This is a genomic window from Amycolatopsis heterodermiae, from assembly GCF_034929455.1.
Taxonomy (GTDB): domain Bacteria; phylum Actinomycetota; class Actinomycetes; order Mycobacteriales; family Pseudonocardiaceae; genus Amycolatopsis; species Amycolatopsis heterodermiae.
The window spans coordinates 168,583-214,442 of record NZ_JAYFSI010000016.1; the positions used below are offsets into that span (position 1 = coordinate 168,583).

45 protein-coding genes and 1 pseudogene (1 of these 46 running past the window's edge) are annotated in these 45,860 nt (G+C 71.3%); 19 read left to right on the top strand and 27 right to left on the bottom strand.

What is annotated here, in order from left to right:
* Nucleotides 1-28, bottom strand: the beginning of a protein-coding gene (gene folC, locus VA596_RS44500) for a bifunctional tetrahydrofolate synthase/dihydrofolate synthase (RefSeq protein WP_323336031.1). The gene continues 1,628 nt to the left of window position 1, outside the view; the window shows 28 of its 1,656 coding nt (coding positions 1-28); the start codon lies at nucleotides 26-28; its stop codon lies beyond the left edge, outside the window.
* 74 nt (nucleotides 29-102) lie between these two features.
* Between folC and VA596_RS44505 the strand changes: the two genes are divergently transcribed.
* Together VA596_RS44505 and VA596_RS44510 are read left to right on the top strand one after the other, a co-directional pair.
* On the top strand, nucleotides 103-732 hold the full coding sequence (locus VA596_RS44505) for a class I SAM-dependent methyltransferase (protein ID WP_323336032.1): 630 nt from the start codon (nucleotides 103-105) through the stop codon (nucleotides 730-732).
* Between the two features lie 84 nt (nucleotides 733-816).
* Nucleotides 817-1,692 carry an SGNH/GDSL hydrolase family protein gene (locus VA596_RS44510; RefSeq protein ID WP_323336034.1) on the top strand — a complete coding sequence of 292 codons (876 nt, stop codon included), beginning with the start codon at nucleotides 817-819 and terminating at the stop codon, nucleotides 1,690-1,692.
* A gap of 42 nt (nucleotides 1,693-1,734) precedes the next feature.
* Here the strand turns inward: VA596_RS44510 and VA596_RS44515 are convergent, their stop codons facing one another.
* On the bottom strand, nucleotides 1,735-2,523 hold the full coding sequence (locus VA596_RS44515; protein WP_323336035.1) for an alpha/beta fold hydrolase: 789 nt from the start codon (nucleotides 2,521-2,523) through the stop codon (nucleotides 1,735-1,737).
* Between the two features lie 12 nt (nucleotides 2,524-2,535).
* Nucleotides 2,536-3,303, bottom strand: a complete 768-nt coding sequence (locus VA596_RS44520; RefSeq protein WP_323336036.1) for an alpha/beta fold hydrolase — start codon at nucleotides 3,301-3,303, stop codon at nucleotides 2,536-2,538.
* Nucleotides 3,304-3,392: 89 nt separating this feature from the next.
* Here VA596_RS44520 and VA596_RS44525 point away from each other — a divergent pair, with 89 nt between their 5' ends.
* Nucleotides 3,393-4,295, top strand: a complete 903-nt coding sequence (locus VA596_RS44525; protein WP_323336038.1) for a LysR family transcriptional regulator — start codon at nucleotides 3,393-3,395, stop codon at nucleotides 4,293-4,295.
* Between the two features lie 252 nt (nucleotides 4,296-4,547).
* On the opposite strand, the gene VA596_RS44530 is transcribed toward VA596_RS44525, so the two are convergent.
* Nucleotides 4,548-7,169 carry a valine--tRNA ligase gene (locus VA596_RS44530; RefSeq protein WP_323336040.1) on the bottom strand — a complete coding sequence of 874 codons (2,622 nt, stop codon included), beginning with the start codon at nucleotides 7,167-7,169 and terminating at the stop codon, nucleotides 4,548-4,550.
* A gap of 56 nt (nucleotides 7,170-7,225) precedes the next feature.
* Between VA596_RS44530 and VA596_RS44535 the strand changes: the two genes are divergently transcribed.
* The 5 genes from VA596_RS44535 (at nucleotide 7,226) to VA596_RS44555 (ending at nucleotide 13,140) form a co-directional block, all read left to right on the top strand.
* Entirely contained in the window at nucleotides 7,226-7,534 is a 309-nt protein-coding gene (locus VA596_RS44535) for a hypothetical protein (protein ID WP_323336042.1), read from the top strand.
* Between the two features lie 50 nt (nucleotides 7,535-7,584).
* Nucleotides 7,585-8,589 (top strand): hypothetical protein, encoded by a 1,005-nt coding sequence (locus VA596_RS44540; RefSeq protein WP_323336044.1) that lies wholly within the window; start codon nucleotides 7,585-7,587, stop codon nucleotides 8,587-8,589.
* 291 nt (nucleotides 8,590-8,880) lie between these two features.
* A complete protein-coding gene (locus tag VA596_RS44545) occupies nucleotides 8,881-9,318 on the top strand; it encodes a MarR family winged helix-turn-helix transcriptional regulator (RefSeq protein ID WP_323336045.1) in 438 nt (145 codons plus the stop codon).
* Nucleotides 9,319-9,389: 71 nt separating this feature from the next.
* Nucleotides 9,390-10,700, top strand: a complete 1,311-nt coding sequence (locus VA596_RS44550) for an MFS transporter (RefSeq protein ID WP_323336047.1) — start codon at nucleotides 9,390-9,392, stop codon at nucleotides 10,698-10,700.
* Between the two features lie 133 nt (nucleotides 10,701-10,833).
* Entirely contained in the window at nucleotides 10,834-13,140 is a 2,307-nt protein-coding gene (locus VA596_RS44555) for an FdhF/YdeP family oxidoreductase (RefSeq protein WP_323336049.1), read from the top strand.
* Here the strand turns inward: VA596_RS44555 and VA596_RS44560 are convergent.
* The 8 genes from VA596_RS44560 to VA596_RS44595 form a co-directional block, all read right to left on the bottom strand.
* A complete protein-coding gene (locus VA596_RS44560) occupies nucleotides 13,131-13,655 on the bottom strand; it encodes a hypothetical protein (protein WP_323336051.1) in 525 nt (174 codons plus the stop codon). The two genes, VA596_RS44555 and VA596_RS44560, sit on opposite strands and share 10 nt — an antisense overlap.
* A gap of 444 nt (nucleotides 13,656-14,099) precedes the next feature.
* Nucleotides 14,100-15,488, bottom strand: coding sequence for an LCP family protein (locus VA596_RS44565; RefSeq protein ID WP_323336112.1), 1,389 nt, complete (start codon nucleotides 15,486-15,488; stop codon nucleotides 14,100-14,102).
* 48 nt (nucleotides 15,489-15,536) lie between these two features.
* A complete protein-coding gene (locus VA596_RS44570) occupies nucleotides 15,537-16,286 on the bottom strand; it encodes an SDR family NAD(P)-dependent oxidoreductase (protein WP_323336052.1) in 750 nt (249 codons plus the stop codon).
* On the bottom strand, nucleotides 16,283-16,702 hold the full coding sequence (locus tag VA596_RS44575) for a VOC family protein (RefSeq protein WP_323336054.1): 420 nt from the start codon (nucleotides 16,700-16,702) through the stop codon (nucleotides 16,283-16,285). Before VA596_RS44575 ends, VA596_RS44570 begins: the two co-directional genes overlap by 4 nt.
* A 76-nt stretch (nucleotides 16,703-16,778) precedes the next feature.
* Entirely contained in the window at nucleotides 16,779-17,357 is a 579-nt protein-coding gene (locus VA596_RS44580) for a dihydrofolate reductase family protein (RefSeq protein WP_323336055.1), read from the bottom strand.
* A 71-nt stretch (nucleotides 17,358-17,428) separates the two neighbouring features.
* The gene (locus tag VA596_RS44585) at nucleotides 17,429-18,259 is read right to left on the bottom strand and encodes a helix-turn-helix domain-containing protein (protein WP_323336057.1); all 831 of its coding nucleotides are present in this window, start codon (nucleotides 18,257-18,259) and stop codon (nucleotides 17,429-17,431) included.
* 58 nt (nucleotides 18,260-18,317) lie between these two features.
* Nucleotides 18,318-18,446, bottom strand: coding sequence for an MFS transporter small subunit (locus VA596_RS44590; RefSeq protein WP_323336059.1), 129 nt, complete (start codon nucleotides 18,444-18,446; stop codon nucleotides 18,318-18,320).
* Nucleotides 18,443-19,798 carry an L-lactate MFS transporter gene (locus tag VA596_RS44595; protein ID WP_323336061.1) on the bottom strand — a complete coding sequence of 452 codons (1,356 nt, stop codon included), beginning with the start codon at nucleotides 19,796-19,798 and terminating at the stop codon, nucleotides 18,443-18,445. The genes VA596_RS44590 and VA596_RS44595 overlap by 4 nt, the downstream gene beginning before the upstream one ends.
* 103 nt (nucleotides 19,799-19,901) lie before the next feature.
* Between VA596_RS44595 and fdhD the strand changes: the two genes are divergently transcribed.
* Complete coding sequence (gene fdhD / locus VA596_RS44600) at nucleotides 19,902-20,726, top strand: formate dehydrogenase accessory sulfurtransferase FdhD (RefSeq protein ID WP_323336063.1); 825 nt, start codon at nucleotides 19,902-19,904, stop codon at nucleotides 20,724-20,726.
* Here fdhD and VA596_RS44605 read toward each other — a convergent pair.
* Together VA596_RS44605 and VA596_RS44610 are read right to left on the bottom strand one after the other, a co-directional pair.
* Nucleotides 20,723-21,856, bottom strand: coding sequence for an alpha/beta hydrolase family protein (locus VA596_RS44605; protein WP_323336065.1), 1,134 nt, complete (start codon nucleotides 21,854-21,856; stop codon nucleotides 20,723-20,725). The genes fdhD and VA596_RS44605 overlap by 4 nt on opposite strands.
* A 99-nt stretch (nucleotides 21,857-21,955) precedes the next feature.
* Entirely contained in the window at nucleotides 21,956-23,398 is a 1,443-nt protein-coding gene (locus VA596_RS44610; protein WP_323336067.1) for a carotenoid oxygenase family protein, read from the bottom strand.
* A gap of 69 nt (nucleotides 23,399-23,467) precedes the next feature.
* Between VA596_RS44610 and VA596_RS44615 the strand changes: the two genes are divergently transcribed.
* Nucleotides 23,468-24,175 (top strand): TetR/AcrR family transcriptional regulator, encoded by a 708-nt coding sequence (locus VA596_RS44615; RefSeq protein ID WP_323336069.1) that lies wholly within the window; start codon nucleotides 23,468-23,470, stop codon nucleotides 24,173-24,175.
* A gap of 168 nt (nucleotides 24,176-24,343) precedes the next feature.
* Nucleotides 24,344-25,303, top strand: coding sequence for an alpha/beta hydrolase (locus VA596_RS44620; RefSeq protein WP_410171976.1), 960 nt, complete (start codon nucleotides 24,344-24,346; stop codon nucleotides 25,301-25,303).
* 262 nt (nucleotides 25,304-25,565) lie between these two features.
* Here the strand turns inward: VA596_RS44620 and VA596_RS44625 are convergent, their stop codons facing one another.
* From VA596_RS44625 to VA596_RS44655, 7 genes are all read right to left on the bottom strand, one after another.
* A complete protein-coding gene (locus VA596_RS44625; protein WP_323336071.1) occupies nucleotides 25,566-26,486 on the bottom strand; it encodes an anti-sigma factor RsbA family regulatory protein in 921 nt (306 codons plus the stop codon).
* Nucleotides 26,487-26,542: 56 nt separating this feature from the next.
* Nucleotides 26,543-26,962, bottom strand: coding sequence for a hypothetical protein (locus VA596_RS44630; protein WP_323336072.1), 420 nt, complete (start codon nucleotides 26,960-26,962; stop codon nucleotides 26,543-26,545).
* Nucleotides 26,963-27,011: 49 nt separating this feature from the next.
* A complete protein-coding gene (gene clpX / locus VA596_RS44635; RefSeq protein WP_323336074.1) occupies nucleotides 27,012-28,307 on the bottom strand; it encodes an ATP-dependent Clp protease ATP-binding subunit ClpX in 1,296 nt (431 codons plus the stop codon).
* 229 nt (nucleotides 28,308-28,536) lie between these two features.
* Nucleotides 28,537-29,190, bottom strand: coding sequence for an ATP-dependent Clp protease proteolytic subunit (locus VA596_RS44640; RefSeq protein WP_323336076.1), 654 nt, complete (start codon nucleotides 29,188-29,190; stop codon nucleotides 28,537-28,539).
* Between the two features lie 23 nt (nucleotides 29,191-29,213).
* A complete protein-coding gene (locus tag VA596_RS44645; protein WP_247055287.1) occupies nucleotides 29,214-29,819 on the bottom strand; it encodes a ClpP family protease in 606 nt (201 codons plus the stop codon).
* 138 nt (nucleotides 29,820-29,957) lie between these two features.
* The gene (gene tig / locus VA596_RS44650) at nucleotides 29,958-31,349 is read right to left on the bottom strand and encodes a trigger factor (RefSeq protein WP_323336078.1); all 1,392 of its coding nucleotides are present in this window, start codon (nucleotides 31,347-31,349) and stop codon (nucleotides 29,958-29,960) included.
* Between the two features lie 129 nt (nucleotides 31,350-31,478).
* Nucleotides 31,479-32,069 (bottom strand): TetR/AcrR family transcriptional regulator, encoded by a 591-nt coding sequence (locus VA596_RS44655; RefSeq protein WP_323336080.1) that lies wholly within the window; start codon nucleotides 32,067-32,069, stop codon nucleotides 31,479-31,481.
* Nucleotides 32,070-32,207: 138 nt separating this feature from the next.
* Here VA596_RS44655 and VA596_RS44660 point away from each other — a divergent pair, with 138 nt between their 5' ends.
* A complete protein-coding gene (locus VA596_RS44660) occupies nucleotides 32,208-34,310 on the top strand; it encodes a fatty acid desaturase (RefSeq protein WP_323336082.1) in 2,103 nt (700 codons plus the stop codon).
* A 3-nt stretch (nucleotides 34,311-34,313) separates the two neighbouring features.
* On the opposite strand, the gene VA596_RS44665 is transcribed toward VA596_RS44660, so the two are convergent.
* Nucleotides 34,314-34,910: a hypothetical protein gene (locus VA596_RS44665; protein WP_323336084.1), complete on the bottom strand. Its 597-nt coding sequence runs from the start codon at nucleotides 34,908-34,910 to the stop codon at nucleotides 34,314-34,316.
* A 189-nt stretch (nucleotides 34,911-35,099) separates the two neighbouring features.
* Here VA596_RS44665 and VA596_RS44670 point away from each other — a divergent pair, with 189 nt between their 5' ends.
* The 3 genes from VA596_RS44670 (at nucleotide 35,100) to VA596_RS44680 (ending at nucleotide 39,201) form a co-directional block, all read left to right on the top strand.
* Entirely contained in the window at nucleotides 35,100-36,653 is a 1,554-nt protein-coding gene (locus tag VA596_RS44670; RefSeq protein ID WP_323336086.1) for a sensor histidine kinase, read from the top strand.
* A gap of 4 nt (nucleotides 36,654-36,657) precedes the next feature.
* A complete protein-coding gene (locus tag VA596_RS44675; protein ID WP_323336088.1) occupies nucleotides 36,658-38,547 on the top strand; it encodes an ArnT family glycosyltransferase in 1,890 nt (629 codons plus the stop codon).
* A 99-nt stretch (nucleotides 38,548-38,646) separates the two neighbouring features.
* The gene (locus tag VA596_RS44680) at nucleotides 38,647-39,201 is read left to right on the top strand and encodes a GNAT family N-acetyltransferase (RefSeq protein WP_323336090.1); all 555 of its coding nucleotides are present in this window, start codon (nucleotides 38,647-38,649) and stop codon (nucleotides 39,199-39,201) included.
* On the opposite strand, the gene VA596_RS44685 is transcribed toward VA596_RS44680, so the two are convergent.
* Both VA596_RS44685 and VA596_RS44690 read right to left on the bottom strand, forming a co-directional pair.
* The gene (locus VA596_RS44685) at nucleotides 39,149-40,300 is read right to left on the bottom strand and encodes a hypothetical protein (protein WP_323336092.1); all 1,152 of its coding nucleotides are present in this window, start codon (nucleotides 40,298-40,300) and stop codon (nucleotides 39,149-39,151) included. The two genes, VA596_RS44680 and VA596_RS44685, sit on opposite strands and share 53 nt — an antisense overlap.
* Complete coding sequence (locus VA596_RS44690; protein WP_323336094.1) at nucleotides 40,297-41,367, bottom strand: helix-turn-helix transcriptional regulator; 1,071 nt, start codon at nucleotides 41,365-41,367, stop codon at nucleotides 40,297-40,299. Before VA596_RS44690 ends, VA596_RS44685 begins: the two co-directional genes overlap by 4 nt.
* A gap of 237 nt (nucleotides 41,368-41,604) precedes the next feature.
* Between VA596_RS44690 and VA596_RS44695 the strand changes: the two genes are divergently transcribed.
* The 4 genes from VA596_RS44695 to VA596_RS44710 all read left to right on the top strand — a co-directional run bounded on the left by VA596_RS44695 (nucleotide 41,605) and on the right by VA596_RS44710 (nucleotide 43,870).
* On the top strand, nucleotides 41,605-42,222 hold the full coding sequence (locus VA596_RS44695) for a nucleotidyl cyclase domain-containing protein (protein WP_323336096.1): 618 nt from the start codon (nucleotides 41,605-41,607) through the stop codon (nucleotides 42,220-42,222).
* Nucleotides 42,223-42,250: 28 nt separating this feature from the next.
* On the top strand, nucleotides 42,251-42,913 hold the full coding sequence (locus VA596_RS44700; RefSeq protein ID WP_323336097.1) for a Crp/Fnr family transcriptional regulator: 663 nt from the start codon (nucleotides 42,251-42,253) through the stop codon (nucleotides 42,911-42,913).
* 79 nt (nucleotides 42,914-42,992) lie between these two features.
* Nucleotides 42,993-43,259: a hypothetical protein gene (locus VA596_RS44705; protein ID WP_323336099.1), complete on the top strand. Its 267-nt coding sequence runs from the start codon at nucleotides 42,993-42,995 to the stop codon at nucleotides 43,257-43,259.
* Between the two features lie 98 nt (nucleotides 43,260-43,357).
* On the top strand, nucleotides 43,358-43,870 hold the full coding sequence (locus VA596_RS44710) for a hypothetical protein (RefSeq protein ID WP_323336100.1): 513 nt from the start codon (nucleotides 43,358-43,360) through the stop codon (nucleotides 43,868-43,870).
* Nucleotides 43,871-43,873: 3 nt separating this feature from the next.
* Here VA596_RS44710 and VA596_RS44715 read toward each other — a convergent pair whose 3' ends face one another.
* The 3 genes and pseudogenes from VA596_RS44715 to VA596_RS44725 form a co-directional block, all read right to left on the bottom strand.
* Nucleotides 43,874-44,926, bottom strand: a complete 1,053-nt coding sequence (locus VA596_RS44715) for a thiamine-phosphate kinase (protein ID WP_323336102.1) — start codon at nucleotides 44,924-44,926, stop codon at nucleotides 43,874-43,876.
* Nucleotides 44,910-45,542: a dCTP deaminase gene (dcd, locus tag VA596_RS44720; protein WP_323336104.1), complete on the bottom strand. Its 633-nt coding sequence runs from the start codon at nucleotides 45,540-45,542 to the stop codon at nucleotides 44,910-44,912. The genes VA596_RS44715 and dcd overlap by 17 nt, the downstream gene beginning before the upstream one ends.
* Nucleotides 45,539-45,860: pseudogene (locus tag VA596_RS44725) on the bottom strand (hypothetical protein); the annotation flags it as partial. The pseudogene VA596_RS44725 and the gene dcd, both read right to left, overlap by 4 nt.

The window sequence follows — 45,860 nt, forward strand, 5'->3', positions numbered from 1 at the left end:
GCCCGCGACCTGTCTCATCCTGCGGCACTGAATCTCCTCCGGCCTGGGGTTTTCGCACTTGCCTTGCGAGTCTACGTGCGTGATTGGTGGCACTCTCGACGCATGCCGTTCAACCACAACGACCACTACCACCCGCTGCTGCTGGACCAGCTGCCGCCGGGGCCGGGGATCGCGCTGGACGTCGGCTGCGGCACCGGCCGGTTCGCGCGGCGGCTGGCCGCGACCGGGATGGCGGTGGAGGCGCTCGACGTGTCGGCGGCCATGGTGGAGGCGGCGTCGGGCCTCGGGTCGCCGGGCCCGGGCAAGATCGTCTACCGGCAGGCGGACGTCACCACCGACGACCTGCCGGAGCAGCACTACGACTACATCTCGTGCCTGGCGTCGCTGCACCACGTGCCGTTCGGGACGGTCGCCAAGCTGCGCCGCGCCCTGGTGCCGGGCGGGGTGCTCGTCGTGCTGACGCCGGCCCGGCCGAGCGGCCCGCGCGACTGGCTGCGGGAGCTGGCGGCCGTGCCGGCCAACGCGCTGGCCCGGCTGGTCGTCTACGCGGGCGAGCGGCTCAACGGCGGCGGGGACGACGGCCCGCAGGCGCCCACGCTGTCCCGGTTCCCGGCGATCGGCGAGGTGCGGCGCGACGCCGCCCGGCTGCTGCCCGGCAGCACCGTCCGGCCGCTGCTGTTCTGGCGCACGCTGATCACTTACCGTGAGCCAGAGGACGATCACCCGTTGTGACACCACGGGCGGGTGAAGTCCGCCCCCGCACCACCCCGTGCTCGCTAGATGTGGAGGGAGTTTTCCGAACGGAACGGGGTCTTCATGCGCATCACCCGGCTGCTCATCGCCGTCGTCTCGGCAGCCACCGTCCTCACCACCGGCGTCACCGCGGCTTCGGCCGCACCGCGCGTCGGCCATTACGTCGCACTCGGCGACTCCTACACCTCCGGGCCGTTCATCCCGGTCCAGCGGACCGACCCGCTCGGCTGCGGGCGGTCGAGCGCGAACTACCCGTCGGTGCTGGCGGACTCGCTCGGCGTCGGCGACTTCGACGACGTCAGCTGCGCCGGGGCCGACACCACGAACATGACCCGGCCGCAGTCCGTGCCGTTCGGCGGCACCAACCCGCCCCAGCTGGGCGCGCTGCGGATCGACACCGACCTGGTCACCCTCGGCATCGGCGGCAACGACTTCGGCGTCTTCAGCGGCGTCATCTCGACGTGCCCGGGCCTGCGGAAGGCCGACCCGACGGGCAGCCCGTGCCAGGAGCACTTCACGAAGAGCGGCGTCGACACGGTGAAGACGGCGATCGGGAACATCGAGCCGCGGGTCGAGGCCGTCCTGGCCGCCATCCACCAGCGCTCGCCCGGCGCGCGGGTGCTGGTCGTCGGCTACCCGCGGATTGCCCCGGCGAGCGGCTACTGCCCGGACATCCTGCCGTTCGCCGACGGCGACTACGCCTGGCTGAACGAGGTGGAGCAGGACCTGAACCAGACCCTCGAGAACGCCGTCGACGCGGACGGCAACGCGGCCTACGTCGACACGTACGGCCCGTCGCGCGGGCACGACGCCTGCGCCCGCGGCGGCTCGGCGTGGATCAACGGCAAGGACCAGAACGTCTTCGTCGCGGCGGCCTACCACCCGCTGAAGGCGGGCATGGCCGGTATGGCCGCGGTGGTGCTCAAGCAGGCCCGCTGATCGCGCGTGAGGGGCACCCGCTCGGCTGCCCCTCACGCGCTTTCAGGCGAGGAAGTCCAGGACCAGGCGGGCGAATTCGTCCGGTAGCTCGGCCGGAGCGCCGTGGCCCGCGTCGATCGTGGCGGCGCGGGCGCCGGGGATCGCCGCGACCAGGTCACGCTGCTGCCCGGCCGTGACGATCCGGTCGTGCGCGCTGCCGAGCACCAGCGTCGGCGCGGTGATCAACCCCAGGACCCGCCGCAGGTCGACGTGGCGGTCGGCCTCCGTCTGGCGGTCGGTGCCCGGCTGGACCAGCTTCGTGAGGTCCGTGACGAGCTGCTCGTTGCCGGCCGTGGTCGCCGTGGCCCAGTAGCGCGGGCCGAACGCCATCAGCGGCAGCATCCGGGCGAACGCCGCCGGGCCGTCGGCCAGCAGCTCCAGCCAGTAGCGGAACTCGGCGTCCTGGCGGACGTCGGTGACCGGCCAGGCCGCGTGCAGCACCGCGGAGCGCACCCGGTCCGGGTGGGTGCCGGCCAGGTGCGCGGCGACGACGGCGCCGAGCGAGTGCCCGACGACGTGCGCGGCCGCGACCCCGGCGTCGTCCAGCACGGCCAGCGCCTCGGCGGCCAGGTCGGCGACGTCGACGGGCCCGCCGTGGTCGGTGGTCAGCCCGGAGCCGGAGAAGTCCGGGGCGAGCACGGTGAACCGGTCGCGGGCGAGCGCCGTCAGCGGCCCCCACTGTTCGCGGGACGCGGCGGTGCCGTGGAGCAGGAGCAGCGCGGGGCCGGTGCCGTCGACGTCGTAGTGCACGGCGGCGTCCCCGCCGGCCAGGGTCACGGGGACCGTGGGCATGTGTGTTCTCCTTCAGGCGAGGACGGTCCGGAGCGCGGCGGTGAACGCGCGGGGGTTCTCCTGGTGCGGGATGTGGCCGCAGCCGGCGATGACGTGCACCCGGGCGCCCGGCGTGGCGGCCGCGCAGCTGCGCGGGACCTCCAGGGGGATCTCGGTGTCGAGCTCGCCGTGCAGGTAGGTGATCGGGACGGTCAGCTCCGGCAGCCGCGGCCGCGGGTCGTACTTCGTCACCTCGGTGAACAGGTCGTCGCTGTAGACGCTCGAGTCCGCCAGCTGGCGCACGGTCCAGTCGACCAGCCCCGGCGAGACACCCGGCGCAAACCAGTTAGGCACCCACTCGGCCAGGGTCCCGATGCGGTCGTCGGCCATCCGCTCCCGCAGGTCGAGGACCTTCTCCAGCATCGCGTCGGCCGGCCAGTAGGCCGGGCCGTCCACCGCGACGACGTGCTCGACCAGGTCCGGGCGGGCCAGCGCCAGCTCGGTGGCGAAGACCGCGCCGAACGAGGAGCCGACGACCACGGGCTTGTCGAGGTCCAGCGCTTCGATCACGGCGGCGACGTCGCCGGTCAGGCCGTCGATCGTGTTGCCCTCGAGCGGGTGGTCCGACCGGCCGCACCCGCGCCAGTCGAGGGTGACGACGCGGTGGTCGCGCACCAGGTCCGGCAGGCACGACTGCCAGACGAGGCCGCTGGTCCCCCAGCCGTGCAGGAGGAGCAGCGCGGGGCCGTGGCCGGCGTCTTCGTAGTGCAGGCGGGTGCCGCGAACGTGCAGGTAGGGCATGTCCTGGTCCTTTCTTCCGGCTTCCAGCCAACCGCCCGGGCGCGGCTTTTCCGAGGGGCACTCCGCTCCTACACTGATCACGAACGCTGATGAATGGGGGCGCGGTGGAGCTGCGGCAGGTGCGGTACTTCCTCGCGGTCGCCGAGGAGCTGCACTTCGGGCGGGCGGCGGAGCGGCTGCACATCGTCCAGCCCGCGGTGAGCCAGCAGGTGCGGCGGCTGGAGCGTGAGCTGGGGGTCTCGCTGCTGGACCGGACGACGCGTTCGGTGTCCCTCACCGAGGCCGGGCAACGGTTCCTCCCGCACGCGCGGGCGGTGCTCGCAGCCGCCGACCGCGCGGCCGATTCGGTGGCGGAGTTCCGCGTCCCGGGCACGCTGGTCCGCCTGGGCACGAGCGAGGGCCTCGGCGACCGCTTGGATCCCTTGCTCGGCGCGTTCGCCCGTCTCGCACCTTCGGCTGCTTTGGAGCTGGTCCACGCGCCGACCACCCAGCGCCTGCAACGCGTCCGCGACGGTTCCCTGGACGCCACGATCGTCCGCGGCTCGTGGCCGGGTTCGGGGCTGGACTTCACTCCCCTGTGGACGGACGAGGTGATGGTCGCCCTGCCCGCGTCGCACGCGCTGGCTGCTTGTGACGTGGTTTCCTTCGCTTCGCTGGCTTCACTCCCGGTTCGTCTGAGCCCGCCGTCGCGGAATCAGCCGTTGTACGACCTGGTGGTGTCGTGCTGCCGGGAGGCGGGCTTCGAGCCGGTGCTGGGCAAGGACTTCACGACGGCTCAGGACACCTTGGGCACGCTGGGCTACGGCCGTCCACACTGGACGGTCTTCTACCGGGCGCACGCGAACCTGCTGCCGGTGCCGGGGGTGGTGTTCCGGCCACTGCGGGATCCATCGCCGGTGATGCCGACCTACCTGGCGACCCCGGCGGACCGCCGGGTGACTCCGGAGCTGGTGGCGCTGATCGAAGCCGCGCGGGAGACCGAATCGCGCTGAGCAGCCCCCGTTTTCCACGCTATCGAAAGGGTACGACAGTCCTGGCCATTCCCGGCGACGCGAACGGGCGGCGGCACTTTCACGTGAAAGTGCCACTTGGGAGGCGTGTCGGCGTGCAGCCGCACCACCTCGGCACCTTTCTCGAGCAGGTATCCGCCCGCGCGGCCAATTGTGACGAGCCCCTATGGAGCGCACTCGTTCCACGACGAAGCCCGGCACTCCCGAAGGAGCGCCGGGCTTCGGTCGGCTACCTCAGGCGCTGGGCAGGGCCGCCAGGCGGGCCGTGATGCGGTCGATGTCCGCGACCGCCGTTTCCTTGCGGACCTTGATCTTGTCGATCACCGGGGCCGGGGCCTTCGCGATGAACGCCTCGTTGCCCAGCTTGGCCTCCGTCTGGGTCAGCTCCTTCTGGGCCGCCGTCAGGTCCTTCTCCAGCCGCTTGCGCTCCGCTGCCACGTCGACCGTGCCCGAGAGGTCCAGTTCCACCGTGACCACGCCGTCCGCCAGGGCCACCTCGAGGGACGCGCTCGCCGCGAACTCTTCCGCGGGGGCCGTCAGGCGCACCAGCGAGCGGATCGCCTCTTCGTGACCGCCCGCGTAGCCGGCGAGGCGGGCCGCGACCTTCTGGCCCGGCTTGAGGCCCTGGTCGGCGCGGAAGCGGCGGATCTCCGTCACCAGCTTCTGGACGTCCGCGATCCGGGCGTCGGCCGTCGCGTCCGCGTAGCCCTCGAAGGCCGTCGGCCACGAAGCGATCACCAGGGACTCGCCGCCGGTCAGGGCCGTCCACAACTTCTCGGTGATGAACGGGATGAACGGGTGCAGCAAGCGCAGCACCGTGTCCAGCACGTGGCCCAGCACCGAACGCGTGGCCGAGACTCGCGCGGAATCCCCTTGGTACAGCTGGACCTTCGCCAGTTCCAGGTACCAGTCGCACAGCTCGTTCCAGGTGAACTGGTAGAGCGCGCCCGCCACCTTGGCGAACTGGAAGTCCTCGAACAGGCCGTCCACTTCGGACACCAGCGCGCCGAGGCGGCCGAGGATCCAGCGGTCCGACTCCGTCAAGTCGGCGGCAGCAGGCAGCGGAGCCGCGACCGAAGCGCCGTTCATCATCGCGAACTTGGTGGCGTTCCACAGCTTCGTGCAGAAGTTGCGGGAGCCCGCGGCCCACTCGTCGGCCAGCGCCATGTCCGCGCCCGGGTTGGCGCCGCGGGCCAGGGTGAACCTCGTGGCGTCCGCGCCGTAGGCGTCCATCCACTCCAGCGGGTCGATCACGTTGCCGCGCGACTTGGACATCTTCTTGCCCTGCGCGTCACGGATGAGACCGTGCAGGTACACGTGGTCGAACGGCTGCTTGCCATCCATCTGCTGCACGCCGAACATCATCATCCGGACGACCCAGAAGAACAGGATGTCGTAACCGGTGGACAGCACGCTGGTCGGATAGAACTTGGCCAGGTCCTCCGAATCGGAGGGCCAGCCCAGCGTCGACATCGGCCACAGGCCCGAGGAGAACCAGGTGTCCAGGACGTCCGGGTCCTGCGTCCAGCCCTCACCCGCCGGCGGCTGCTCGTCCGGGCCGACACAGACGACCTCGCCGTCCGGGCCGTAGAAGACCGGGATGCGGTGGCCCCACCACAGCTGGCGCGAGATCGTCCAGTCGTGCATGTTGTCGACCCAGTCGAAGTACCGCTTGCCCAGCTCCGGCGGGTGGATCTTGGTGCGGCCGTCACGCACCGCGTCGCCGGCCAGCTTGGCCAGCTCCTCGACCTTGACCCACCACTGCAGCGACAGCCGCGGCTCGACGACCGTGTCGCAGCGCGAGCAGTGCCCGACGGCATGCACGTACGGCCGCTTCTCGGCGACGATCCGGCCGAGCTCGCGCAGCGCCGCGACCACCGCGGGCCGCGCCTCGAACCGGTCCAGCCCCTCGAACGGGCCCTTCACCGTGATCTCGGCGCGCTCGTTCATCACGGTGAGCATCGGCAGGTCGTGGCGGCGGCCGATCTCGAAGTCGTTCGGGTCGTGCGCCGGGGTCACCTTGACCGCGCCGGTGCCGAACTCCGGGTCGACGTGCTTGTCCGCCACGATCGGGATGCGGCGGCCGGTGAGCGGCAGCTCGACGGTGGTGCCGACCAGGTGCGCGTAGCGCTCGTCGTCCGGGTGGACGGCGACCGCGGTGTCGCCCAGCATCGTCTCGGCGCGGGTGGTGGCCACCACGATCGCGTCGTCACCGTCGCCGTAGCGGATCGACACGAGCTCGCCGTCGTCGTCGTTGTGGTCGACCTCGATGTCCGACAGCGCGGTCTGGCAGCGCGGGCACCAGTTGATGATCCGCTCGGCGCGGTAGATCAGGCCCTCGTCGAAGAAGTTCTTGAACACCGTCTGGACGGCCTTCGACAGGTTCTCGTCCATGGTGAAGCGCTCGCGCGACCAGTCGACGCCGTCGCCGAGGCGCTTCATCTGGCCGAGGATCCGGCCGCCGTACTCGGCCTTCCACTCCCAGACGCGCTCGACGAACTTCTCGCGGCCCAGGTCGTGGCGCGAAAGGCCCTCACCGGCGAGCTGGCGCTCGACGACGTTCTGCGTCGCGATGCCGGCGTGGTCCATGCCCGGCAGCCACAGCACCTCGTAGCCCTGCATCCGACGGCGGCGGCTCATCGCGTCCATCAGGGTGTGGTTGAGCGCGTGGCCCATGTGCAGCGAACCGGTTACGTTCGGCGGCGGCAGTACGATCGAGAACGGCGGCTTCTCCGACGAGGCGTCGGCCGTGAAGTACCCGGCCGCTACCCAGCGATCGTACATCGGTGCTTCCTCGGCGGCCGGGTCCCAGGCACCCGGAAGGTCGGTGGTCTGCTGCGGAGCGTTCTCGGTCACAATGGACAAGTCTACGAACCCGTCACGGCGGGTCACCCAGGGGGAAGGCACTCGGGATGGCACAGCCTCAGCAACCGCAGGATCCGGACGACCGGCGCCTCGAGACGCACCCGGACCTGATGAACCCCGACTGGCAGAAGTACGCCGAGCGGGACGCCTGGCTGGGCGCCAAGAAGGACCTGAGGAAACGCCGTAAGCGCGAGAGCCGCACCGGCGGCACCCAGCGGCCCGGCACCAGCCGGTGGCCGGGATTGCTCGCGCTGCTGCTCGTCGTCGTGCTGGTCGCGGCGGCCGTCGTCGTGCACCAGGTCCAGGGGGTCGGCGTCAACGAAGACCCGTTCATGTTCTTCGGCGTTTCCGCGTAACGAACTGTCCCTGCTGTCGATGATCAGGCATCGACTGTGGGGGAAAGCACGTGGACGAGGACGATCTGCTCGAATCGCACCCGGACCTGATGGACCCGGAGTGGCGCAAGCACGCCAAGACCGACGCCTGGCTGGGCGCGAAACAGGACCGCAAGAAGGTCCGCAGGCAGCAGCGGCGCAGCCGCCCGCGCAATCCTCGACGCCGGTGGTGGGTGTTCGCCGTGTTCGTGGCGATCCTGGCCGTCGCGACCGGGGCGATCGTGCTGGTCGGGCACCGTTCGTCGGTCGCAACGCCCCCGCCGCCGAACCCGACGAAGGTGTCGCAGTACGCCCACGTCGACCTGGCCCGGCCGTACGCCAACACCCCCGCCGACACGTGGCCGAAGGGGATCGACGGCATCACTTCGCCCGCCCCGGCGGCCATCGGGTCGTTCAAGGCCGAAGCGGTCGCGGACGCCTACGCGAAGGCCCGGCAGGCCATCACCGCCTCCGGGCTCGACCCCGCGGTGCTCGTCGCGCACGACCCGAAGGGCTTCCTCGCGCTGTTCGCCCCGGACCAGCGTGACCAGCTGGCCCCGCGGCTGGCGCGGAAGCCGTCGAAGGACGACGGCGGTTTCTCCTCGTACCTGACCGAGATCGCCGACGGCTACCACCTGCTCGACGCAGGCCCCCGCACGTTCGGCACGCTCACCGCGCGCGCCGGCGACAAGCCCGGCGAGCTGGCCGTGGACGCGAAGTACGTCATCGCCTACGCCTTCGACAACGTCCACCCCGAGTCGCTGACCAGCCCGAACGAGATCGTCAGCTTCCTGCGCGCCGACCAGACCTTCGTCGTCGCCACCGGTCCCCACTTCACCGACGCCAGCCACGGCCTCTGGATCGACGGCGGCCAGAGCGCGTATTCGGCGGTCGGCTGCGCCGCCGCCCGGGAGGGCTACCTGGCCCCCGGCTACGCGAACCCGCCGACCGGCACGGGCACGGGCGGCGACCAGGACGCACCCGGCTACTACGACCCGAAGTACCCGGTACCGACCCTGGACGGCTGTCCCGCCTGACCCGTCGCACGTGGCCCGAGGCCGATCTCGCGTGATCGGGAACGAAACCCGCGTGGTTGAAGGCGGAACTCGCGTGATCAGGCGGGCATCACGCGTGCTTGAGAGGGCATCTCGCGTGATCAGGCGGGCATCACGTGTGATTGAAGGGGCATCACGCGTGATTGGGAGGGCATCACGTGTGATTGGCGGGACGACACGGCGTGAGCGCGGTCGCCAAGGCCGTGAAGGGCACCTTCACGGTGTTCGTCACAGCCAGATGCACAGGCTGGACTGAACAGTTAGACTGTGTGTATGGGCGAAGTACCTGCACACGTGGCCGAGAGCGCCGGCTGGATCCGGGGAGTCGTCGGGCAGCTGCACCGGCGGCTGCGCCAGGTCGACAACGCCGGGATCCTGACGCCGTCGCAGTCGGCCGTGCTCAACCGGCTCCACCGCGAAGGCCCCGCCACGCAGGGCGAGCTGGCCGCCGCCGAGCACGTGCGGCAGCAGTCGATGGCCGCCACCCTCGGCGTCCTCGACGAGCTGGGGTACCTCGCCCGCACCCCCGACCCGGCCGACCGGCGCCGCGTCGTGATCAGCCTGTCCGAGGCCGGCATGTCCACCGTCAGCGGCGTCTTCCAGCACCGCGACGAGTGGCTCGCCCAGGCACTGGCGGACGAGCTGACCCCCGCCGAGCTCGAGGCCGTCACCCGCGCCCTGCCGCTGCTGCAGCGCGTCGCCCAGCACTGACCCCGAAGGAGTCCCCCACGGCCACCGTCACCGCGCCCGCCAAGTTCGGCGCCCGCCTGGTCACCCCGCTGGTGGCCGGCGCGGTGCTCAACCCGATCAACTCGACGCTCATCGCCGTCGCGCTCGTGCCGATCGGGCGGAGCTTCGGCGCCGGCCCGGGCCAGACGGCCTGGCTGATCTCGGCGCTCTACCTGGCCACCGCGGTCGGGCAGCCGGTGGTCGGGCTGCTGGTGGACCGCTACGGCGCCCGCCGGGTGCTGCTCGGCGGCGCGGTGCTGGTGATCGTCGCCGGGATCGCCGGCATGATCCCGCTCTCGGTCGGCTGGCTGACCGGCGTGCGGGTCGTCCTGGGCCTGGGCACCTGCGCCGGGTTCCCGGCGGCGATGGCCGTGCTGCGCCACCACGCCGAGGCGAGCGGCCAGGGTGTGCCCGCGCGGGTGCTGTCGCTGCTGTCGATGTCCGCGCAGACGGTGATGGTCGTCGGCCCGACGCTCGGCGGGCTGCTCATCGGCCTGTTCGGCTGGCCCGCGATCTTCGCCGTGAACATCCCGCTCGCCGGGTTGTCGCTGGTCCTGGCGCTGCTGTGGGTACCGGAGGACGACCGCGGCGCACGCACCGCGCAGCCGATCGACGTCCTGGGCATCGCCCTGTTCTCCGCGACCCTGCTGGCGCTGCTGTTCTTCCTCATGAACCCCGGCGCCGACCTGTGGCTGCTCGCCGTCGTCGCCGCGCTCGGGACCGCGTTCACGCTCGTCGAGCTGCGCCGCGGCACGCCGTTCCTCGACCTGCGGATGCTCGCGGCCCACCGCGCGATCCTGCACACCTACCTGCGGCAGGCGCTCAGCTTCATGGCCATCTACGCGATCATGTTCGGCTACGTCCAGTGGCTCGAGACCGCGCGGCAGCTCAGTGAGGAGGCCGCCGGGCTGATGCTGCTCCCGATGTCCGGCACGGCGGTGTGCGCCGCCGCCTTCTCCGGCCGCGGCACCGGGATCAAGGCCCGGCTGGTGACGGTCGCCGTCGCCCTCGCCGGCGGCTCGGTGCTGCTGCTGTTCGTCCACGACGGCACGTGGATCGGCGCGCTGCTGGCGCTGGCCGCGCTGTTCGGCCTGGCGCAGGGCCTGACCAGCGTCGCGAACCAGACGACGCTCTACCGCGAGGCGCCCGCCGAGCAGATGGGCACCGCCAGCGGGCTGTTCCGGACCGCCCAGTACCTCGGCGCCATCGTGGCGTCGACGCTCATCGCCCTTTGTTACGGCCCGCACGCGGACTCGGCGGGCCTGCACCGGCTGGCGATCGCGCTGATCGTCATCAGTGCCGTGCTGCTCGTGGTCACGGTCGCCGACCGGGGCCTGCACACCGCCGGAGTGAAGTCCGCGTGAGGCGATGCCTCTTTCCTGGGGAAAGTGACGTCTCGCGGGGGCGCCGGCGCCTCTTTCTCGGGGAAAGTGGCGTATCGCGGGTGTGACGAACCCCCTGTTCGCGCGAACGATCATCGGGGCGCACCATGGGCACATGACCCGTGAAGCGCCGGCGCAGGACGTGGACGAGGCCCAGCTCGAAGTGGGCAAGCCGAAGGGCTGGGCGGCCGGGATACCCGGGGTGGCCGTTTCGCTGCTGCGCAGCGTCGAGCAGATGGGCACCGGCCGGACCGTCAAGGCGCTGCGGCTGCTGAACCAGCGCCAGGGCTTCGACTGCCCCGGCTGCGCGTGGCCGGAACCCCGTGAGGTCGACGGCGAACACCGCAAGCTCGCCGAGTTCTGTGAGAACGGCGCCAAGGCGGTCGCCGAAGAGGCGACGAAACGGCGGGTGGGCCGGGAGTTCTTCGCCGCGCACCCGATCGCCGAGCTACGCGAGAAGACCGACTACTGGCTGGGCCAGCAGGGCCGGATCACCGAGCCGTTCGTGCTGCGCGAAGGCGCGTCGCACTACGAGCCGATCTCCTGGGACGACGCCTTTGAGCTGGTGGCGGGCGAACTGAAGGCCCTCACCGACCCGAACGAGGCGTTCTTCTACACCTCGGGCCGGACCAGCAACGAAGCCGCGTTCCTCTACCAGCTGATGGTGCGTTCCTACGGCACCAACAACCTGCCGGACTGCTCGAACATGTGCCACGAGTCCTCGGGCGCGGCGCTGCAGGCGACCACCGGCATCGGCAAGGGCTCGGTGAGCCTGGCCGACATTCACAAAGCCGACCTGATCGTCGTCGTCGGGCAGAACCCGGGCACCAACCACCCGCGGATGCTCTCGGCGCTGGAGGAGGCCAAGGGCAAGGGCGCGCAGATCATCGCCGTCAACCCGCTCCCCGAGGCCGGGCTGATGCGGTTCAAGAACCCGCAGAACGTCCGCGGCGTCGTCGGCAAGGGCACGCCGCTGGCCGACGAGTTCGCCCAGATCCGCCTCGGTGGCGACCTGGCGCTGTTCCAGGCCGTCGGGCACCTGCTGCTGGCCTGGGACGAGCAGGCGCCGGGCTCGATCGTCGACTGGGAGTTCGTCCAGCGCTCGACCGAGTACTTCGACGACTACGCCAAGCACCTGCACGAGATCGACTGGCCGGAGGTCGAGCGGGCGACTGGCCTGCCGCGGGAGCAGATCGAGCGCGTCGCGCGGATGATCGCGTCGTCGGAGCGGACGATCTACTGCTGGGCGATGGGCCTGACGCAGCACAAGCACGCCGTCCCGACGATCTCGGAGATCGCGAACCTGGCGCTGATGCGCGGGATGATCGGCAAGCCGGGCGCCGGTCTGTGCCCGGTGCGCGGGCACTCGAACGTCCAGGGCGACCGGACGATGGGCATCTGGGAGAAGATGCCGCAGTCCTTCATGGACGCCCTGGCCGGCGAGTTCGGCATCGACGTCCCGCGCGAGCACGGCCTGGACACCGTCGACTCGATCCGCGCGATGCGCGACGGCCGCGGCAAGGTGTTCTTCGCCGTCGGCGGCAACTTCGCCTCGGCGACGCCGGACACGGAGACGACCGAGAAGGCGCTCCAGTCGTGCTCGCTGACCGTGCACGTCTCGACGAAGCTGAACCGCTCGCACGTCGTGCACGGCCGCACGGCGCTGGTCCTGCCGACGCTCGGGCGCACCGAGCGCGACGTCCAGGCCTCGGGCGAGCAGTTCGTGACCGTCGAGGACTCGATGTCGCAGGTGCACGCCTCGCACGGCCGCCTGAAGCCGGCGAGCGCGCACCTGCTGTCCGAGGTCGCGATCATCTGCCGGCTGGCGGAGAAGCTGCTTGGCGCGGGCCACGCCGTGCCGTGGCGGACGTTCGAGGGTGACTACGACCTGATCCGCGACCGGATCGCGCGGGTCGTCACGGGGTGCGACGACTACAACCGCCGCGTCCGCGAGCCGGACGGCTTCGTGCTGCCGAACGCGCCGCGCGACTCCCGCGAGTTCAGCGGCACGAGCACCGGCAAGGGCAACTTCACGGTGTCCGAACTGGAGTACCCGCAGGTGCCCGCGGGCCGGCTGCTGCTGCAGACGATGCGCAGCCACGACCAGTACAACACCACGATCTACGGCCTGTCCGACCGCTACCGCGGCATCGAGAACGCCCGCCGCGTGGTGCTGGTCAACCCGGACGACCTGGTCTCGCTGGGACTGGCCGACGGCACGATGGTCGACCTCGTGTCGGAGTGGCGCGACGGCGACCGCCGGGCCCCGGCGTTCCGCGTGGTGTCCTACCCGACGGCCCGCGGCTGCGCGGCGGCCTACTTCCCCGAGGCGAACGCGCTGGTGCCGCTCGGTTCGGTGGCCGACAAGTCGAACACGCCGGTGTCGAAGGCGATCGTGGTGCGGCTCGAGCCTCAGCCCTGATATTCGCGCCGCAGCGTGCCCATCATGTCGGTGACCATGGCCTGGACGTTGTCGAGCGTGGCCGCCGGGATCAGTGCCGCTTCGGTGCCGCCGTCGGCGATGGTCACGCCGAGCACGACGTTGCCGGTGCGCACGGCCGCCCACTGCTCGGAGAACCCGGCCTCGTCGCCGACGCCGGTGGCGAGGCGGACGCCCGAGTGGTCGCCGAGCGCGTCGGTCATCAGCTGGGTCGCCTTGGCGGCGGCCTCGGCGTCGTCCGAGCTGGTGAACCGCACGACGGCGATCGTCACGAGCCGGTAGTCCTGCAGGTTGGGTTTGCCGCCGCCGAGGTCGCGGGCGAAGAGCCGCTTGCAGCTGGTCAGCTCGTTGTCCGTCTCGGAACGGTCTTCGGGCACGACCTTCGCGTCGGCGGTCTTGACCGAGTTCGACGGGATCTCGACGGTCCCGGGCGCGAGCTGGGCGGGAGCGTTCGGGCCGGGCAGTTTGCAGGCATCGACGGGGTCGGGGTAGTGCACCGACGTGGACGACGACTGGCAGCCGGCGCACAGAACGGCGGAAGCGAGTATCGGAAGTGCCCACCCCCATTGGCGGGCAGAGCTTCTGCGCATTCGGTTTTCCTGGGACGAAAGCGACGGAAATCGGTTTTCCCGATGACCACCGGTCCGGTGATCATCCACTGGTGGAGCGGCGCGCGAAATCATTCGACACCCGGGGTTTCACGGTTTGGAGAACACTGCCTCACCAGTGCGGCAAGGTCAAGGACCACTCTGGAAAGTGGTCCACTGTGGTCCGGTCCCCGACAGGAGAAAACGTCTTCGCGCCATTCCCGGAAAATGACCGGCGCGGGCGCTGTTTTGATCAACTTCGTGCGGCCTGGTACCGGAAGACTTGTCGAACATGAGCACACGCGGCGGGCCGGTGCCACGCCGCTCCCCGTTTCGCTGTCCGCGTTGGACGGCTCAGTCGACGCAGACGACGCCGCCCGAGGTGATCGGTTCGTCGCCGCCCGGTGCACCTCCGCCGCCTGCTATTCCGGGGCCCGCGTAGACCGAGCCCAGCAACACCTCGATGTGTCCGGGCGGGACCGAGGACGTCTGCTGGGTCGTCAAGCCGCCCAGGAGCTTGGCCACCTCCGCGCCTCGGTCCGCCAGGTCCGGGCCGAAACGGACCAGGGACGTCCGGCGGGAGCCGGTGTTGCCCGTCGTTCCCGGGGTGAATCCCTTGTCCCGCAGGACGTCCGCGACCCGGGCGGCCAGGCCCGCGTGCGCGCTCGCGTTGGAGACATCGACCACCGGCGCCGGCGCGGCGGGCGCATGCGCGCCGATCAGGCCCGCCGCGAACGCCTTCACCTGGGCCGGATCCACCTGCACCGCGGTGGCCTTCGGGTTGGCCGGGTCGTAGCGGTAGTCCACGTTGACCGTCGGGATCGTCGCGAACTCGATGCCGCCACCCGAAATGCCGCGCATCTGCCCCACGAAGTCCAGCAGGTTCCACGAGCCGTCGAGGACGACCGAGCGCTTCACCGCGTCGATGAGGTCCGACAGCTTGCCCGGGTCGCTCAGCGTCCCCGACGACAGCACCTGCTTCGCCAGCCCCGCCAGGAAGACCTGCTGCCGCCGGGCGCGGCCCAGGTCGCCGCCCTTGACGTTGTCGCGCTGGCGCACGAAGGCCAGCGCGTCCGCGCCCGCGATCCGCTGGGGGCCCGCCTTGAAATCGGCGCCCGAGTTCCGGTCCTTCGTGTCCGTCTTCAGGCAGACGTCGACGCCGCCGACCGCCTTGCTGATCTCGGAGAAGCTCAGCAGGTTGACCTCGGCGAAGTGGTCGATCGTGACGCCGGTGAGGTCCTCGACCGCCTGCCGTGTCGCGCGGCGGGCCGCGGTCAGCGCCTCCTGGTCGATCTTCGCCTTGTCCGTCTCCCCCGCCGCCCGGCGGTTCCGCGCTTCCGCGGCCTTGGCGCGCCCGAACGCGGCGTTGATCTTCCCCTTGCCGCCCGGCATCGAGACGTAGCTGTCCCGCGGGATCGAGAACGCCTTGACCTCCTTGGTGCCGTTCGGGATCCGCAGCACGATGAGGGTGTCGGTGAGGTCGTCGCCGTTCGGGCCCACGCGCAGCTCGCGCAGCACGTCCGCCGGCAGCGGGTTGCCCTGCAGGTCGGTCCGCGAGTCGCGGCCGACCAGCAGGATGTCCAGCGAACCGTCGGCCGGCTGTTCGCCCGGTTTCGCCTCGGCGCCGATCACGTCGTCCCGCGTGACCTCGTCGAGCGAGCGCAGGTTCGCGTAGCCGTAGGCCGTTCCGCAGAACACGACCAGGGCGACCCCGGCGACGACGACCTTCCCCAGTGGATGCACGCCCTCCAGACGCCCCCGCCGCCGGATCTGCTGCACGGGTGAGCCACGTCACGTCCGCAGGTGGGACGCCCCGTTGAGGTCGAGGACCGCGCCGGACGCCCAGGTCGCCTCGGCCGAGGCCAGGTACAGCACGGCCGCCGCGACCTCCTCCGGCGTGCCGACCCGGCCGAATGGGCTCTGCGCGCGCAACGCGTCGTCGATGCGGTCCAGCTGCCGCTCGGTGGCGGTGAAGCCGGGCGCCACGGACGTCACCGCGATCCCGTGCGGCGCCAGGGAAACCGCGAGGGACTGGCCGAACGCGTGCAACGCCGCCTTGCTCGCGCCGTAGGCCGGGTCGTCCGGCTCCCCGCGGAACGCGCCGCGCGAGCCGACGTTGACGATCCGGCCCGGGGCACCGCGCGCGATCAGGTGCCGCGCGACGCAGTAGCTGAGGTTCGCCGCGCCCAGCAGGTTGACGTCGATCGTGTGCCGCCAGATCCGCTGCCAGTCCGCGTAGGACACCGCGTCGACCGGGTGCGCGGTCTCCGGGGTCGGCGCGACGCCCGCGTTGTTCACCAGGACGTCGACGCCGCCGAGGCCCGCTTCGGCCGTGTCGGCGATCCGCTGGACGGCCGCCGGGTCGGCGAGGTCGCCGGTGACGAGCAGGTGCCCGTTGCCGGGCAGCGCGGCGAGCGTCGCCTCGGCGTCGGCCACCCGGCTTCCGTAGTGGACGGCGACCCGGTACCCGTTCGCCGCGAAGGCGCTGGCCACCGCCCGCCCGATCCCGCGGGACGCGCCGGTGACGAGGACGCCCGTCATCGCGCGAACAACTGCGACTCGTCGCGGAACGCCTTGAACTCCAGCGCGTTCCCGGCCGGGTCGTGCAGGAACATCGTCCACTGCTCGCCGGGCTCGCCGGCGAACCGCCGGTAGGGCTCGATGACGAACTCGGTGCCCGCGTCCCGCAGGCGCCCGGCCAGGGCGTGGAAGTCCTCGACGGTCAGCACGAGGCCGAAGTGCGGCACCGGGACGTCGTGGCCGTCGACGGGGTTGCGGCCGGCCTCGGCGCGCGCGCCGGCGACGACGTGGGTGACGACCTGGTGGCCGCGGAAGTCCCAGTCGACCCAGTGGTCGGCGGAGCGGCCCTCGCTCAGGCCGAGCACGTCACCGTAGAAGGTGCGGGCGCGGCCCAGGTCGTCGACGGGGATGGCCAGGTGGAAGGCGGGACGGGTCACAACGGGCCTCCAAGGGGTCGGATGGTTCCACCTTGGAGGCCTGATGTCGCAATGTCAACATTGCGACATCCTTGTCTCAGCGGCGCACCTTGAACCCGAGGTGCAGCACCCCTTCGCCCTGGATGACCACGTGGGGATCCTCCAGCAGGTGCTGGCCGTCGACCTTGCCGAAGTAGCGCCGGCCCGAGCCGAAGACCACGGGCACCAGGTCCATCGCCACCTCGTCCACGAGACCGGCCGCGAGGACCTCGCCGGCCACCTCGCCGGCGTTCAGCGAGATGACGCGGTCCCCGGCGAGCTCCTGGGCCTTCTCGATCGCTGCCGTCACGCCGTCGACGAAGTGGTACGACGCCTCGGGGTGCCAGCCTTCGGGCTTCGGGCGGTGGGACACCACGACCACGTGCTCGCCGACGGGCGGGTGCCCGTCCCAGCCGTTCATCAGGTCGAAGAGCCGGCGGCCGATCACGAGCGCGCCGATCGAAGCCCACATTGCGCTGATGTACTCCGCCGAGACCCGGGAGACGCTGAAACCGCTGGCCCCGTCGATCGGGGTGTCCCCGTTTTCGTACCAGTCGTGGAGCGGCCCGACGCCGTCCTTCTCGTCGGCGATGAAGCCGTCCACCGACATCGCACTGTGCATGATGACTGAGCCCACAGGTTCTCCTCGAGGTTCTCGCGCGTTCACCACGATCCTGCCGTCCCGGGCGCGACCGTGCTTGTAGGAAATCACTCGGCGGGCACCGGCGGGAACGCCTGGTCGGCGGGGAACCGGCGCCGCAGGGCAAGGTACTCCGTCGGCGTCAGGCCGGTGAAGTCCTTGAACTCCTTGCTGAGGTGCGCCTGGTCGAAGTAGCCCGCCGTGTGCGCGAGCTCGGCCCAGTCGACCGGGCCCGGTGCTTCCACGGCCAGGATCAGGCGCGCGAAGCGGTAGATCCGCGCCACCCGTTTCGGGGTCACCCCGACGTGTGACTTGAACTGCGCGGCCAGGTGGTTGCCGCTCACCCCGGCCGCGTCGGTCAGCGCCCCGACCGGGACCGCGCCGTGGGAGGTCGCCAGCTGCCCGCCCGCGTGCTGGACCAGGTCGAGCCCGCGCGAGGGCGCCCGGGCGAGCCGGGAGCGCAGCTCCTCCTCGAGCACCCGCAGCGTCGCGGCCGGCGACTCGAGGTCGCCGGCCGCGTCGCAGATCCGGTCCAGGGACCGCTGCCAGGCCGCGTCCACCGGCACCCAGCGGTCCCGCAGCTCGGTCGCCGGCCGGTCGACGAACGGCGAGATGCCCCACGGCTTGAAGTGCACTCCCACCAGCCGCACGCGGGCGGGGTACTCGACGTGGAACCGCCGGGTCCACACGCCCATGAACCACCCGCCGGTGAACACCGCCGACGGCACCGAGAGGTCGGAGTCCCACAGCCGGACGGGCGCGCCGAGGTTGACGAACAGGTGGGCCGAGGGCATCGGCGGGACGGTCACCCGGCGGTGGTCCGGCACCCCGGTCAGGCAGTAGACGTCGTCGACGTACCGGTCGAGCGGCGGAGCGGGCACCCGCCCGACGTAGTCCATGGGCCCAGTGTGACCGACGCGGTCCCGGGGCGGTCGCGACCGCCCCGGGCGCGACCGGTCAGCCGAAGAGCTGCACCAGTTTCAGGAACAGCTCGTAGACGCCGTAGGCGAAGGGCAGCACGACCCACGCCCAGGCCAGCACGATCAGCGGGACCCGGTTGGGCCGGGCCTCCGGTTCGTTCGTCACGCTTCGCTCCTCGCGGTCTCGGCCGCCACGGCGGGCTCGTGGAACTTCTCCTTGACCGGGCGCACCAGCTCGTTGGCCACGAAGCCGACCACGAGCAGGCCGATCATGATGTAGAACGACGTCGCGTAGAGGTCCGGGCCGGACTTGCCGGCCGACTTCTCGCTGTCCGCGATCGCGTTGACGATCAGCGGGCCGAGCACCCCGGCCACCGACCACGCCGTGAGCAGCCGGCCGTGGATCGCGCCGACCTGGTAGGTGCCGAAGAGGTCCTTCAGGTACGCCGGGATCGTCGCGAACCCGCCGCCGTAGAACGACAGGATCACCATGGCGCACAGGATGAACACGAGCTTCGACGAATTCGACGTCAGCGCGATCACCAGGTACAGCGCCGCCCCGACGCCGAGGTAGGTGCGGTAGATGTTCTTGCGCCCGATCAGGTCCGATGTGGACGACCAGACGAACCGGCCGAGCATGTTGCACAGCGACAGCAGCGCGACGAACCCCGCCGCCGCGGCCGCGCCGACCGGGGTCGAGGTGTTCTTGAAGAAGTCCACGATCATCGGGGACGCCTTCTCCAGGATCCCGATGCCCGCGGTGACGTTGAAGCACAGGACGACCCACAGCAGCCAGAACTGCGGCGTCTTGATGGCGTTGGCCGCCGAGACGTTCGCCACGGAGATCATGGCCTTGCCGTGGTCGGTCTTCGGCTCCCAGCCCGCCGGCTTCCAGCCTTCGGCCGGGACCCGCACGATCAGCCAGCCGAGCGACATGAACACCGCGTAGACGACGCCGTGGATCAGGAACGCCGTCGCGATGCTGCCCGTGGTCGGCGTGGTGCCGATCATCGACGACGACCACGGCGACGCGATCAGCGCGCCGCCGCCGAAGCCCATGATCGCGATGCCGGTGGCCATGCCCGGGCGGTCCGGGAACCACTTGATCAGCGTCGAAACCGGGGAAATGTAGCCGATTCCGAGGCCGACACCGCCGATCGCGCCGTATCCGACCACGACGAGCCAGAACTGCCCGGTCGCGACGCCCAGCGCCGAGACGAGGAATCCGGTGGCGAAGCAGCACATCGAGACGAACATCGCCCAGCGCGGGCCGTTCTTCTCGACGAGCGTGCCACCGAACGCCGCGGACAGCCCGAGCATCACGATGCCGAGCTGGAACGGCAGCGAACTCTGCGTGCCGGTGAGGTGCATCGTCTTTTCGAGCGGGGTCTTGAAGACGCTCCACGCGTAGGCCTGCCCGATCGACAGGTGCACCGAGAGGGCCGCCGGGGGCACCAGCCAGCGTGTCCAGCCTGGGGGTGCGACGATCCGGGAACGGTCCAGGAAGCCGAGAGCCATCGGATCCCTCCGTAGAGTGGGGATGATGGAGGGAATGTATTACTAAATACCCGGTGTTGCACCATGCGAGTGTCAAACTTTCCGGCGGAGAAGGGTGCGAACGATGGGCAGGGTGACCGTGCGCCGTCCGGTGCGGCGGATCTCCGCGACCGGGGACCGGCGCCGCCCGGACGCGCTGGCCGCCGAAGAGCCGCTGGAGCTGCGCGTCGGCGGCCGCGCCCTGGCGGTGACCATGCGCACCCCGGGCCACGACGTCGAGCTGGCCCAAGGCTTCCTGCTCTCCGAAGGCGTGATCGGCGGCCGCGAGGACATCGCCGCCGCCCGGTACTGCGACGGCGTCGACGACCAGGGCCGCAACACCTACAACGTCCTCGACGTCGCGCTCGCGCCCGGCGTGCCGCCACCCGACGTCGGGATCGAGCGCAACTTCTACACGACGTCCTCGTGCGGGGTCTGCGGCAAGGCCGCGCTCGACGCGGTGAAGCTCAAGACCCGCTTCTCCCCCGCCGCCGCGCCGTTCGCGGTGAAGAGCGAGACGCTCGCCGCGCTGCCGGAGGCGTTGCGCGCCAAGCAGAAGGTCTTCGCCAGCACCGGCGGCCTGCACGCGGCGGCGCTGTTCACCCCGGACGGCGAGATCGACGTCGTCCGCGAAGACGTCGGGCGGCACAACGCCGTGGACAAGGTGCTCGGCTGGGCCGTGATGGCGGACCGGATCCCGGCGCCCGGGCACGGCCTGCTGGTGTCCGGGCGGGCGTCCTTCGAGCTGGTGCAGAAGGCCGCCATGGCCGGGATCGGGCTGCTGGCCGCGGTGTCCGCGCCGTCGTCGCTGGCCGTCGAACTGGCCGAGGAGAACGGCATGACGCTCATCGGCTTCCTGCGCGGCGAGTCGATGAACCTCTACACCGGCGACCACCGGGTCCTGACCTAGGAACACCCGCCCGGGTCGCAGAACGAGACCTCGGGATTCGCCGCCGACGGCCCGTCCAGCACCGGTTGTGGCCGGTGCCGCAGGTGCAGGTCGAGGAACGCCCGGGTGTACTCCCGGGTGAGCTCCAGGCCGCGGGCGCCGGGTGTGGTGGCGCCGTCCGGGATGCCGAACTCGTCGGTCAGCAGGGCGAGGTCGCCGAACGACTGGTGCACCGCGCCGTCGACCAGGATCCAGCGCTTCCAGCCGGTCAGCTGCGCCCAGGTCCGAGCCCAGGACGCGGCCGGCCCGCCGGATCCGGGGGTGTACTGCCCCGCCCGGCCCAGGAGCAGGAACGGCCGGGACAGCTCGCCCTGCGGCGGGTTCGTGGTGCCGTCGAAGTCGATCCCCGCCTTGATCCGGGGGTCCGCCAGCATCGCGGGGACGGCGGCCGCGCCGCCGGCCGAGTGCCCGGCCATCGCGATCCGCGACCGGTCGATCAGGCCCGCGCCCGCCCACTTCGGCCGGGGCCCAGTCAGTTCGCCGAGCACGAAGGAGACGTCCTTCGCGCGCACGGCGTCCACCTTCTGCCAGAAGGGCTCGTCGTGCACGGGGACGTCGCAGGCGGCGCAGGTGGTGACCCGGCCGCCGGGGAAGCTCGTGCCGACGCTCTCGTAGGTGTGGTCGACCGCGGCCACCACGTACCCGTGGCTCGCCAGGTCCTCGGCCAGCCCGGTCAGCGTGCCGCGCCCGTGCTCGAACCCGGGCGAGAGCACCACGAGCGGCAGGCTGCGCGCGCGGCCTTCCGGCCGGACGTCGGTGAAGGCGTTGGTGCGGGTGGTGCTCAGGATGTCCGCCGGCAGCGTGGTGATCCCGCCGTCGGCCAGGAGCAGCCGGGACTCCTCGGGGGTCATGTACGGGGCCCGGTGCCGTCCCGGCGCGGCCGCCGGGTACCAGACGGACACCATCAGCTCGCGCGCTCGCACGCCCGGGACCCAGGGGTCGGGGCGCGAGGTGTCGGTCAGGTCGAGGGTGGTCAGGCCGACCGGGTGGGCACCGGTCGGCCGCGGCAGGTACGGCGTCGCACTCGCCGACGCCGGTGCGGGCAGGGCCAGAAGTCCCGTCAGCACGGCCAGAACCGCTGTGGATCGCATGTCGTCCCCCTTGTTCGGTGCGGGTGAGGCACCGACGTTAGGAGCGCGCGACGGCGGGCCGCGTCGGCCGCGGGATGCATTCGGCCCGCGGCGTCGTCCTCAAGGCGTAGTCGGCACCCAGTTGCCGTGGAAGCCGTTGGGGACCCGGTCCGGCAGGTGGATCGCGGCCACGGTCTCCATCGTGCCCGCGTCGAGCAGCGTCAGGTCGCTGCGCCGCGTCGCCGGGTCGAAGACGAAACCGATCAGGACGCCGTCGTCCTCGGCCGCGTCGTCGTGGCACGGCACGAACACGAACTCGCCGGGCTGGCGGCCCGCGCCGAACGCGCGTTCCTGGCGCGACCCGGTGTGGAAGTCGTGCTTGAACAGCGAACCGCCCGGGTTCGCGCCGCCGTCGGCGGACATCGTGTAGCCGAAGCGGTGGCGGCGGCCGACGAGCCGCTCGTCGACGCGCGGGAACTCCTGGCCGCGGTCGTCGAGCCGCTCCTCCAGGACCTTCCCGGCGACCAGGTCGACGGTCCACCGATCCAGCGTCGGGTTGTCCTCGCCCGGGCCGTGCAGCTCGCGGTCGAACATCCGCGCGTGGCGGACGACGTCGAGCACGACGCTGTCGCCGTCGTCGTAGGCGTTGAGCGGGTGGAAGACGTAGCAGGGTTCGACGTCGAACCAGCGGACGTCGCCGTTGCCGCCCTCACGCGGCATCACGCCGATCCGCGCCGGGTACTTCGGGTCCCAGCGGTAGGGCAGGCCGCCGTTCGCGCCGATCTTGCGCGCCATCATCGCGGTCATCGGGTCCGGCACGCGCACCTTGCCGACCATCGCCGAGAGCACCAGCTTCGCGGGCGTGCGCAGCGCGCTGGGCACCCCGGCCGCGACGGCCATCTCGGCGTTGAACGTCACCGGCAGGTCGTAGAAGATCACGTGCCGCTCGGTCAGGGAGAAGTCGTGCATCATCGGCGAGCCGGTGACCTCGATGTCGACCGTGCGGCGGGCGCGGCCCCCGGCGTCGATCACCGAGTACTGGACCTTGTTGCCCATGCCGAAGAAGTACGAGACGGCGTGCAGCTCGCCGGTGCGCGGGTCACGCTTCGGGTGGGCGGTGTAGCCGCCCCGGAGCGTGCCGTCGAAGTCGCAGACGCCGGTGGTGTCGAGCTCGTCGGTCAGCTCGTAGATCGGCGCGCCCGCCTCGACCAGGGCGAGCGTCTTGCCGGCGTGGCCGATGACGTTGGTGTTGGCGCCGAGCGCGTCCAGCCCGCAGAACCGGCTCGGGCCCTCCCCCTCCAGCACCGCCGTGACGGCCGGGTTGCGCACCCAGCGGTTGCGGTACCACTCGGCCTTCCCGTCGCGCAGGCGGACGCCGTGGACCATGCCGTCGCCCATGAACCAGTGGTAGGCCGCCGGGTCCACTTCGGACAGCGGGTTGGGGCCGTTGCGCAGGTAGCGGCCGTCGAGGAAGTCCGGAATCCGCCCCGTGACGGCCAGTTCGGTGATCGTGTGCTCCCGGCTGACCGGGGCGAAGTTGCCCTCGAGGAACTTGTTGCCCATGGCTGACCCCTCAAATACATAACTCGGTTATGGATCCATTTATAACAGGGTTATGAGATACTGGCAAGCATGAGCCCGAAACCTCGCGCGACCGACGTCAAGGCGCGGCTCGTCGAAGCCGCCATCCGCCTGCTCGACGACGACGGCCCCGAAGCGCTGCAGGCTCGCAAGCTCGCGGCGGAGGTCGGCGTCTCGACGATGGCCGTCTACACCCACTTCGGGGGCATGGCGGCGCTGGTCGACGAGGTGGCGCGCGCCGGGTTCCTGCGCCTGTCCGCGTGGCTGGCCGAGGTCGGGGAGACCGACGACCCGGTGGCGGACGTCTTCAGCCTGGCCCGCACCTACCGGCAGGCCGTCGCCGAGCAGCCGCAGCTGTTCGCCGTGACGTTCGGGCAGTCCGCGCCCGGCGGCAAGCGGGCGACGCTGTCGGACCTCACCACCGAGGAAGGCCGCGAAGCCGCCCAGGAGGGCCTGGTGGCGTTCGAGCACATCGTCCGGGCGACCGAGCGGGCCATCGAGGCCGGGCGGTTCCGGCCGGTCGACAAGTACCAGGCGGCGTCGCAGCTGTGGAGCGCGCTGCACGGGTTCGTCACTCTGGAGGCTTCCGGGCATTTCGGGCCCGGTGAGCAGGGAATTGACCACATCTTGATCCCCCTGGGCGTGACCCTGGCGGTCGGTCTCGGGGACACTGTGGACCGGGCCCGTCGCTCGGCCGGGGCAGCTGTCGCGACTTGGCGAGCGCGGAACGGAAACGCCGGGCAAGGTGGGAACGATTGACCCGGCGGAGGCAGGACGCGGGGGAACGCGGAGCGGGTGCGCGGCGTCCTAGGTGCAGCAGGCGGGGGACGGAGACAGGTGGACGAGAAGGACGGGGACCGGGGCGCGACCCCGGTCACACCGGGTGAGGTGAAGCGGTCCGAGGACCGGGTCCACCCTCCGGCGACCCTGGGTGAGCCCGAGACCCAGGACGGGGCTCCGGAGACGCCCGGCGCCGCGGCGGTGCGGGACGCCCGGCGGTGGCTGAGCCGCCGCTCGGTGCTGATCGCGGGCGCGTCCGGGCTGGCCGTGACCGGCCTCGCCGTGGGCACCGCCACCGGCAAGCTCCCCTTCAGCCCGGCCCTGCAGCGGGCCGTCGGCGTCGCGTCGTCGAACCCGACGACCCAGCTGGGCAGCACGCGCGTCGAGCGCGTCTACTCCGAAGCCCGCGGCCGGATGGTCGACCTGGTGTTCCTGCTGCCGTCGAAGACCCCGCCGCGCGGGCTCCCGATGTCGCTGATGCTGCACGGCCTGCACGGCAACGCCCGCAGCGCGGCCCCGACCGGCACGCTCAAGCAGCTCTCCAGCGACGTCGCCCGCAAGGCCGTCCCGGCGTACGGCCTCGTCGCCGTCGACGGCGGCGACAACTACTGGCACCAGGTCCACCCGAACGACGACCCGATGGCGATGCTGCTGGAGGAGGTCCCCCAGTGGCTCCGGGCCCGCGGCTTCGCGGGTGACACGGGCCAGCCGTTCGCCTGCACGGGCGTCTCGATGGGCGGCTTCGGCGCGCTGCTGTACACGCGCCGCCGGGTGGAGCGCCGCCAGCCGCCCGCGGCGGTCGCCACGCTGGCGCCGGCCCTGATCACGAACTGGCCGGAGATGGCCAAGCGCCACATCTTCACGGGCATGGAGGACTGGGTGTCCCTCGACCCGCTGCGCCACATCGACGAGACGAAGGGCGTGGCCAACGCCATCTGGTGCGGCACGGAGGACTCGTTCATCACGGGCGTCCGCCGCTACATCGACGCGGCCCACCCGGCGGTGGCCCACACGGCCCACGGCAAGCACGGGGACACGTTCAACAAGACCGTGGTGCCGAGCCTGGTCAGCTTCCTCGGCAAGCACGTCCCCCGGACCACCGTCTAGGGGCGTACGCAGAGGGTCGGCTCCCGGGCCGACCGTGCGGAAGCCCTCGGCGGCGGAAGCGGACCCTGGGTCGTCGCGCGGCCTGGCAACGCACCGCGCCCGCCCGAGGGTTCGCCTCGTGCGGCCCGGCAGGCCCCGAGCACCGAGAACCCGGGCACCGCGGCGCCCAAGGGGTCGACTCCTGCGGCCCGACAACACGCCCCTAGGCCCGAACCCACCGAAGCCCAGCGGGCAGGCATGCGAGACCAGGCGCCCGCGGGGTCTAGCGGAGGAAGTGGACCCGGGTCGTCGTGCGGCCTGGGACCCAGTACGTGCGGACCAGGTCGGCCAGGCGGTTGACCAGCAGGAGACCGCGGCCGCCTAGGCTTGCCGCCGGGGGTGGGACGCGGCCGGCCAGTGGCTCGGTGATCGTGCCGTCGTCGGTCACCTCCGCCACGACGTGCTCGTCCTCCGCCCACAGCCGCAGCACGCCCGTGCCGCCGCCGTAGAGCACGCTGTTCGTGGTCAGCTCGGCGACCGCCAGCGCGAAGTCGTCGCGGCGCGGGCGCCGCAGGCCGTGGCGGGCGGCCCAGATCTCGGTGAAGCCGCGCAGCGTGGCCAGCTGGGCGACGTCGAACGCGCGCTCGACCGCGGCCGCCGGGGGCTCGAGGGGCCTCGTGAGGTCGGCGCGGACGCGGTCGGGGTCGTAGTGCGGGCTGGCCGAACGGCCCGCGGGCGCCCACAGCTCCGGGTGGGTGCGCCCGGCGTCGGCCAGGACCTCGGGCGACAGGGCCGCCGTGTCGTACGGGCAGAGCACCGCAACCGGCCGGCCCGCGAAGGCCGTGTTGATGAGCGCTTCGTGCAGCACGCACGCGGGGTATTCGGCGGCGGAGCGACCGGGCCAGACCGGCTCGACGGCGATCCGCACCGGGCCCGCGTGCTCGCCCGCGAAGGCGAGCAGGACCGTCGGCAGGATCGCTCCGGGGTTGCGGCCCGCCTGGTGCAGGTCGATCAGCCGCACCTCGCCCGAGCGGGGACCGAGGGCCTTCTCCACGAGCAGGAGGTTACGGCCGGGGACGGCGACGGCGACCGGTTCGCCTCGGTCGAGCCCTTCGTCCAGGAACGGAACGAGGCCGTCCAGGTACTCGGTGTCACCGCGGTAGAACAGTGCCGGATGCCGAAAGGGTCTGAGGGCATCTACCACGGGTGGGTCCTACCCAGCACCCGTGAACTTCAAACGGTCCGGACGGCGGAAGCCGGTCACTCCACCCAGCGGCCGACGACGGAGATCAGCCAGAACCCCACCAGCGTGGCGAGGGCGAACAGGAGCACCCAGTTGAACAGCTGCCGACGGTCCTCGACGCCACGGGCCTGCCAGAGGCCGTACCCCGCGACGAGGAACAGCGGCACCGGGATCAGCGGCAACGGCGACAGCCGCGACACCACCGCCACCACGCAGGTGCCGGTGCACACGGCCAGCACGCCCATCAGGACGCGGTTCAGCCACCGGTACCGCTCGAAGACGGACGCGATCACGCGCTCGCTCAGCTCACGGAACCCGAGCGTCGTCCCGGCCGGGGCGTCCCCGGCGGGCACCGGGGCAGGCTCCGGCGGAGGCGGTGCCTGCACGCCGCCGCCGGTGGCCGTGGCCCCGGTACCCGGGAAAGAGTCAGCAGTCATTCAGCTTTCCTGTCGGTCTCCGAGCCGGGCGGCCCGGAGACGCCCGGGGTCAGGCCGACTTCTCGCCGCGCTCGCTGCGCGCGCGCCGCGTCGGCTGCCGGGCGACGATCGTCGGGTTCACGTTCTCCCGGACGGTCTGCTCGGTGATGACGACCTTCGCCACGTCGTCGCGGCTCGGGATGTCGTACATCACCGGCTGGAGCACTTCTTCCATGATGGCGCGCAGCCCGCGGGCACCGGTCCCGCGCAGCACCGCCTGGTCGGCGATGGCCTCGAGCGCGGTCTTGGTGAACTCGAGCTCGACGTTGTCCATCTCGAAGAGCTTCTTGTACTGCTTCACCAGGGCGTTGCGCGGCTGGGTGAGGATGCTGACCAGCGATTCCTTGTCCAGGTGGCTGACCGTCGCGACGACCGGGAGCCGGCCGATGAACTCCGGGATCAGCCCGAACTTGATCAGGTCCTCGGGCATGGTGTCGGAGAAGACGTCGCTCTCCTCGATCTCGGACTTGGTGCGGATCTCCGCGCCGAAGCCGAGGCCGCGCTTGCCGACCCGCTCGTTGATGATCTTCTCCAGCCCGGCGAACGCGCCGGCCACGATGAACAGCACGTTCGTCGTGTCGATCTGGATGAACTCCTGGTGCGGGTGCTTGCGGCCGCCCTGCGGCGGGACCGAGGCGGTGGTGCCCTCGAGGATCTTCAGCAGGGCCTGCTGCACGCCCTCGCCGGAGACGTCGCGCGTGATCGACGGGTTCTCCGACTTGCGGGCGATCTTGTCGACCTCGTCGATGTAGATGATCCCGGTCTCGGCCCGCTTGACGTCGTAGTCCGCCGCCTGGATGAGCTTGAGCAGGATGTTCTCGACGTCCTCGCCGACGTACCCGGCTTCGGTGAGCGCCGTGGCGTCCGCGATCGCGAACGGCACGTTCAGCAGCTTCGCCAGGGTCTGCGCGAGGTAGGTCTTGCCGCACCCGGTGGGGCCGAGCATCAGGATGTTCGACTTGGCGAGCTCGACCGACTCCTCCTTGGAGTCCTTCGGCCCGGCCTTGTCGTCCGCCTGGATCCGCTTGTAGTGGTTGTAGACCGCTACCGCGAGGGTCCGCTTGGCGTCGTTCTGGCCGATGATGTACTGCTCGAGGAACTCGTGGATGTCGGCGGGCTTGGGCAGCTCGTCGAGCTTGACGTCGCCGGCCTCGGCCAGCTCCTCCTCGATGATCTCGTTGCAGAGGTCGATGCACTCATCGCAGATGTAGACCCCGGGGCCGGCAATGAGCTTCTTCACCTGCTTCTGGCTCTTCCCGCAGAAAGAACACTTCAGCAGGTCTCCGCCGTCACCGATCCGTGCCATGGCCTGTGACCTCGTCCCCTCCGGCGCGGTTGTCCGCGCCTGACGTGTGTTGCGACGGTGCGGCCCCGATCACGGACGACCGGGCGGAGCCTCACGCATTGCCACTGACGGTACCCGTCCGATGCCGTGGGCGGGAACACCCACGGCCACCGGGAGCACGTCAGAAGGACGACCCTAAACCAGAGTGCCGGTGTATGTCGTCTTCTCGGCATACACCGGCCTGGCGGATCTAGAGAGCCGACGCCTTACGGTACGGCAGCACCTCGTCGATGATGCCGTACGACTTGGCCTCGTCGGCCGTGAGGATCTTGTCCCGCTCGATGTCCTTGCGGATCTGGTCGGCGTCCTTGCCGGTGTGCTTGGCCAGGATGACCTCCATCTGGCGCCGCACCCGCTGGATCTCGTTCGCCTGGATCTCCAGGTCGGAGACCTGGCCGTAGGTGCCCTCGGTGGCCGGCTGGTGGATCAGCACCCGTGAGTTGGGCAGCGCGTAGCGCTTGCCCGGGGTGCCGGCCGCCAGCAGCACGGCGGCCGCGGAGGCGGCCTGGCCGAGGCAGTACGTCTGGATGTCCGGGCGGACGAACTGCATGGTGTCGTAGATCGCCATCAGCGAGGTGAACGAGCCACCCGGCGAGTTGATGTAGATCAGGATGTCGCGGTCCGGGTCCTCGTGCTCGAGGTGCAGCAGCTGGGCCATCACGTCGTTGGCCGACGCGTCGTCCACCTGCACGCCGAGGAAGATGACGCGCTCCTCGTACAGCTTGTTGTACGGGTTCGACTCCTTGACGCCGTAGCTGGTGCGCTCGACGTACGACGGGAGGATGTACCGCGACTGGGGGACGGTCGGTGCCCGGAAGTCACCCGGGAGCCTGAAGTTGCTCATGGAACTCTCCTTGGTGCTTCGGCTCAGTTCGAGCCCGGACGGGCGATGTCGGCGGTCAGGACGTGGTCGACGAACCCGTAGTCCTTCGCCTCCTGCGCGGTGAACCAGCGGTCGCGGTCGCCGTCCGCGATGATCTGCTCGACCGTCTGCCCGGTCTGGTCCGCGGTGATCTGGGCCAGTTCGCGCTTCCACTTGTTGAACAGGTCCGCCTGGATCGCGATGTCCGACGCGGTACCGCCGACGCCCGCCGACGGCTGGTGCATCAGGATCCGCGCGTGCGGCAGCGAGTAGCGCTTGCCGGGCGTGCCCGAGGAGAGCAGGAACTGCCCCATCGAGGCCGCCATGCCCATCGCGTAGGTCGCGACGTCCGGGCGGATGAGCTGCATGGTGTCGTAGATGGCGAACCCGGCCGTGACCGAGCCACCCGGCGAGTTGATGTAGAAGCGGATGTCGGACTCGGCGTCGTCCGCGTCGAGCAGCAACAGCTGCGCGGTGATCCGGTTGGCGATCTCGTCGTTCACCTCGGAACCGAGGACGACGATGCGCTCCTGGAGCAACCGCTCGAACACCGAGTCGGTGAGGGTGAGCCCTGCGGTTCCGGTCCGCGCCTCGGGCGTGTGCTGCGTCACGTCTGCCTGCCTTTTCGCCGACGGCGGTCCCGTACCGGCGACCGCCGCTGTCGTTTCAAGTGCTTGAGATCTTGCAATCGACCCTAACGAACTTGGGCGGCGCAGAATGCCTGACACCGCCCAAGTTCGCTCACAGCTTCACTCCGCGGGAGTCTTCGCCGCCTCTTCGGTGGCCGGCGTCTCCTCGGATGCGGCGTCGGCGGCCGGTTCCTCGGCGCCGAACAGCTCGGAAAGGTCGACCTCGGCACCCGAACCGTCGGTGACGGCGGCCTTGCGGACCACGGAGGCCAGGGCCTTGCCGCGGCGGACGTCGGCGTAGATCGCGGTCAGCTGACCGGACTGCTGGGCCCGCTGGACGTACTCGTCCGGGCTGATCCCGAAGCGCTGGGCCTGGTAGATGATCCGCTCGGTGAGCTCTCCGTCGTTGACCGAGACCTGCTCCTTGTCGGCGATGGTGTCCAGCAGCAGCTGCGTGCGGACGGCCTTCTCCGACTCGGTGCGGGTCTCCGCGTCGAACTCCTCCAGCGTGCGGCCCTCGGCCTCGAGGGCCTGGGCGAACTGGGCCTCGTCGTGGTCGAACGGGTGGATCGCGTCGTGCTTGCGGTTCTCGATCTCGGCGTCGAGGACCTTCTCCGGGATCGGCACCTCGGTGCGCTCGAGGAGCTCTTCGAGCACCTTGTCGCGCGCCTGGACGCCCTGCTGCATCTTCTTGACGCGGCCGAGCCGCTCGCGAAGGTCGCTCTTCAGTTCGTCGATCGTGTCGAACTCGCTGGCCATCTGGGCGAACTCGTCGTCGGCCTCCGGCAGCTCGCGCTGCTTGACCGACTGGACGGTCACGGTCACCTCGGCGTCCTTGCCGGCGTGGTCGCCGGCGACGAGCTGGGTGGTGAACGTCTTGGTCTCGCCGGCGTTCGCGCCGACGATCGCCTCGTCGATGCCGTCCACGAGCTGGCCGGAGCCGATCTCGTAGGACAGCCCCGAGGTGGCGGCCTCCTCGACGGCCTCGCCGTCGACGGTCGCGGCCAGATCGATCGAGACGAAGTCGCCGGTCTCGGCCGGGCGCTCGACGCCGGTCAGCGTGCCGAAGCGGGCGCGCAGCTCGTCGAGCTGCTCGTCGACCTCCGCGTCGGTCAGCTCGACGTCGTCCACGGTGACCGTGAAGCCCTCGAGGTCGGGCAGCTCGATCTCCGGGCGCACGTCCACCTCGGCGGTGAACTCCAGGACGTCGCGGTCCTCGAGCTTCGTGACGTCGAACTCCGGGTTCCCGAGCGTGCGGACCTCGTTCTCGCGGACCGCCTCCATGTACTTGGCCGGGATGGCCTCGTTGACGACCTCGTCGAGCACCGGGCCACGCCCGATCCGGCTTTCCAGGACGCGAGCGGGCGCCTTGCCGGGCCGGAAGCCCGGGATGCGCACCTGCTGGGCGATCTTGCGGTAGGCGCGGTCGAAGTTCGGCTTGAGCTCCGCGAACGGCACCTCGACATTGATCTTGACTCGCGTCGGGCTCAGCTGCTCGACGGTGCTCTTCAAGGTCTTCTCCTCGAGCGGTAACGATTGTGGTTGGACAATCCTGCGGAAATGGCCCCGGTCACGTGCAGACCGGGACGTCCGAGTCTAGGCCAGTGGCCCGCGCCGCCCGGGCGGGGGCCACCTGCGGCGTCAGGCGCCGAGCATCCGGCCGATCACCCAGCGCGTCTGGCCGCTCGCGTGCTCGGCCGAGCCGCTGGGCTGCACCAGGTGGGACAGCAGCAATCGCACGAAGGCCTCGACCGCGACGGCCCACTCCGACGCGGTCAGCGGGGCCTCGGGGTAGGCGCGCGAGAACAGCGCCGCGACCGTCTCGACGGCCCGGCCGAGCACCGCTTCGGGCCGGGAGGTGAGCAGCGGGAGGAAGTCGTCGCGGCCACCCTGCGCGCCGCCGAGCGCGATGGCGGCCAGCGGGTTGCCGCGGGCGGTTTCGAGGGTCTCCCGGAACGCGGCGGTGACGCCGTCGACGGCCCGGCCGGGGTGAGCGGCGACGACCTCGCCCACGTGCGCCACGAACCGGTCGGTCTCGCGCAGGATCAGCAGTTCGGCGAGCTCGGCCTTGGAGCCCAGTTCGTTGTAGACGGTCTGCCTGCTGACGCCGACCTCGGCGGCCAGCTTGCCCATGGTGACGCCTGCCCAGCCGTCCACCCGGGTCAGCTCGGCCGCCGCGGCGAGCAGCCGCTCCCGGGTGCCGGCGAGTCCGGAGTGCGTGACGGCGTTCACAGGCCGATCTTAGCGTTGCACAGCGTTCTGCAGGCCGGTGCCTTTTTTCGAAGCGTGCCAGAACGTTTACAAACGACGACGCGTTGTCTACGGTGACTCCCGCCTGGCCAGGAGCTTCTCGACCGAGGAGACCGCTCGATGCCCGTCGTCGACACCCCGGCGCGCGGCTCTCTCGAATCTGCGGAGTCCGCGCCCGGACTCCCGTTCCCCCGCGCGGTCCCCGCGCCGCGGGTCCCGCTGCCCGCGGTCTCGCTGCCCGCCGTGCTGCTGTTCGCCGTCACCCTCGCGGTCTGGGCCGGGTCGACGTTGCTGCTGCTGGCCGGGCTCGTGCCGGCGGCCGTGACGGTGGTGCTGAACACCGCGGCCACCTTCGCGATGTACACCGTGGTGCACGAATCCGCGCACCACTCGGCCGGGAAGCTCACCTGGGTCAACGAAACGCTCGGCCGGCTGGCCGTCCTGTTCGTCGCGGCGTACGCGTCGTTCCCGTCGCTGCGGTACGTCCACGGTGCCCACCACCGCCACACGAACGGGCCGGTCCGCGCCGACCCGGACGCCTGGGTCCAGCGCGGCCCCCGCTGGCAGCTCCCGCTGCGCTGGCTGACCCTCGACTTCTCCTACGCGCGCTGTTACTTCGCCCGGCTGCGGATCCGGCCGCCGCACGAGCTGGCCGAGACGCTGGTGGTGCTGTCGGTGGCCGTGTTCGCCGGAGTGGCGCTGGTCGCGTCCGGCCACGGCCCCGAACTCGTGCTGGTGTACCTGCTGCCGCAGCGGCTCGGCGTGGGGCTGCTCGCCTGGACGTTCGGCTGGCTGCCGCACCACGGGCTGCCCGCCGCCGGGCCGCTCGGGCGGTTCGGCACCACCCGCGTCCGCGTCGGCCTCGACCGGCTGCTGACCCCGGTGCTGCTGGCCCAGAACCTGCACCTGGTGCACCACCTGCACCCGGCCGTCCCGTTCCACCGTTACCGCCGGGTCTGGCTCGACAACCGCGAGGCCTACCTGGCCCGCGGCGTCCCGATCGCCACCGTGTGGGGGCAGGAGCTGACCGTGGCCGGATACCGGGCTTTGGCGGGCCTCGACGATGTCCCGGACGACGTCGAGCCTGAGCCCGAGCCGCCGTCGCCGCTGCGGCCGAGCCGGTTCCACCGGCTGCGCGTCTCCGCCGTGCGGCCGCTGACCGCGGACGCCGTCGCGGTGAGCCTGGCGGTGCCGCCGCAGCTGGCGCGCGAGTTCCGTTTCACACCGGGACAGCACGTCGCCGTGCGCGCGGTGCTGGACGGGCGGCCGGTGCGGCGGACGTACTCGATCTGCGCGCCGCCGGACTCGGGCGAGCTGCGGATCGCGGTGAAGAAACGCGCGGGCGGCGCGTTCTCCGGCTTCGCGACCACGACGCTGGCGGCGGGCGACTTCCTCGACGTGCTCCCGCCTTCGGGCGGGTTCACGCTCGTCCCGGACCCGGCGCGGACGGCGCACTACGTCGCGCTGGCCGCGGGCAGCGGCATCACGCCGGTGCTGTCCATCCTGGTCAGTGCGCTGCGCGCGGAGCCGCACAGCCGGGCGACCCTGTTGTACGTCAACACTTCCGGCGCGACGACGCTCTTCGCGGCGGAGCTGACGGCGCTCGCGCAGGGGTTCGGCGGGCGGCTGCACGTCGTGCACTACCGCACCGACGAGCGCGACCCGGACCTGCACGCGCACCGCCCGGCCCGGACCTTCGACACGGTCGGCGAGGCGCTGGCCATCTCGCACGAGCGGTACCAGCGCGGCCGCCTCGACGGCACGCGGCTGCGGGCGCTGCTGCAGAACCGCCTGCACCCGGCGAAGGTCGACGAGTGGTTCCTCTGCGGACCCCGCGGCCTGACCGACCTGGCGCGGCGGACGCTCGCCGACGCGGACGTCCCGGAGGAGAACGTCCACTTCGAACTGTTCCGCGGCGCGGCCCCGCTGCGCGACCCGGCCGGGTCCCCGGCGAACGTGGCCGTGACGGTGGGCGGGACCACGACCGGCGTACCCGCCAAGGCCGGCGAAACGGTGCTGGACGCGGCGTTGCGGGCCGGGTTCGAGGTGCCGTACTCGTGCACGGGCGGCGCGTGCGGCACCTGCCGGGCGACGCTCCTGCACGGCCAGGTCGAGATGGACGTCCGCTACGCCCTCACCGAGGACGACGCCGCCGCGGGGCGGATCCTGACCTGCCGCGCCCGCGCGACGACCCCGGAGGTCGCGGTCGACTACGACCGCTGACCGTCAGCCCGTCTGCGCAGGAGCGCCCGCGGGCGGCTGGCCCTGCTGGCCCTGGCCGGCGCCGGTCGTGCCCTCGGTCACCGACGTCGCCGTCGCCGCGTCCCCCGACTCCGTGGCCACCACGGTGACCGTGTCGCCGGACGCCACGCCCGTCGCCTGGGCCGAGGTGATCGTGTAGGTCTTCGAAAAGCCGTCGTCGCTCTGCGCGGTCAGAGACGTCGCGCTCAGCGCCGTCACCTTGCCGGTCTGCATGATCTTCGTGACGTAACCGCCGTTCCCGTCGGAGGAGACGTACTCGCCGTGCAGCGCCGAACCGAGCGCGCCGGCGCCGCCGGGGCCGCCCCGCATCCCGCCCGCCGCGCCGCCCGGGCCCGCTGCGGTGTCCGTCGTCGCGGACGACGACGAGGCGGCCCAGATCGCCGCTCCTCCGCCGGCCACGATCACCGCCGCGACGGCACCGGCGGCGACCTTCTTGCCCGTCGGCCAGCCCGGCTTCCCGGGGGCCGGCGCGGGCGCGCCGCCCCAGCCGGCTTCCGGCGCGGCACCCCACGCGGGGTCCGAAGTGGACGGTGTCTGCTGCGGGGCCTGGGGTGTGGTCATGGTGTTACTCCTTCACGGGATGTGCTGCCGTGGTCCACGTTCCGGCTCGTCGCTGTGTGCGGACTGTGCCGGCCGTCAGCCGTTCCTGTGACCGGAGGAACCGGACACAGCGCCACCCGTCGATCACCGCACAGCCGCCTCACAGGCAGCACACAACTCGCGCACACGGCCCCGGCGGACGCTGAAGCCATGGCCGCGCGCACCCTCACGCCCCGCCCCCACCGGTCCGCCCGGCCGGGGCGGCTTTCGCTGCGCGCGAAGCTGACCGGCTCGATGGTCGTGCTGCTCACCGTGGTGTGCCTGATCGTCGGGGTGGTCAGCGAGCTCGCCCTCGACGTCTTCCTCACCCGCCAGGTCGACCAGCAGCTGTCGGCCGCGGCCACCCGTTCCCAGGTCTTCGCGAGCAACGCCGGACGGCAGAACGGCCAGCCCCCGCCCCTGGGCCAGAACGCGGGCGAGCACCCGCTCGGGCAGAACGTCGGCACGGTCAGCGGCACCTTCGCCGGGACGCAGCTGGTGCACGACGACAGCATCTCCGAGCACGGCGACCGGCTGCACCTGTCGGCGGCCCAGCAGTCCGTGATGCTGTCGGTGCCCGCGGACGGCAAGCCGCACACCGTGTCCTTCGCCGACCTCGGCGAATACCGGCTGATGGCGCTGCCGGTCACCGGGTCGTCCCAGGTCGTCGTCACCGGCCTGCCGATGAAGCCGGTCACCGACACGCTGGTCACCGTCGGGCTGATCCTCTTCGGGGTCGCCGCGGCGGGTGTCCTGGGCGCGGCGTTCCTCGGCGCGTTCGCGGTCCGCCGCACGCTGCGGCCGCTCGAGCGTGTCGCCGCCACGGCCGGGCGCGTCACCGAGCTGCCGCTCGACCGCGGGCAGGTGGCGCTGTCCATCCGCGTCCCGGAGTCCGACACGGACCCGCGGACCGAGGTCGGCCAGGTCGGCTCGGCGCTGAACCTGATGCTCGGGCACGTCGCGCAGGCCCTCGAAGCGCGGCACGACAGCGAGCTGCGCGTCCGGCAGTTCGTCGCGGACGCCAGCCACGAGCTGCGCACGCCGCTGGCCGCGATCCGCGGGTACGCCGAGCTGGCCGCGCGCGGCCGTTCCCTGGTGCCACCGGACGTCGCCCACTCGATGACCCGGATCCAGTCCGAGGCCGTCCGGATGTCCACGCTCGTCGAGGACCTGCTGCTGCTCGCCCGGCTCGACGCGGGACGGCCCCTGGACGTGCGCGAGGTCGACCTCACCCGGCTCCTCGCGGACGCCGTCGGCGACGCGCGGGTCGCCGGGCGCGACCACCGGTGGCAGCTCGCGCTGCCGCCCGACCCGGTGCTCGTGCTCGGGGACGTCCAGCGCCTGCACCAGGTGCTGGCGAACCTGCTGGCCAACGCGCGCACGCACACCCCGCCCGGCACCACGGTGACGGCCGCGCTCGACCGCTCGGCTGACGGCAGCGCCGTGCTGACGGTCACCGACGACGGCCCCGGCATCAACCCGGACCTGCTGCCGGACGTCTTCGAGCGGTTCGCCCGCGGCGACACGTCCCGCTCGCGCAACGCGGGCAGCACCGGGCTCGGGCTGGCGATCGCCTCCGCCGTCGTCGTCGCGCACCACGGCTCGATCGAGGTGCACAGCCGCCCGGGCCGGACGGAGTTCGCGGTGCGCCTGCCCGTGGCCGTCCCCGCACAGCGCGTGCACAGCGTCGGCACAACCCGGCCCCAGCTGGGCACCGGAAGCTGATCTCATGACCGCACTCGCGTCGCGCGAACCCGCCGTAGCCCCTCCTGAGGGCGCCTCTCCCCCCGCCCGCTCCACCTGGCACCGGCCCGCGCTGGCCGGGCTGCTGCTGGCGACGGCGGTGCTCTACCTCTGGGGTCTCGGCGCGTCCGGCTGGGCCAACGCGTTCTACTCCGCGGCCGCGCAGGCGGGTTCGCAGAGCTGGAAGGCGCTGTTCTTCGGGTCGAGCGACGCGGCGAACGCGATCACCGTCGACAAGACCCCGGCCGCGCTGTGGGTGATGGGGCTGTCGGTGCGGGTGTTCGGCGTCAACGCGTGGGCGGTCCTGGTCCCCCAGGCGCTGATGGGCGTCGGCTCGGTCTGGCTGCTGTACGCAACCGTGCGCCGGACGTCCGGCCCGGCCGCGGGCCTGGTCGCGGGCCTGGTGCTGGCGCTGACCCCGGCGGCGGCGCTGATGTTCCGCTTCAACAACCCGGACGCGCTGCTGGTGCTGCTGCTGGTCGCGGCCGCCTACTGCGTCGTCCGCGCGATCGAGAAGGCCGGACCGGGCTGGCTGGCGCTGGCCGGCGTCGCGGTCGGTTTCGGGTTCCTGGCGAAGATGCTGCAGGCGTTCCTCGTGCTGCCGGCGTTCGCCGTGGCCTACCTGGTGGCCGCGCCGGTGTCGGTGGGCAAGCGGCTGCTGCACCTGCTCGGCGCGCTGGGCGCGACGGTCGTGGCCGCCGGCTGGTACCTGGTCGTCGTCGCGCTGTGGCCGGCCGCCGACCGGCCGTTCATCGGCGGCTCGCAGACGAACTCCCTGTGGGAACTGATCTTCGGCTACAACGGTTTCGGCCGCATCACCGGCGACGAGGTGGGCAGCGTCGGCGGGGGCGGCGGTGGCGGCGGCTGGGGTTCGACCGGCCTGACCCGGCTGTTCGGCAGCGAGATGGCCGGCGGCATCGCGTGGCTGATCCCGGCGGCGCTGCTCGCGCTGGGCGCGGGCCTGTGGTTCACCCGCCGGGCGCCGCGCACCGACCGGTCCCGCGCGTCCCTGATCGTCTGGGGCGGCTGGTTCCTGGTGACGGCCCTGGTGTTCAGCTACATGGGCGGCATCATCCACCCGTACTACACGGTGGCCCTGGCCCCGGCGATCGGCGCGCTGGTCGGCACGGCGGCCGTCCAGCTGTGGCGCCTGCGGTCGCGCCCGTCGGCGTCCGGCCTGCTCAGCGGCGGAGTGGCGTTGACGGCCGTCACGGCCTATCTGCTGCTGTCGGGATCGACTTGGCAACCGTGGCTGGCCCCTTGCGTGCTCATCGGCGGCCTCCTGGCGGCGGTGGCCCTGTTCTTCGCGGCCCACCTGACCCGCTGGGCGGCAGCTGCGGTCGCCGCGTTCGCCTTGGTGGTGCTGCTGGCCGGTTCCGGCGCGTACACCCTGGCCACGGCGGCGACAACACACAGCGGCGCGATCCCGTCGGCCGGCCCTTCTTCAGGTTTCGGCGGCCGCTTCGGTGGCGGCGGCCCCGGAGGCTTCGGCGGTCGCGGCGGCGGCCCCGGCTCCCTGCTTTCGACCACCTTGCCGGGCGCCCAGCTGACGGCGTTGCTGAAGCAGGACACGGCGAAGTACACGTGGACGGCGGCCACGGTGCTGTCAAACGCGGCGGCGGGCTACCAGCTGGCGAGCAACGCCCCGGTGATGGCGGTGGGCGGCTTCAACGGAACGGACCCGTACCCGACGCTGGAGCAGTTCCAGCAGTACGTCGCGAGCGGCCGCATCCACTACTTCCTGGGCGAGGGCATGACGATGCGCGGCAGCACCGGCTCGGACGCGGCCCAGCAGATCGCCGACTGGGTGGCCGCGACGTACCAGTCGACGACGGTGGACGGCGTGACCGTTTACGACCTCACCACGGCCGCCTGAGGAACGGCCCGACGAAAGCAGGGTGAGGGCCGGATGACCTGGTCAACGCCGTGCCGCCTCCGGCACTATGGAAGTAGCCGGAGAACGGAGTCGCTGCAGATGACCGAGCCCCATGTAGGGCGGGCCCGATCCGCAGACCTGATTCCGTTCGCGACGGCCCTCGACGACGACGGATTCCTCACTGATCGCCTGGCGCGCCAGGACAATCATCAGGGCGTCCTGTTCTTCGGGTGGTGGGGTACCCGCCCGGCCGGCACCGTGTACCTGTGGCTGGAGGAGGCCGAGGAGCCGCCGATCCAGGCCCACCTCCCCGGCGTCGCGCTGCTCACCCACCTGCAGGTTCACGCGGAACTGCGCCGACGCGGCGTCGGCACGGCCCTGGTCGGCGCGGTGGAGCAGCACCTCGCCGAGCAGGGCCGCGAGCGGGTCGCCCTGGCGGTCCGCACGGACAACCCGGCCGCGGCCCGTCTGTACGACAAGCTCGGCTACCGGGACTGGGGCCACGGCACGGTGACCTGCTACGCGCGGGTGACCTTGCGCAACGGCGGTGTTCTCGAGGTGCCGGAACTCTGCCATGTGCTGGTCAAAGACCTGGAAGTGGTCACACCCGCACCAAGGGCGGAGCCGAGGATCGGCGCTTCCCGCCGGTGTTGACGCGGCCGCGAGCCTGCACGCCGATTCCCAAGGTGACCAGAGCTTCTTCGAGGCCGACTCCGCTGGCGTGCAGGCCGGTGTGTTCGCACCAGCGCGCCCGGTCCCGCTGCCACGCGCCCAGGTACTCGACGCACAACTCCGGCTTGATCAGGTAGTTGCGCCCGACCGCCGCCTTCAACGAGGCGACCATCCGCGCTTTCTGCGCGGGTCCGATCCCCGACTCCTGCACCTGGGTGATGGTGTTGCTGATGATCCGCCGCCGCTCGGGTAGGAACTCGCGCCAATACTTCTCATCGGCTTCCGCCAGCCCGAGACCGTTGTCCAGCAGGCCGTACACCCCCTCCGCGAGGGTGTCACCCAGTTCCTCACCACGGGCGCGCACGGGGTCGCGGTACGGGTCGTAGTCCTTCTGGACCGCCGTGCCCGTCACCGCGGGTGATCTCAGCTTCCGGTCGTCCAGCAGGAAGAACCAGTCTTCGTTGTAGATGTTGGGGAAGAACGAGCTGAAGGCCGGTTCGCCGACCACCAGCGCACCTCCGCCGATGAAGGTGTCCTGGGCGGCGCCGATGTCCCGGAGGGCGTGGCACACGACGGAGTTGTCCGGCATGCCGGCGTTGCGGAGACCCACCACCTGGTGTTCACCGAGGAGTCCCGCCGCCGCAGTCAGATCCGCCAGGTCGGGCAGGTCGATGTCGTCGTCGAGGAAGAGAATCCGCTCCCAGCCCGCGAGCCGCGCGATGAGCAGGCCGAGGTTCCGCTTGAGACTGGTGTCCACCTTCCGGTGGAACCGGCTCCGCCGAAGCAGCTTGTCGGTCTCGAACCCGGGCACGGCCCAGTCGGGGAGGCCGGCCATGGTGATGGCCGTTACCCGGACGCCGGCGATTCTCGCCGCGAAAGCCGCGCTGTCCGCGTCGGCTCGCAGGCTGCACAGCAACAGCAGGTGCGCATCGAGTTCCTTCGCCGCCGCGATCGCCTGCCGCAGGTAGGGAGCCGGGCGCCCGTTGGGCACGATGATCGCGTCAAGACCCGCTTGCGGGGCCCTGCCTGCTCGCACCTGGGTCAGCAGATCCTTGTGCGACTGGTGTTGCAGTCCGGTCATGTGGTCTCGGGCCACTCGTGCAGGCGGTTCTCCGGCAGCGTCCAGTCCGGGGTCAGGCCCTTCCCCGCCACCACGGGTACCCGGCTGATGATGCTGAACGACTCCTCGTCGGCGAAGCGCTGCCGCAGGTAGTCCCAGTTCCGGTCACGGAACCGGACGTCGGTGAGGGCGCGAACCGCGCCGAGGGTGCCACGTCCGTACATACCATTGCACACGGTCACCGTGCGCTTTCGGTTGAACGGACTGACCCCTCTGTAAAAGTGCGCCACGTCTTCCAAGAGGTGACCTTTGCTGTCCAGCTGCGGGGGAAAGAGCACCGACCCGCTCTCCTGCTCCACGCGGAAGCCGCCAGGTTCTCTGGTCGGTGCCGCGTCGTTGCGTACGACCTGGTGCACCGGCAGCTCGACCCGTTCGATGACGTCGCGGGTGACGGTGTTCCAGTCGACGCCACCGAGCAGGACGAGGTGGGTCGTGTAGTCGTCAGGCGTCAGCTCTTCCGTGGTGTGGAAGGTGACCTGGTTCTGGGGGTTCACGGACCTGATGTGGCCGAACAGTTCGATCAAGGCGTCAGGATCGGCGTAAGTGTACAGAGACGTGAAGTCGGCGCTTTCGGGGTCCGCATAGGACAGATGCTGGCGCAGCTCCGCCGGGAGCAGCGCGCAGACGATGGTGATGTCCTCGTTCTCCGGGAACTGCCAGGCATCGTCCGCGGAGTCGGCCGCGGCCCACTCGCGCCCGTCGCGGAGCCAGAGCAGCTCCTCCAGCAGGTCGTCGCGATCGCTGCGCTCGTCGTCCGTCAGTTCTTCGAGTGGGAGGACCCGCAGCGTTCCGTCGTTCTCGGACCGGCGCGTGGCGAACAACGTCGCGTACGCCTCGAGCCGCCGGACCGGCGGCCGGACCGGCCGGTCGGTGTTCTCCCACGACGAGATCAGGGAGATGCTCAGCGGCTTGGTCCCCCCGAGAGCTTCGGCGAGCTGAAGCTGGGTGATGCCCGCATCGGGCCAGTGCGTCTCCCGCAACGCCCGCAGGCGGCGAGCGAGGGCAGGCCGCGGCGCAACAGGGGACACGACTCCCGCCACCCTTCAGTAAATTTCAGTACTGCGAGCGAGTGGATAGATCGTACTCCCGAGCCCTGGAGACTCGGTCGTCGACCCGCCGAAGCGAGGACTGAAACGTTACGCGACGCCGAACTTCCTCACACCAAACAGATAACGGCGATTCATCTCAGTTGTTCCAGGGTACTCCAGGGCCTACAGTCAACTTGACTGAACTTCAGTTGACACCTGAAGGCAGGAGCAGGCGCCATGAGAACACCCACGGACATACCCCGGCACCGGGCCATCGTGGCGGTCGACATCGAGGGGTCGACCAGCAAGACGAACTCGGTGCGCGCCCTGCTCCGGAACGTCCTCTTCCAGCTGCTCGACGAGGCCTTCACCACCGGTGGGGTCGAACGAAGGCACCGGGAGCCGTTCGTAGACCGCGGCGACGGCGCACTGTGCCTCGTCCGGCCCTTCGACCAGGTGCCCAAGACCCTGCTGCTCGCGACGGTCGTCCCCGCGCTGGCCGATCTGCTCGACAAGCACGCCCGGAACCTGCCCGACCTCGCCTTCCGGCTCCGCGTCGCCGTGCACTCGGGCGAGGTGCACCGCGACAAGCACGGGCCGTACGGCGAAGACGTCGACATCGCGTGCCGGCTCCTCGACGCGCCCGAGCTGAAGCGGCGGCTGCGCGAGACCGCCGAACCACTCGCACTCGCCGTGTCGCAGGAGATCCACCGCGCGGTCGTGCGGCACGGCTACCCCGGGATCGACGGTGGTGCCTTCACCCAGGCCGTCCAGATCAAGCTGGGCGGAGAACGGCTCAGAGGCTGGCTTTACACACCCGAAGCCGGCCGGCCCGAGGAGGGTCTCACCGCTTAGACGCCGGACGACCAGAGGAGGTGGGGACATGGGAACAAGTGGCTTCTGGGACGAGCTGGATACCGCCGATCGAGACGTGCTCACCCGGTCCGCGCGCCGGCGGAGCTTCCCGCGCGGGGACACGGTCTGCCGCGAAGGCGACCTCTCCACCGGGGTGCTGCTGGTGCTGGCCGGGCACGTCCGGATCGTCAACGGCACGCCCGACGGCCGCGACGTGGTCGTCGGGATCCGCGGGCCGGGCGACGTCGTCGGGGAGCTCGCGGCGCTCGACGCCCTGCCCCGCTCGGCGACCATCGAGGCGCTGGAAGACCTGGACGTGCTGGAGATCCCCGGCGACCGGTTCGTCTCGCTGTGCCGGACGGAGTCCCGGATCTCGTGGGCGCTGCTGCTCGTGCTCAGCTCACGCCTGCGTTCGGTCGGCAGGCAGTGGCTGGACCTCGGCAGCGGGGCGGCGTCCCGGCGGGTTGCGGCGCAGCTGATGCAGCTGGCCGTCCAGCACGGGGTGCGGCGCGGCGACGACATCGAGATCGCCGTTCCGGCCACGCAGGCGGAGCTGGCGATGACCGCGGCGATCTCCCGCGAATCGTGGGCGCGCGCGACGCGGGAGCTGCGGCAGCAGGGCGTGATCAGCACGGGCAGGCGCCGGGTGACGATCCACCGCCTGGGCGAACTTCGACGACTGGCGAGCTGAATTCTTCCTTCTGTGTCAGCTGACACAGAAGGAAGAGCGCGCCGGAGGTTTCCTGGATCCACGGCAGAGGAGGGCTTTCATGGACCCGTACACCACCGCTCCACGCAGCAGCCGCTGGCGCAGGGGCGTCTACGCGGCCGGTCTCGTCATCCCCTTCACCGCGTCACAGCTGTGGGCGCTGCTGGTGCTGCTGCGGCTCGCGCCCCTCGACGGCCTGGTGGGGCAGGCCCTGGTGCTGGTCCTGCTGGGCTCCGTCGCCGCGATCTGGGCGGGCTGGCGCTGGACCTGGCGGCTCGGCCGGGACAAGGACGTGCAGCCGGCCCCGAAGACCCGGATTCCGACATGACCGCGTTCGCCGTCGTCTTGTCGGCCGTCGCGGCCGGACACCTCTCACACCACTTCGGCGGCCTCCTGCGCCGCCGGTTTTCCGGAAGGAGCAAGGAAATGACGACTCGGCAGGTACCCTCGCCGTTCCCGATGCGGGTGTACCACTGGCGGTGGGAGCTGCTCGCCGCGACGCTGCTCCCCTTCGGCCTGGTGATGTTCGCGGTCTGGGCGGGCCCGGCGTGGTCGTCGGCGACGCTGGCCGCCGTCCTGCTCCTGGCCGTGCTGCGACGCCGCCAGGTGCGGACCCGGCTCCAGGCGGTGCTGGTGCAGCACCGCCTGCGCGCGGCGTTCCCGTCCCTGCGCCTGCCCGGCGGCCACCCGGCGATCCTCTGGACCCGCCCCCGCGGCGGCGACATCGTGGTCTCGCTGTACGGCCGCGAGGCGTTCGAACACCTCCACCGCCACCGCTCGGTCCTCGCGGCCGCGTGCTCGGTACCGGAGGTCTACGTGGACCGCCACCCGCGGTTCGCGAGCCTGGTGACGCTGACGATCAGCCCGGTCGCGGCCTACCATGAGCCGGGACGCTCGGTGCTGCCGAGCAACGTGGTGCCCCTGCGGGTCCACAGCTGAGCTTCAGCGCGCCTTGAACATGTCGGTGATCAGAGTGGACGGTTCGCCACCGTGCCACGAGCTGGCCGAGAACCGCTCCTGCGCGATCCCCCGCCAGGGAGCGGTCTCGGGCCCCAGCGTCAGTTTCCCGTCCGCGGTCAGGGTCCCGATCTCCTGAGCTGTGACTCCTTCTTCTCGCAACGTCTTCAATGCCAGTCCGACGTCCGCTTCGCGGACCGCGACGACGAGTCCCCAGTCGCCCCAGGTCTGGGCGAGGTCGAAGGGGAGCAGGCCGACCTGGCCGGCCACCGCGGCCACCAGCTCGTCCAGCTCGAACTCCGTGCTGATCGCCGCGCCGAGGCCGTTCGCTTCGCAGAGCGTGCGCACCGTGGCGAAAAGGCCGTCGGAGACGTCCATCGCCGCCCTCGCGAGCCCGGGCGTGGCCAGCAGCTGCCCGGCCTTCAGCTGGGCCATGGGCCGGCACGCCCGGCGCCAGATCTCGTCCGCCTCGGGCGCCGGGAGCGTCGCCTGGCCGGTCTTCAGCAGCGCAGCTGCCCAGAGGTGACCGGGCGAGCCGACCAGCAGAAGGCGGTCTCCCACCCGGGCTCCGGACCGCCGGAGCCTGCTGCCCGGAACGCACCGGCCGATGGCCGTCGCCGTCAGCTGGACGACCTCACCGTCACGGATGTCGCCGCCGGCCACGTGGGTGCCGTGGGCGGCGCAGCAGTCGTCGACGCCGTCCAGGAGCCGCTCGAAGTCCGCCACGGTGGTCGTCTTGGGCAGCGTGTAGTTGACGACCAGGCCGAGCGGCTCGGCGCCGGCGGCGGCCAGGTCGGACAGGTTGATCGTGGCCAGCAGCCAGCCCGCGTGGTAGAGATCCGGCTCGCCGAGGAGGTTCACCAGCGGTGTCGGGCAGCTGTCGGTGGTCGCGACGAGTTCGCTGGGCGAATCCACCTTCGCGAGCAGCGCGCTGTCGTCGCCGAAGCCTTCGGTACCCGCGTACCGCGGTTTCAGCACTCGCTCCTGGATCCCCCGCTCGCCGAGGTCACCCAGGCACAGCTCAGAAGCTCCGGACATGGTCAGCCAATCGGGACGCGGCGACCGCGTGGTCGCTCGAGTAGTTGTGCGGCATGACGTCGTAGGGCTGCTCGCTCCCGGTCGAAGCGAACAGCATCAGGTTGCAGATCCGCGTCTCCGGATACAACAGCACCGGGTGCCGGAGGTGGTTGACGATCTCCAGCGTGATCACCGCGAGCTTGCCACGGCCGAAGCCGGGACTCACCTGACCGCACAGAACGACGCTGATGCCGAGCCGCGCGTAGTCGCTGGTGCCGTCGACCAGTCCGACCAGGTTTTCGGAAAGACCGATCTTCTCCAGTGTAGGGGCCAGCACGACTTCGCCGGGCTCGACGACGAGGCGTCCCCTGGCATCGAGGTCCTTCGGCACCAGGTCCGGGTACGTCGACCGGTCGGCGATGTCGACCGTCCCGCGGCTCTCCAGCCCGAACGCCTCGTGCCCGAGCCGCAGGCTCAGCGCGGCGGGGCGCACGAAGGCCGCGTCGAACGGATCGACCCGCAGTTCGCCACTGCTGTACGCGCGCCGGATGGCCCGGTCGGTCAGCACACCGCGACGGGCTCGCCGGAGCGGGATTCGCCACTTCCGGACCTGGGATTCCTGCTGCACCCACGTCATGGTGAGACCGTCCGGTCGAGGCTCGAAAGGACTTCGCTCACGAGCCCGGTGAAATCCGCCTCGGTGAGGTCGAGGTTCGGCTGGTCGTCGCTGTCCCCCGGCCTGCAGTAGACGACGGTGGTCGGTGTCCGGCGCGGGCCTTGGACCACGACGGTCGCGGTGAGGCCGGCGTCGACCGGCCGCACGGTGTGCACGATCGACGTGTCGCACTCGTACACGTCGCCGTCTCCGACGTGGCGCACCAGGACGGGCTTGAGCCGCGTCTCACCCTCGGCGACCAGGGCGGCCGGGTTCGCCGGGTCGGTGCCGTACCGGTAG

What these genes read in the sequence shown, in the direction of transcription:
- VA596_RS44505 (WP_323336032.1), top strand. Translation starts at nt 103, where the DNA reads ATGCCGTTCAACCACAACGACCACTACCACCCGCTGCTGCTGGACCAG.
- VA596_RS44510 (WP_323336034.1), top strand. Translation starts at nt 817, where the DNA reads ATGCGCATCACCCGGCTGCTCATCGCCGTCGTCTCGGCAGCCACCGTC.
- VA596_RS44515 (WP_323336035.1), bottom strand. Translation starts at nt 2,523, where the DNA reads ATGCCCACGGTCCCCGTGACCCTGGCCGGCGGGGACGCCGCCGTGCAC.
- VA596_RS44520 (WP_323336036.1), bottom strand. Translation starts at nt 3,303, where the DNA reads ATGCCCTACCTGCACGTTCGCGGCACCCGCCTGCACTACGAAGACGCC.
- VA596_RS44525 (WP_323336038.1), top strand. Translation starts at nt 3,393, where the DNA reads ATGAATGGGGGCGCGGTGGAGCTGCGGCAGGTGCGGTACTTCCTCGCG.
- VA596_RS44535 (WP_323336042.1), top strand. Translation starts at nt 7,226, where the DNA reads ATGGCACAGCCTCAGCAACCGCAGGATCCGGACGACCGGCGCCTCGAG.
- VA596_RS44545 (WP_323336045.1), top strand. Translation starts at nt 8,881, where the DNA reads ATGGGCGAAGTACCTGCACACGTGGCCGAGAGCGCCGGCTGGATCCGG.
- VA596_RS44555 (WP_323336049.1), top strand. Translation starts at nt 10,834, where the DNA reads ATGACCCGTGAAGCGCCGGCGCAGGACGTGGACGAGGCCCAGCTCGAA.
- VA596_RS44570 (WP_323336052.1), bottom strand. Translation starts at nt 16,286, where the DNA reads ATGACGGGCGTCCTCGTCACCGGCGCGTCCCGCGGGATCGGGCGGGCG.
- VA596_RS44585 (WP_323336057.1), bottom strand. Translation starts at nt 18,259, where the DNA reads ATGGACTACGTCGGGCGGGTGCCCGCTCCGCCGCTCGACCGGTACGTC.
- VA596_RS44595 (WP_323336061.1), bottom strand. Translation starts at nt 19,798, where the DNA reads ATGGCTCTCGGCTTCCTGGACCGTTCCCGGATCGTCGCACCCCCAGGC.
- fdhD (WP_323336063.1), top strand. Translation starts at nt 19,902, where the DNA reads ATGGGCAGGGTGACCGTGCGCCGTCCGGTGCGGCGGATCTCCGCGACC.
- VA596_RS44605 (WP_323336065.1), bottom strand. Translation starts at nt 21,856, where the DNA reads ATGCGATCCACAGCGGTTCTGGCCGTGCTGACGGGACTTCTGGCCCTG.
- VA596_RS44610 (WP_323336067.1), bottom strand. Translation starts at nt 23,398, where the DNA reads ATGGGCAACAAGTTCCTCGAGGGCAACTTCGCCCCGGTCAGCCGGGAG.
- VA596_RS44615 (WP_323336069.1), top strand. Translation starts at nt 23,468, where the DNA reads ATGAGCCCGAAACCTCGCGCGACCGACGTCAAGGCGCGGCTCGTCGAA.
- VA596_RS44630 (WP_323336072.1), bottom strand. Translation starts at nt 26,962, where the DNA reads ATGACTGCTGACTCTTTCCCGGGTACCGGGGCCACGGCCACCGGCGGC.
- clpX (WP_323336074.1), bottom strand. Translation starts at nt 28,307, where the DNA reads ATGGCACGGATCGGTGACGGCGGAGACCTGCTGAAGTGTTCTTTCTGC.
- VA596_RS44640 (WP_323336076.1), bottom strand. Translation starts at nt 29,190, where the DNA reads ATGAGCAACTTCAGGCTCCCGGGTGACTTCCGGGCACCGACCGTCCCC.
- VA596_RS44660 (WP_323336082.1), top strand. Translation starts at nt 32,208, where the DNA reads ATGCCCGTCGTCGACACCCCGGCGCGCGGCTCTCTCGAATCTGCGGAG.
- VA596_RS44665 (WP_323336084.1), bottom strand. Translation starts at nt 34,910, where the DNA reads ATGACCACACCCCAGGCCCCGCAGCAGACACCGTCCACTTCGGACCCC.
- VA596_RS44670 (WP_323336086.1), top strand. Translation starts at nt 35,100, where the DNA reads ATGGCCGCGCGCACCCTCACGCCCCGCCCCCACCGGTCCGCCCGGCCG.
- VA596_RS44675 (WP_323336088.1), top strand. Translation starts at nt 36,658, where the DNA reads ATGACCGCACTCGCGTCGCGCGAACCCGCCGTAGCCCCTCCTGAGGGC.
- VA596_RS44680 (WP_323336090.1), top strand. Translation starts at nt 38,647, where the DNA reads ATGACCGAGCCCCATGTAGGGCGGGCCCGATCCGCAGACCTGATTCCG.
- VA596_RS44685 (WP_323336092.1), bottom strand. Translation starts at nt 40,300, where the DNA reads ATGACCGGACTGCAACACCAGTCGCACAAGGATCTGCTGACCCAGGTG.
- VA596_RS44695 (WP_323336096.1), top strand. Translation starts at nt 41,605, where the DNA reads ATGAGAACACCCACGGACATACCCCGGCACCGGGCCATCGTGGCGGTC.
- VA596_RS44700 (WP_323336097.1), top strand. Translation starts at nt 42,251, where the DNA reads ATGGGAACAAGTGGCTTCTGGGACGAGCTGGATACCGCCGATCGAGAC.
- VA596_RS44705 (WP_323336099.1), top strand. Translation starts at nt 42,993, where the DNA reads ATGGACCCGTACACCACCGCTCCACGCAGCAGCCGCTGGCGCAGGGGC.
- VA596_RS44710 (WP_323336100.1), top strand. Translation starts at nt 43,358, where the DNA reads ATGACGACTCGGCAGGTACCCTCGCCGTTCCCGATGCGGGTGTACCAC.
- VA596_RS44715 (WP_323336102.1), bottom strand. Translation starts at nt 44,926, where the DNA reads ATGTCCGGAGCTTCTGAGCTGTGCCTGGGTGACCTCGGCGAGCGGGGG.
- dcd (WP_323336104.1), bottom strand. Translation starts at nt 45,542, where the DNA reads ATGACGTGGGTGCAGCAGGAATCCCAGGTCCGGAAGTGGCGAATCCCG.